General features: G+C 54.3%; 53 protein-coding genes (2 of these 53 only partly in view). 28 read left to right on the plus strand and 25 right to left on the minus strand.

The annotated features are described in order from the left end of the window. Window positions 1-688, minus strand: partial view of a YdcK family protein gene (ydcK, locus tag P2W74_RS11790; RefSeq protein WP_276295076.1) — the 5' portion only. 293 nt of this gene lie to the left of the window's left edge; only the first 688 of its 981 coding nucleotides appear in the window; it begins with the start codon at window positions 686-688; the stop codon falls past the left edge of the window. A gap of 112 nt (window positions 689-800) precedes the next feature. Here ydcK and tehA point away from each other — a divergent pair, with 112 nt between their 5' ends. The 3 genes from tehA (at window position 801) to P2W74_RS11805 (ending at window position 3242) form a co-directional block, all read left to right on the plus strand. Continuing rightward, the gene (tehA, locus tag P2W74_RS11795; protein WP_276295077.1) at window positions 801-1805 is read left to right on the plus strand and encodes a dicarboxylate transporter/tellurite-resistance protein TehA; all 1005 of its coding nucleotides are present in this window, start codon (window positions 801-803) and stop codon (window positions 1803-1805) included. After that, window positions 1802-2398: a tellurite resistance methyltransferase TehB gene (gene tehB / locus P2W74_RS11800; protein ID WP_276295078.1), complete on the plus strand. Its 597-nt coding sequence runs from the start codon at window positions 1802-1804 to the stop codon at window positions 2396-2398. Before tehA ends, tehB begins: the two co-directional genes overlap by 4 nt. A gap of 166 nt (window positions 2399-2564) precedes the next feature. Further along, entirely contained in the window at window positions 2565-3242 is a 678-nt protein-coding gene (locus tag P2W74_RS11805; protein ID WP_276295079.1) for a DUF3313 domain-containing protein, read from the plus strand. 33 nt (window positions 3243-3275) lie between these two features. On the opposite strand, the gene P2W74_RS11810 is transcribed toward P2W74_RS11805, so the two are convergent. After that, window positions 3276-4445 carry a benzoate/H(+) symporter BenE family transporter gene (locus P2W74_RS11810; protein ID WP_276295080.1) on the minus strand — a complete coding sequence of 390 codons (1170 nt, stop codon included), beginning with the start codon at window positions 4443-4445 and terminating at the stop codon, window positions 3276-3278. Window positions 4446-4539: 94 nt separating this feature from the next. On the opposite strand from P2W74_RS11810, the gene P2W74_RS11815 reads away from it, so the two are divergent. Next, window positions 4540-5076, plus strand: coding sequence for a helix-turn-helix domain-containing protein (locus tag P2W74_RS11815; RefSeq protein WP_276295081.1), 537 nt, complete (start codon window positions 4540-4542; stop codon window positions 5074-5076). Window positions 5077-5154: 78 nt separating this feature from the next. Continuing rightward, window positions 5155-7116 (plus strand): peptidase U32 family protein, encoded by a 1962-nt coding sequence (locus P2W74_RS11820; RefSeq protein WP_276295082.1) that lies wholly within the window; start codon window positions 5155-5157, stop codon window positions 7114-7116. 3 nt (window positions 7117-7119) lie between these two features. Here the strand turns inward: P2W74_RS11820 and P2W74_RS11825 are convergent, their stop codons facing one another. The 4 genes from P2W74_RS11825 to P2W74_RS11840 all read right to left on the minus strand — a co-directional run bounded on the left by P2W74_RS11825 (window position 7120) and on the right by P2W74_RS11840 (window position 10038). Further along, complete coding sequence (locus P2W74_RS11825) at window positions 7120-7350, minus strand: DUF2554 family protein (RefSeq protein WP_203361271.1); 231 nt, start codon at window positions 7348-7350, stop codon at window positions 7120-7122. Window positions 7351-7496: 146 nt separating this feature from the next. Then, a complete protein-coding gene (locus tag P2W74_RS11830; protein ID WP_276295083.1) occupies window positions 7497-7625 on the minus strand; it encodes a DUF2474 domain-containing protein in 129 nt (42 codons plus the stop codon). Continuing rightward, on the minus strand, window positions 7625-8635 hold the full coding sequence (cydB, locus tag P2W74_RS11835) for a cytochrome d ubiquinol oxidase subunit II (RefSeq protein ID WP_276295084.1): 1011 nt from the start codon (window positions 8633-8635) through the stop codon (window positions 7625-7627). The genes P2W74_RS11830 and cydB overlap by 1 nt, the downstream gene beginning before the upstream one ends. Beyond that, complete coding sequence (locus P2W74_RS11840; RefSeq protein WP_276295085.1) at window positions 8635-10038, minus strand: cytochrome ubiquinol oxidase subunit I; 1404 nt, start codon at window positions 10036-10038, stop codon at window positions 8635-8637. The genes cydB and P2W74_RS11840 overlap by 1 nt, the downstream gene beginning before the upstream one ends. Before the next feature lie 261 nt (window positions 10039-10299). Here P2W74_RS11840 and P2W74_RS11845 point away from each other — a divergent pair, with 261 nt between their 5' ends. The 8 genes from P2W74_RS11845 to patD all read left to right on the plus strand — a co-directional run bounded on the left by P2W74_RS11845 (window position 10300) and on the right by patD (window position 18167). Beyond that, complete coding sequence (locus tag P2W74_RS11845) at window positions 10300-10476, plus strand: type II toxin-antitoxin system HicA family toxin (protein ID WP_276295086.1); 177 nt, start codon at window positions 10300-10302, stop codon at window positions 10474-10476. Window positions 10477-10523: 47 nt separating this feature from the next. Further along, the gene (locus P2W74_RS11850; RefSeq protein WP_276295180.1) at window positions 10524-10940 is read left to right on the plus strand and encodes a type II toxin-antitoxin system HicB family antitoxin; all 417 of its coding nucleotides are present in this window, start codon (window positions 10524-10526) and stop codon (window positions 10938-10940) included. Between the two features lie 116 nt (window positions 10941-11056). Further along, window positions 11057-12466, plus strand: a complete 1410-nt coding sequence (locus tag P2W74_RS11855) for an aminotransferase-like domain-containing protein (RefSeq protein ID WP_276295087.1) — start codon at window positions 11057-11059, stop codon at window positions 12464-12466. A 337-nt stretch (window positions 12467-12803) separates the two neighbouring features. Continuing rightward, window positions 12804-13949, plus strand: coding sequence for a putative ABC transporter substrate-binding protein YdcS (ydcS, locus tag P2W74_RS11860; RefSeq protein WP_276295088.1), 1146 nt, complete (start codon window positions 12804-12806; stop codon window positions 13947-13949). A gap of 17 nt (window positions 13950-13966) precedes the next feature. After that, window positions 13967-14980 (plus strand): ABC transporter ATP-binding protein, encoded by a 1014-nt coding sequence (locus P2W74_RS11865; protein ID WP_276295089.1) that lies wholly within the window; start codon window positions 13967-13969, stop codon window positions 14978-14980. Continuing rightward, the gene (locus P2W74_RS11870) at window positions 14981-15925 is read left to right on the plus strand and encodes an ABC transporter permease (protein ID WP_370552327.1); all 945 of its coding nucleotides are present in this window, start codon (window positions 14981-14983) and stop codon (window positions 15923-15925) included. Next, entirely contained in the window at window positions 15915-16721 is an 807-nt protein-coding gene (locus tag P2W74_RS11875) for an ABC transporter permease (protein WP_203361145.1), read from the plus strand. The genes P2W74_RS11870 and P2W74_RS11875 overlap by 11 nt, the downstream gene beginning before the upstream one ends. Window positions 16722-16742: 21 nt before the next feature. Further along, a complete protein-coding gene (gene patD, locus P2W74_RS11880) occupies window positions 16743-18167 on the plus strand; it encodes an aminobutyraldehyde dehydrogenase (protein WP_276295090.1) in 1425 nt (474 codons plus the stop codon). 89 nt (window positions 18168-18256) lie between these two features. Here patD and yncL read toward each other — a convergent pair whose 3' ends face one another. Continuing rightward, window positions 18257-18352, minus strand: coding sequence for a stress response membrane protein YncL (yncL, locus tag P2W74_RS11885; protein WP_276295091.1), 96 nt, complete (start codon window positions 18350-18352; stop codon window positions 18257-18259). Window positions 18353-18544: 192 nt separating this feature from the next. Between yncL and P2W74_RS11890 the strand changes: the two genes are divergently transcribed. Further along, complete coding sequence (locus tag P2W74_RS11890) at window positions 18545-18718, plus strand: GhoT/OrtT family toxin (protein WP_203361147.1); 174 nt, start codon at window positions 18545-18547, stop codon at window positions 18716-18718. Window positions 18719-18756: 38 nt separating this feature from the next. Here P2W74_RS11890 and P2W74_RS11895 read toward each other — a convergent pair whose 3' ends face one another. The 3 genes from P2W74_RS11895 to P2W74_RS11905 are packed head-to-tail and all read right to left on the minus strand — an operon-like array spanning window position 18757 to window position 25188. Then, entirely contained in the window at window positions 18757-20910 is a 2154-nt protein-coding gene (locus P2W74_RS11895; RefSeq protein WP_276295092.1) for a virulence factor SrfC family protein, read from the minus strand. Next, entirely contained in the window at window positions 20907-23888 is a 2982-nt protein-coding gene (locus tag P2W74_RS11900) for a virulence factor SrfB (RefSeq protein ID WP_276295093.1), read from the minus strand. Before P2W74_RS11900 ends, P2W74_RS11895 begins: the two co-directional genes overlap by 4 nt. Window positions 23889-23892: 4 nt before the next feature. Beyond that, the gene (locus P2W74_RS11905; RefSeq protein ID WP_276295094.1) at window positions 23893-25188 is read right to left on the minus strand and encodes an SrfA family protein; all 1296 of its coding nucleotides are present in this window, start codon (window positions 25186-25188) and stop codon (window positions 23893-23895) included. A 282-nt stretch (window positions 25189-25470) separates the two neighbouring features. On the opposite strand from P2W74_RS11905, the gene P2W74_RS11910 reads away from it, so the two are divergent. Together P2W74_RS11910 and P2W74_RS11915 are read left to right on the plus strand one after the other, a co-directional pair. Continuing rightward, complete coding sequence (locus P2W74_RS11910; RefSeq protein WP_276295095.1) at window positions 25471-27069, plus strand: ABC transporter substrate-binding protein; 1599 nt, start codon at window positions 25471-25473, stop codon at window positions 27067-27069. A gap of 17 nt (window positions 27070-27086) precedes the next feature. Further along, entirely contained in the window at window positions 27087-27320 is a 234-nt protein-coding gene (locus P2W74_RS11915) for a YdcY family protein (RefSeq protein WP_276295096.1), read from the plus strand. Between the two features lie 5 nt (window positions 27321-27325). On the opposite strand, the gene P2W74_RS11920 is transcribed toward P2W74_RS11915, so the two are convergent. Together P2W74_RS11920 and P2W74_RS11925 are read right to left on the minus strand one after the other, a co-directional pair. Next, window positions 27326-27775 carry a DMT family transporter gene (locus P2W74_RS11920; protein WP_276295097.1) on the minus strand — a complete coding sequence of 150 codons (450 nt, stop codon included), beginning with the start codon at window positions 27773-27775 and terminating at the stop codon, window positions 27326-27328. Further along, window positions 27772-28290 carry a GNAT family N-acetyltransferase gene (locus tag P2W74_RS11925; RefSeq protein WP_276295098.1) on the minus strand — a complete coding sequence of 173 codons (519 nt, stop codon included), beginning with the start codon at window positions 28288-28290 and terminating at the stop codon, window positions 27772-27774. The genes P2W74_RS11920 and P2W74_RS11925 overlap by 4 nt, the downstream gene beginning before the upstream one ends. Before the next feature lie 37 nt (window positions 28291-28327). On the opposite strand from P2W74_RS11925, the gene P2W74_RS11930 reads away from it, so the two are divergent. The 5 genes from P2W74_RS11930 to P2W74_RS11950 all read left to right on the plus strand — a co-directional run bounded on the left by P2W74_RS11930 (window position 28328) and on the right by P2W74_RS11950 (window position 32627). Next, window positions 28328-28903 (plus strand): helix-turn-helix domain-containing protein, encoded by a 576-nt coding sequence (locus P2W74_RS11930; RefSeq protein ID WP_276295099.1) that lies wholly within the window; start codon window positions 28328-28330, stop codon window positions 28901-28903. A 68-nt stretch (window positions 28904-28971) separates the two neighbouring features. Next, window positions 28972-30009, plus strand: coding sequence for an NADP-dependent oxidoreductase (locus P2W74_RS11935; protein WP_276295100.1), 1038 nt, complete (start codon window positions 28972-28974; stop codon window positions 30007-30009). Between the two features lie 241 nt (window positions 30010-30250). After that, window positions 30251-30916: a GntR family transcriptional regulator gene (locus tag P2W74_RS11940; RefSeq protein ID WP_276295101.1), complete on the plus strand. Its 666-nt coding sequence runs from the start codon at window positions 30251-30253 to the stop codon at window positions 30914-30916. Between the two features lie 286 nt (window positions 30917-31202). After that, window positions 31203-32264: a 7-bladed beta-propeller protein YncE gene (gene yncE / locus P2W74_RS11945; protein ID WP_276295102.1), complete on the plus strand. Its 1062-nt coding sequence runs from the start codon at window positions 31203-31205 to the stop codon at window positions 32262-32264. Window positions 32265-32405: 141 nt separating this feature from the next. Further along, complete coding sequence (locus P2W74_RS11950) at window positions 32406-32627, plus strand: YgdI/YgdR family lipoprotein (RefSeq protein ID WP_276295103.1); 222 nt, start codon at window positions 32406-32408, stop codon at window positions 32625-32627. A 66-nt stretch (window positions 32628-32693) separates the two neighbouring features. On the opposite strand, the gene ansP is transcribed toward P2W74_RS11950, so the two are convergent. After that, window positions 32694-34184 (minus strand): L-asparagine permease, encoded by a 1491-nt coding sequence (ansP, locus tag P2W74_RS11955; protein ID WP_276295104.1) that lies wholly within the window; start codon window positions 34182-34184, stop codon window positions 32694-32696. Window positions 34185-34514: 330 nt separating this feature from the next. Here ansP and P2W74_RS11960 point away from each other — a divergent pair, with 330 nt between their 5' ends. Together P2W74_RS11960 and pptA are read left to right on the plus strand one after the other, a co-directional pair. After that, window positions 34515-35132, plus strand: coding sequence for a glutathione S-transferase family protein (locus P2W74_RS11960; RefSeq protein WP_276295105.1), 618 nt, complete (start codon window positions 34515-34517; stop codon window positions 35130-35132). Between the two features lie 53 nt (window positions 35133-35185). Continuing rightward, a complete protein-coding gene (pptA, locus tag P2W74_RS11965; RefSeq protein ID WP_276295106.1) occupies window positions 35186-35413 on the plus strand; it encodes a tautomerase PptA in 228 nt (75 codons plus the stop codon). Window positions 35414-35417: 4 nt separating this feature from the next. Here the strand turns inward: pptA and P2W74_RS11970 are convergent, their stop codons facing one another. After that, window positions 35418-36467: a GGDEF domain-containing protein gene (locus P2W74_RS11970; protein ID WP_276295181.1), complete on the minus strand. Its 1050-nt coding sequence runs from the start codon at window positions 36465-36467 to the stop codon at window positions 35418-35420. Window positions 36468-36629: 162 nt separating this feature from the next. Continuing rightward, window positions 36630-37199: a flavin reductase family protein gene (locus P2W74_RS11975; protein ID WP_203361165.1), complete on the minus strand. Its 570-nt coding sequence runs from the start codon at window positions 37197-37199 to the stop codon at window positions 36630-36632. A gap of 159 nt (window positions 37200-37358) precedes the next feature. On the opposite strand from P2W74_RS11975, the gene nhoA reads away from it, so the two are divergent. Further along, window positions 37359-38204, plus strand: coding sequence for an N-hydroxyarylamine O-acetyltransferase (gene nhoA / locus P2W74_RS11980; RefSeq protein ID WP_276295107.1), 846 nt, complete (start codon window positions 37359-37361; stop codon window positions 38202-38204). Between the two features lie 46 nt (window positions 38205-38250). Here nhoA and P2W74_RS11985 read toward each other — a convergent pair whose 3' ends face one another. The 7 genes from P2W74_RS11985 to P2W74_RS12015 form a co-directional block, all read right to left on the minus strand. Further along, window positions 38251-39144 (minus strand): PhzF family isomerase, encoded by an 894-nt coding sequence (locus P2W74_RS11985; protein WP_276295108.1) that lies wholly within the window; start codon window positions 39142-39144, stop codon window positions 38251-38253. A gap of 78 nt (window positions 39145-39222) precedes the next feature. After that, window positions 39223-39903 (minus strand): respiratory nitrate reductase subunit gamma, encoded by a 681-nt coding sequence (gene narI / locus P2W74_RS11990; protein ID WP_276295109.1) that lies wholly within the window; start codon window positions 39901-39903, stop codon window positions 39223-39225. Next, window positions 39900-40595 carry a nitrate reductase molybdenum cofactor assembly chaperone gene (gene narW, locus P2W74_RS11995; RefSeq protein WP_276295110.1) on the minus strand — a complete coding sequence of 232 codons (696 nt, stop codon included), beginning with the start codon at window positions 40593-40595 and terminating at the stop codon, window positions 39900-39902. Before narW ends, narI begins: the two co-directional genes overlap by 4 nt. Further along, entirely contained in the window at window positions 40595-42139 is a 1545-nt protein-coding gene (gene narH / locus P2W74_RS12000; protein WP_276295111.1) for a nitrate reductase subunit beta, read from the minus strand. Before narH ends, narW begins: the two co-directional genes overlap by 1 nt. Next, window positions 42136-45876: a nitrate reductase subunit alpha gene (locus P2W74_RS12005; protein ID WP_276291753.1), complete on the minus strand. Its 3741-nt coding sequence runs from the start codon at window positions 45874-45876 to the stop codon at window positions 42136-42138. Before P2W74_RS12005 ends, narH begins: the two co-directional genes overlap by 4 nt. 129 nt (window positions 45877-46005) lie before the next feature. Beyond that, entirely contained in the window at window positions 46006-47391 is a 1386-nt protein-coding gene (locus P2W74_RS12010; RefSeq protein WP_276291754.1) for a NarK family nitrate/nitrite MFS transporter, read from the minus strand. A 212-nt stretch (window positions 47392-47603) separates the two neighbouring features. Then, window positions 47604-48185, minus strand: coding sequence for a TetR family transcriptional regulator (locus tag P2W74_RS12015; protein ID WP_276291755.1), 582 nt, complete (start codon window positions 48183-48185; stop codon window positions 47604-47606). A 118-nt stretch (window positions 48186-48303) separates the two neighbouring features. Here P2W74_RS12015 and P2W74_RS12020 point away from each other — a divergent pair, with 118 nt between their 5' ends. Further along, window positions 48304-49791: an MFS transporter gene (locus tag P2W74_RS12020; protein WP_276291756.1), complete on the plus strand. Its 1488-nt coding sequence runs from the start codon at window positions 48304-48306 to the stop codon at window positions 49789-49791. Between the two features lies 1 nt (window position 49792). On the opposite strand, the gene P2W74_RS12025 is transcribed toward P2W74_RS12020, so the two are convergent. The 3 genes from P2W74_RS12025 to yddG form a co-directional block, all read right to left on the minus strand. Next, window positions 49793-50173 carry a GFA family protein gene (locus P2W74_RS12025; RefSeq protein WP_276295182.1) on the minus strand — a complete coding sequence of 127 codons (381 nt, stop codon included), beginning with the start codon at window positions 50171-50173 and terminating at the stop codon, window positions 49793-49795. 143 nt (window positions 50174-50316) lie between these two features. Next, the gene (gene ompC, locus P2W74_RS12030) at window positions 50317-51423 is read right to left on the minus strand and encodes a porin OmpC (protein ID WP_276291757.1); all 1107 of its coding nucleotides are present in this window, start codon (window positions 51421-51423) and stop codon (window positions 50317-50319) included. Between the two features lie 571 nt (window positions 51424-51994). After that, on the minus strand, window positions 51995-52876 hold the full coding sequence (gene yddG / locus P2W74_RS12035) for an aromatic amino acid efflux DMT transporter YddG (RefSeq protein ID WP_276291758.1): 882 nt from the start codon (window positions 52874-52876) through the stop codon (window positions 51995-51997). Window positions 52877-53109: 233 nt separating this feature from the next. On the opposite strand from yddG, the gene fdnG reads away from it, so the two are divergent. The 3 genes in view from fdnG to fdnI are tightly spaced (at most 13 nt apart) and all read left to right on the plus strand, a layout consistent with a single transcriptional unit that may run on beyond the window. Next, window positions 53110-56157, plus strand: a complete 3048-nt coding sequence (gene fdnG, locus P2W74_RS12040) for a formate dehydrogenase-N subunit alpha (protein WP_276291759.1) — start codon at window positions 53110-53112, stop codon at window positions 56155-56157. 13 nt (window positions 56158-56170) lie between these two features. Further along, complete coding sequence (gene fdnH / locus P2W74_RS12045) at window positions 56171-57055, plus strand: formate dehydrogenase N subunit beta (RefSeq protein ID WP_192612223.1); 885 nt, start codon at window positions 56171-56173, stop codon at window positions 57053-57055. Further along, window positions 57048-57671, plus strand: partial view of a formate dehydrogenase-N subunit gamma gene (gene fdnI, locus P2W74_RS12050; protein ID WP_162382270.1) — the 5' portion only. It continues 30 nt past the right edge of the window; only the first 624 of its 654 coding nucleotides appear in the window; its start codon is at window positions 57048-57050; the stop codon falls past the right edge of the window. The genes fdnH and fdnI overlap by 8 nt, the downstream gene beginning before the upstream one ends.

The raw sequence follows: 57671 nt of genomic DNA on the forward strand, positions 1-57671 counted from the left end.
AGCGCAGGGTGGGAATGGCATCCTCGTCGGTACCGGCAATGATGCGGGCGTGGCCGTACACCTTCGCGCAATCGCAGATCCAGACATTGTTTTCGGCATTGCCTTCGATCAGGGCAAAATCAAACACTTCAGCACGGTGCTCTATAAACGCCTCATTGATGATCGCATCGCCATAGATTTGCGCCTGATGTACCACCCGCGAGCGGCTAACCGTGGCGCGGTCATAGATTTGCAGCATCAGGTCGTTAGCGTGAGTTAACCCTTTTGCGGCGATAATTTCAGACTGATGTAACACGCGGGCCTCGCCAAAGAGGTGACAAATGCCGCGAACCACGGAATGTTGAACGGTGACGTTGTCACTGATTCGGGCGCCATGACTGATTTCCGCCTGATCAATCCAGCTATTGCCACCGACCTGCGCGTCATCATTGATCACACAATACTGGGTGATTCGGGCATTCCCTGAAATCCGTGCGCCGGCAAAGGCAATGCTGTTTTCATCGTAGATCCAGCAGTGGCCTTCCTGCGCGAGAACAGAATCCGCGTCCACCCAACCGCCGGGCGTGCCGGCTTTGACGTCGTTAAAGTCTTCCAGAGCGATTATCTGGCGCAGGAGAATGCTTTTTTTACTGCCATTCTCCTGAAAACTAAACGAACGCTGTTCTTCACTCAGACGGTATTTGGTCATGGGTTATTTCCACTCAGTCGCTTAAGATAACCGTAGCAAATATTTCGGCTCTGGATAAACACGCAGAAATTCCATAAAATGCATTTCAAATATACTTTATAAATTAAACAAAATGAGTAATAAAAAGCAGAGCGACCGGGTACTCAATCTTCCGGCGGGTTACTTTGGCATGGTCCTGGGCATCATCGGTATGGGGTTCGCGTGGCGGTACGCAAGCCATATCTGGCCTGTAAGCCACTGGATCGGCGATGGACTGGTGATTCTGGCGATGATCATCTGGGGATTGCTGACGCTTGCGTTTCTCAGTCGTCTGGTGCGTTTTCCCCACAGTGTGCTGGCCGAAGTGCGCCATCCGGTGATGAGCAGCTTTGTGAGCCTGTTTCCCGCGACCACCATGCTGGTCGCCATTGGCTTTGTTCCCTGGTGTCGCCCGTTATCCGTGGTGTTATTCAGCATCGGGGTGGTCATTCAGTTGACCTACGCCGCGTGGCAAACGGCCGGGCTGTGGCGGGGTTCGCACCCTGAAGAGGCTACGACGCCGGGTTTGTATTTGCCGACGGTGGCAAACAACTTTATCAGTGCGATGGCCTGTGGGGCGCTCGGCTTTAATGATGCCGGACTGGTCTTTTTAGGGGCCGGAGTGTTCTCGTGGCTGAGCCTGGAACCGGTCATTTTGCAGCGACTGCGCAGCGCCGGAGAGCTTCCGACGATGTTACGCACCTCCCTTGGCATTCAGCTTGCGCCCGCGCTGGTAGCCTGTAGCGCCTGGCTTAGCGTCAACGGCGGAGAGGGCGATATTCTGGCGAAGATGCTGTTTGGCTACGGTCTGTTGCAACTGCTTTTTATGTTGCGACTGATGCCCTGGTACCTGTCGCAGCCGTTTAATGCCTCGTTCTGGAGCTTCTCGTTCGGCGTTTCTGCGCTGGCCACCACCGGATTGCATCTGGGGCACGGCGCTCCGACAGGGTTTTTCCATACCTTGTCGATCCCACTGTTTATTTTCACCAATTTTATCATTGCGTTATTGCTGGTACGTACGGTTGCATTGCTGATGCAGGGAAGACTCCTGATTCGTGCCGAACGTGCAACATTACAGAAATCTGAGGATAAAAAATGACTCTTCGCGACGAAAATTACTTTACTGAAAAATATGACCTTACCCGCACCCATTCTGAAGTGTTAGAGGCGGTTAAGGTTATTAAACCAGGGAAAACACTGGATCTGGGGTGTGGCAATGGCCGCAATAGCCTTTATTTGGCTGCCAACGGTTTTGACGTGACGGCGTGGGATAAAAACCCGATGAGTATCGCCAACCTGGAACGCATTAAAGCGGCGGAAGGGCTGGAAAATGTGCATGAAAAGATTGTCGATCTCAACACGCTAAGCTTTGACGGCGAGTATGATTTTATTCTTTCTACCGTGGTGTTGATGTTCCTGGAAGCCAACACCATTCCGGGTTTGATTGCCAATATGCAGCGCTGTACAAAACCGGGAGGGTATAACCTGATCGTGGCGGCGATGGATACGGAAGACTTCCCGTGTACCGTGGGTTTCCCGTTTGCCTTCAAAGAAGGCGAATTACGCCGTTATTATGAAGGTTGGGAACTGCTTAAATACAATGAAGATGTCGGAGAATTACATCGCACGGATGCGAACGGTAACCGAATTAAATTACGTTTTGCGACAATGCTGGCGAGAAAAAACGGGTAAATCTGATTGATTTACGATGATTATCATCCACTCTGCGTTCGGTACGGCTTGTTTTTCCGAATGCAGAGATCAAATTTGTGCGGATGATACCATTTTTGGTACATCGTATTTATTTTCTCTTTGCTATTATTTCAGATGCATATCTTCAAAACTAAGGGATCGTTTCATGTGTGCTCAAACTTTAATAAAAGTTGCAGTGCTTACTGGTTTACTGGCGTTATCAGGCTGTGCGTCTAAAGTCACTCAGCCGGATAAATACTCGGGTTTTTTAAAAGACTATTCTGGTCTTCAGGAAACAAAATCTGCTACGGGGCATCCGGTTTTACGTTGGGTCGATCCCAATTACAATGCGTCTAAATACGATAGTATCGTTTATAACCCGATTACCTATTACCCGGTTCCTAAACCAAGCACTCAGGTTGGACAGCAAGTACTGGATAAACTGCTGAACTACACCAACACCAAAATGAAAACTGCTATCGGGCAGCGTAAACCGCTGGTCGCGACCCCTGGTCCGCGTAGCCTGATTTTCCGCGGTGCGATTACCGGTGTGGATACCAGCAAAGAAGGGCTGCAATTCTATGAAGTGGTTCCTGTAGCGTTAGTGGTTGCAGGTACGCAGATGGCAACGGGCCACCGCGACATGGATACCCACCTCTACTTTGAAGGTGAACTGATTGACGCGGCAACCAATAAGCCGGTCCTCAAAGTTGTCCGTAAGGGTGAAGGTAAAGACCTGAAAAACGAAAGCACGCCGATGGCGCTCGAAACGTTGAAGCAAGTTGTTGACGACATGGCGACCGATGCCACCATGTTTGATGTCAATAAACCGGCCCAGAAATAAGATTGCTGCGCCATCTTCGGATGGCGCAATTTTTTATGCTGTCCGATGTGCCAGGCGTAACGCGCTATAGCAAATCCCCCCCGCGATGAGTCCCCAAAATGCAGCGCCGATCCCCAGCAACGTCAGTCCGCTTGCTGTCACTAAAAATGTGACGATAGCCGCGTCGCGTTCTGTGGCATCAAGCAGCGCCTGATGCAGACTTCCACCAATGGTGCCTAACAGAGCAAGTCCAGCCAGCATCTGAATCCAGGTGGCGGGCAGGGCGGCCATCAGGCTGGTCACAGAACCGCCAAACACACCCGCCAGCAGATAAAATACCCCCGCCGAGGCTGCCGCCATCCAGCGACGTTTGGCGTCCGGATGAGCCTCAGGGCTTTGGCAAATCGCCGCGGTAATGGCGGCAATACAAATGGAATAGACGCCAAAGGGGGAGAAGAGCAGCGCCAAAAGCCCGGTGAAAATGATCAGTGGTGAAACCGGCAACGCATAACCCGAGGCTTTCATGGTGGCGATGCCGGGGGCATTTTGCGACGCCATCGTCACCAGAAACAGCGGTAACGCCACGCTAAGCGAGTGCGCAAAGGAAAACTGTGGAGCGGTAAAGGTAGGGAGCACCGATGAAAACTGAATATTTTGCGTGACAATGTCACCTTTTAACAGCGCAATCACCATCCCCGCCAGCATCGCGGCGATAATGGCATACCGTGGCGCGATGATTTTCATCATCAGCCAGGCGAAAAACATACCGGCACACAAGACAAACTCACCGTCAAAACGGCTAAAGGCCTGTAAGCCAAAGCGCAGCAGGATCCCCGCCAGCATTGCCGCGGCAAGAGAGTGCGGAATAATCTGCATCAACCTGGCGAACAGACCGGTAACCCCGCACAGGACAATCAACAGATTGGCGACAATAAAGACGCCGACCGCCTCCTGAAGCGTTAATCCCTGCAGTCCGGTGACCAGCAACGCCGCGCCAGGGGTCGACCATGCTGTCAGCACTGGTGCGCGATACCACAACGTCAACGCGAGGGTGCTGACGCCCATGGCGATACCAAGCGCCGTCATCCATCCGGCGATCTGCCCGGTTGTGGCTCCGGCGGCAATTGCCGCTTGCCAGATGATGGCGGCGGAACTCGCGTAGCCCACCAGAACGGCGACAAACCCAGACAGCACCGTTGGCAGAGGAAGAGAAAATGAACGCATGGGGACCCTTTTGTGCGTTATAGCGGTCGCTCACTGTAGCATTTGTGCGTTATAGCGTACAAGTGATAAGCTGAGTCTTTGCGGGAGGAGAAATATGGACAATCTGACCCACTATCTGGCCACTACCCTGAAAACGCTGCGTCAGCAGCGTGAATGGAGTCTGTCGCGTCTGGCCGAGGCGACGGGTGTCTCAAAAGCCATGCTCGGGCAAATAGAACGGAATGAGTCCAGCCCGACGGTGGCAACGTTATGGAAGATAGCGACCGGTCTGAACGTACCGTTTTCAACCTTTATTTCGCCGCCGGAATCCGTGACGCCGCCTGCATTTGACCCACAACAGCAGGCGATCGTGGTCACGCCGCTGTTTCCCTGGGACCCAGAGCTCTGTTTTGACCATTTTTCTATTCTGTTGGCTCCGGGCGCGCTCAGTGAATCAACCCCGCATGAACGCGGCGTTACCGAACATGTGGTGGTCATTTCGGGTCAGTTGGATATGTGTATTAACGGTGAATGGAAAACGCTACAGGCCGGAGAAGGCGTGCGTTTTGCCGGAGACGCCGCCCATGCGTATCGCAACAGCAGTGGGCAAACCGCGCACTTTCATTCACTCATTCATTACCCACGGAGTTAATCGGGAAAAGTATTCCGTAAATCGGTGCTTCTGACTACAATAACCGCCATTTTGCTGTTATTGGATGGTAATAACTGTATGCGCCAGCAACCTCATCACCTCGAACTGTTAAGCCCGGCCCGCGACACCGCCATTGCTCGTGAAGCGATTTTGCATGGCGCTGATGCCGTCTATATCGGCGGACCCGGCTTTGGCGCACGTCATAACGCCAGCAACAGCCTGAAAGATATCGCTGAACTGGTGCCTTTCGCTCACCGCTTTGGGGCGAAGATCTTTGTGACGCTCAATACCATTTTGCATGATGATGAGCTGGAACCCGCGCAGCGGTTGATTACCGATCTGTATCAGACCGGCGTGGACGCGCTGATTGTGCAGGATATGGGGATTCTGGAACTGGATATCCCGCCCATTGAACTGCATGCCAGTACCCAGTGCGATATTCGCAGCGTTGAGAAAGCGAAGTTTCTTGCTGATGTTGGTTTTACCCAGATTGTGCTGGCGCGCGAACTGAGTCTGAGCCAAATTCAGGCGATCCACCAGGCAACCGACGCCACGATTGAGTTTTTCGTCCACGGCGCGCTCTGTGTTGCGTATTCCGGACAGTGTTATATCTCTCATGCGCAGACCGGACGTAGCGCTAACCGTGGCGATTGTTCCCAGGCCTGCCGACTGCCGTATACACTCAAAGACGATCAGGGACGGATCGTGTCCTATGAAAAACACCTGTTATCGATGAAAGATAACGACCAGACGGCCAATCTGGGGGCGTTGATTGACGCCGGTGTGCGTTCCTTCAAGATTGAAGGACGCTACAAAGACATGAGCTACGTGAAGAATATCACCGCCCATTACCGGCAGATGCTGGATGCGATTATCGACGATCGTAGCGACCTGGCCCGGGCGTCAGCGGGACGTACTGAACATTTCTTTATTCCCTCGACGGACAAAACGTTCCATCGTGGCAGCACCGATTACTTTGTGAATGATCGCAAAGGCGACATTGGCGCCTTTGATTCGCCGAAATTTATTGGTCTTCCGGTCGGTGAAGTTCTGAAAGTGGCGAAAGACCATCTGGACGTCGAAGTCACGGAACCGCTGGCAAACGGTGACGGGTTAAATGTGCTGATCAAGCGTGACGTGGTCGGTTTTCGCGCCAATACTGTTGAAAAAACGGGGCAGAATCGTTATCGCGTCTGGCCAAATGAGATGCCGGCTGATCTGCACAAGGTGCGCCCGCATCACCCGCTCAATCGTAACCTGGACCACAACTGGCAGCAGGCATTAACGAAAACCTCCAGCGAGCGCCGCGTGGCGGTAGATATTGAACTGGGCGGCTGGCAGGAACAACTGATCCTGACGCTGACCAGCGAAGAGGGCGTCAGCATCACGCATAGTCTGGACGGTCAGTTCGACGAAGCCAACAATGCTGAAAAAGCGCTGAGCAACCTGAAAGACGGCTTAGCCAAACTGGGGCAGACGATGTACTACGCCCGCAACGTTGAGGTGACGCTGCCCGGCGCGTTGTTTGTGCCGAACAGTGTGCTTAACCAGTTCCGGCGGGAAGCCACCGAGATGCTGGACGTTGCACGTCTCGCCAACTATCAGCGCGGCCACCGTAAACCGGTGGCGGAGCCCACACCGGTATACCCGGAAGCGCATCTCAGTTTCCTGGCGAACGTCTATAACCGCAAGGCGCGTGAGTTTTACCACCGTTATGGTGTGCAACTGATTGATTCCGCTTATGAAGCGCATGAAGAAAAAGGTGACGTACCGGTGATGATCACCAAGCACTGTCTGCGTTTTGCGTTTAACCTGTGCCCGAAACAGGCGAAAGGCAATATCAAGAGCTGGAAGGCCACGCCTATGCAACTGGTCCACGGCGATGAAGTGCTGACGCTGAAGTTTGATTGCCGTCCGTGTGAAATGCATGTGATCGGCAAGATCAAAAACCATATTCTGAAAATGCCGATGCCGGGGAGTGTGGTGGCGTCGGTCAGCCCGGAAGAACTGATGAAAACGCTGCCGAAGCGTAAAGGTTAAGTTTTAGCGAAAATGGGTTTCAGGTTTGCGTGATTTTTGCCAGTAGTGGTGTTCGCGCAAGCCTTCCGCAGATTCTTCCGCCACCGTACGAAGTTCATCGCTGTCCGCCTCATGGCGAAGCTGATGATCCACGTTCTTTACCCACAAAAATGTGTGCCCTTTGTGTCCCGCCATCAACTGACCTGAAAACAGCGCGCAGGTTAGCAACATCACTGATAACGCTTTCGTAAACATCATGCCACCGTCTGATTACCTTTTGCGGCTATCTTGCCCATGGTTTCGTCGGGTTATTATTCAAAAACTCAAATTTGCGAAAAGAATATGTCAACGTGTGCTGAAGAATGGCATGCGCCGGGAGCGGGCAGCCCCCGGCACTCGGACTAATGCGATTTAAACCCAGCGGCGCTCATCAATACGCGAAAGAACATGCCCACGGCGGCCAGCGCTAATACGCTGCCTCCCCACAGGATCGCCAACCACATCAACCGCTTCCAGACTGAGTGTTCCATCAATGATACCCCTCGCCATGTTGAACTTTTCCACGAAAAACGTAATAGCTCCAGAAGGTGTAAACCAGGATGATAGGGATAATCAGTAGTGCGCCAACCAACATAAAGCCCTGACTTTGTGCGGGTGCCGCCGCCTGCCATAGGGTGATAGAAGGCGGAATAATGTGCGGCCAAATACTGATCCCCAGGCCACTGAAGCCGAGGAAAATCAGCCCTAATGTCAGGACAAACGGCAGCGCATGGCTCTCAGGCTGGTTCAGCGACCGCCACAGCCACAGGCTACACAACCCAACGAGCACCGGCACGGGCAGCAGGAACCACAGATTCGGCAGGCTAAACCAGCGGACGGCAATTTCACTGTGCGCCAGCGGCGTCCAGAGACTGATGACCGCAATCACCAGCAGTAAAGCCATCAGCAATTTTTTCGCCGCCGCCCGCATTTTATCCTGCAAGGGATTCTCGCTCTTCATGACCAGCCAGGTTGCGCCCAGTAACGCGTAGGCCACGACCAGTCCGGCACCGCAAAATAGCGTGAAGGGCGTCAGCCAGTCGAATGGCCCTCCGCTGTAGCTGCGTCCGGTGACAGAAAAGCCGTTGATCACCGCGCCGACGACAACTCCCTGCGCGAACGTCGCGAGTATCGATCCGCCCAGAAAGGCTTTGTCCCAGAAAGGTCGGTGCGCAGGCGTGGCCTTGAAACGAAACTCAAAGGCGACGCCGCGGAAGATTAATCCAATCAGCATCAGCGTGAGCGGGATGGTCAGTGCGTCGACAATCACCGCATAGGCCAGCGGAAAGGCGCCGAATAATCCCGCGCCGCCCAGCACCAGCCAGGTTTCATTACCGTCCCATACCGGGGCGACGCTATTCACCATCACATCACGATCGTCGGCATCCCGGGTGGCGGGAAACAGGATGCCGATCCCCAAATCGAAGCCGTCCATCACGATATACATCAGCGTGGCGAACACGATGATAACAAACCAAATTACTGATAAATCAATACCCATTAGCGATGTGCCTCTTGTTGAGAATCGAGGACAGCGGCAGAAAGCGGCCGCGCAGGCGTACCGGTTGGCGGAAGGGTTGGGTCATCTTCCTGCGGTCCTTTGCGAATAAGCCGGATCATGTAGCTGTAGCCGACGCCAAACACGGAACTGTAGACCACAAAGAAGCCCAACAGACTGATGCTCATGTGCAGGTCGCCATGGGCAGAGACGGCATCGGCGGTGCGTTGCAGGCCATAAACCACCCAGGGCTGGCGACCGACTTCGGTCGTTACCCATCCGGCCAGAATGGCGATTAATCCAGAGGGCCCCATCCATAACGCAAAGCGCAGGAACGGTCGCGAGCTGTATAGCCGTTCTCTGTAGCGCAACCATAGCGCGAGGCTGCCCAACAGAATCATCAACATGCCCAGCCCAGCCATAATGCGGAACGACCAGAACACCATGGTTGAATTCGGGCGATCCTCTTTTGCAAACTCTTTCAGCGCGGGGACCTGTTTATCCAGACTGTGCGTGAGGATCAGGCTACCCAGCGCGGGGATCGCCAGCCCGTAGCGGGTGCGTTCCTGCTCCATATCCGGCCAGCCAAACAGGAGAAGTGGCGTGGGCTCGCCGGGAGGATTCTCCCAGTGACCTTCGATGGCGGCGATTTTCGCCGGCTGATGCTTCAGGGTGTTCAGCCCGTGCATATCGCCGATCACTGCCTGGATTGGCGCGACGATTAAGGTCATCCACAGCGCCATCGAAAACATCGCGCGTATGGCGGGCGTGTTATTACCGCGCAACAGGTGCCAGGCTGCAGAAGCGGCCACGAACAACGCGCTGCTCAGGAATGCCGCCACCGACATATGCAACAGACGATAGGGGAAAGAAGGATTGAAAATGACGGCAAACCAGTCAACCGGCACGACCTGACCGTTGACGATTTCATACCCTTGCGGCGTCTGCATCCAGCTGTTTGAGGCGAGGATCCAGAAGGTTGAAATAATGGTGCCCAGCGCCACCATGCAGGTAGAGAAAAAGTGCAGGCCGGGGCCGACTTTGTGCCAGCCAAACAGCATCACGCCGAGGAATCCCGCCTCCAGGAAGAAGGCCGTCAGCACTTCATAGGTGAGCAACGGGCCGGTAATACTGCCCGCGAATTCGGAAAAACCGCTCCAGTTGGTGCCAAACTGGTAGGCCATCACCAGGCCGGAGACGACCCCCATACCAAAATTGACGGCGAAGATTTTCGACCAAAAATGGTACAGCGAACGCCAGGTGGGATTTTTCGTTTTCAGCCAAAGGCCTTCCAGTACCGCCAGATAGCTGGCGAGCCCAATGGTAATCGCGGGAAAAATAATGTGGAAAGAAACCGTAAACGCGAACTGGATCCGCGCCAGGTGAAACGCATCAAGACCGAACATGCCTAACTCCACAGGGAAAATTGATTCAGCGCAATTTTAAGCGCCCGGCATGTTCAGTGGCAGAAACAGAATCTGCTTATTTAACCATAACAGTTGCACGCTGTTATGAGTTGTGGCTGACAAACGCGATTCTGGAATCCGCGTTCCCATTTTTCAATGTCGCGGACGCAGGATGAAGAAAAGCGTGGTATAGATGCTAAAAAGAGAGGCAGGTAAACATAAACGTTTACTTTGTGGTTATAATACACCGTTGGGGGCGCAGTGAAGCAAAGCGAATTAAGACGCTGGCTTGAATCTCAGGGCGTTGAAGTGACAAATGGCGCGAACCATTTGAAACTGAGATATCACGGGAAACGCAGCGTCATGCCCAGACATCCCGGCGATGAGATAAAAGAACCGTTGCGTAAAGCCATACTTAAGCAACTGGGTTTGCGTTGATCATCACGGATAAAGAGGTTGACCACATGCGAGAGTCTCAAATCATTATGCGCTATCCCGTCAATTTAACGCCTGCGCCAGAAGGCGGTTATGTCGTGTCGTTCCCGGACATCCCGGAGGCATTAACACAGGGTGATACGCGTCAGGAATCTTTAGAGGCGGCCTTCGATGCGCTGATGACCGCGTTAGAATTTTATTTTGAAGACAATGAACCGATACCGCAGCCTTCGGTGCTTTGCGATGCGGACGCTTACGTAGACGTCCCGCTAAGCGTGACCTCCAAGATTTTGTTACTCAACGCATTTCTGGAATCAAGCATCACGCAGCAGGAGTTGGCAACGCGGATTGGTAAGCCAAAACAAGAAATTACCCGGCTCTTTGATTTACGCCATTCGACGAAAATCGATACCGTTCAGGCTGCAGCCAAAGCGCTGGGGAAAGAGCTGAAGTTGACGCTAGTGTGACAGACAAAGCGGGTATGAGGTTCTGAGCTAAATTGTTCATAACAGTTATCAAAAACCAGGCAATTATGTAAACTGATATACACTACGTTTATCCCTGTACGCCTTCAGGAAGAGAAATGAAGAAATATCAGCGACTGGCCGAACAGATTCGCGATCAAATCGCCTCCGGCGTGTGGCAGCCAGGCGACCGTTTGCCGTCGTTGCGAGAGCAGGTTGCCAGTAGCGGCATGAGCTTTATGACGGTCGGTCACGCTTATCAGCTGCTGGAAAGCCAGGGGCGCATAATTGCCCGCCCGCAATCGGGCTACTATGTGGCGCCGCGTCCGGTCCGTCAGCCTGTTGTGCCGCCTGCGCAGGTCATGCGCGATGAAGCGGTGGATATCAATACCTATATTTTTGAGATATTACAGGCCAGCCGGGACGCCTCCGTCATGCCGTTTGCCTCGGCATTTCCCGACCCGCGGCTATTCCCCTTACAGCAGCTTAACCGTTCCCTGGCCCAGGTCAGCAAAACCGCCACGGCGATGAGCGTCATTGAAAACCTGCCGCCGGGTAATGCCGAGTTGCGCCACGCGATTGCGCGCCGTTATGCCCAGCAGGGCATTACCGTCTCTCCCGATGAAATCGTGATCACGGCCGGGGCGCTGGAGGCGTTGAACCTCAGCCTGCAAGCCGTGACCGAGCCTGGCGACTGGGTGATTGTTGAAAATCCCTGTTTCTACGGCGCGTTGCAGGCGTTAGAACGGTTACGCTTAAAAGCACTGTCGGTGGCGACCGATGTCAAAGAGGGTATTGATTTAGCCGCGCTGGAACAGGCATTACAGGAGTATCCGGTGAAAGCGTGCTGGCTGATGACCAACAGCCAAAATCCGCTCGGTTTCACGCTCAGCCCGGAGAAAAAGGCACGACTGGTCGCGCTGCTGGACGCGTACAACGTGATGTTGATAGAAGATGATGTCTACAGCGAACTCTATTTTGGCCGTGAAAAACCCTTGCCCGCCAAAGCCTGGGATCGCAGCGACAGGGTGCTACATTGCTCGTCGTTTTCGAAATGTCTGGTGCCAGGATTCCGCATCGGCTGGGTTGCTGCGGGTCAGCACGCCCGACAAATCCAGCGGCTGCAACTGATGAGCACGCTTTCCACCAGTTCGCCAATGCAGCTGGCGTTGGTGGATTATCTGGCGACCCGCCGTTATGACGCGCATTTACGCCGTTTACGCCGCCAGCTCGCCGAGCGCAAGCAACAGGCCTGGCAAACGCTGCTCCGCCACCTTCCCGCAGAGGTCAAAATACACCATAACGACAGTGGCTATTTTCTCTGGCTGGAGCTGCCTGATTCGCTGGATGCCGGAGAATTGAGCGCGCAGGCGCTGGCACATCACATCAGTATCGCCCCAGGAAAAATGTTTTCCACCGCTGACACCTGGACGCGTTTCTTTCGTTTTAATACCGCCTGGCCCTGGGGAGAAAGAGAAGAGCAGGCGGTGAAACAACTCGGAAATCTGATTCGCGGTATGCTGAAATAAATTCTCTGGCGCTATTGTTTTAATTTGAATAGCGCCGGGGCATTTTCAAAATAGTTATTCATGACCGATTGTTAACCCCATCGTTATTAACATATTGCCCGTCATAGGAAATTTGAATAGTCCGCTTTATTTTTCCGCTGCGCCCTAACTCCTTGTCTATACTCCAGAAGATTTAGCATTGTTGCTGCTATCCGCGGCGTAATGCGTGTTAGCTCACAACCTGATTAAATTTCCTTGCCCCGACAGGTGCGCTTCAAAGGCGCCGACTATTTTTAGGAAAGGACATATATTTACGGCAAGGCTGCCGCTCAATATTTTGCGACAGGAGTAAGACGTTATGAGCAAGAAATTTGCCCGCAGCAGCCTGTGTGCGCTCGGTATGACATTGATGACCGCACACGCCGCCGAACCGCCCACTTCATTAGAAAAACCGGAAGGTCGTCTGGATATTATCGCCTGGCCTGGTTACATCGAACGGGGTCAAACCGATAAGCAGTACGATTGGGTCACCCAGTTTGAAAAAGAGACGGGCTGTGCGGTCAATGTGAAAACTGCCGCAACGTCAGATGAGATGGTGAGCCTGATGGCGAAAGGGGGCTACGATCTGGTGACCGCCTCGGGCGATGCGTCGCTGCGACTGATTATGGGCAAACGTGTGCAACCCATCAACACGGCGCTGATCCCCAACTGGAAAGAGGTCGACCCGCGCGTCGTGAAAGGCGAGTGGTTTAACGTCGACGGCAAGGTCTACGGCACGCCGTATCAGTGGGGGCCGAACCTGTTGATGTACAACACCAAAACATTCCCAACGCCGCCGGACAGCTGGAGCGTGGTGTTTGTTAAACAGGATCTCCCGGATGGTAAATCAAACCAGGGGCGTGTCCAGGCTTACGATGGCCCCATCTATCTTGCGGATGCCGCGTTATACCTGAAAGCCACCCAACCGAAGTTGGGCATCACCGACCCCTACCAGCTAAATGAGAGACAGTACCAGGCCGTACTCGAAGTGCTGCGTACCCAGCACGGTTTGATCCATCGCTACTGGCACGATACCACCGTGCAAATGAGTGATTTCAAAAATGAAGGCGTGGTCGCCTCGGGCGCCTGGCCTTATCAGGCGAATGCGCTGAAAGCCGAAGGCCAGCCTATCGCTACGGTCTTCCCAAAAGAGGGGGTGACCGGCTGGGCCGATACCACCATGTTGCACAGCGAGGCCAAACATCCGGTGTGTGCGTATAAGTGGATGAACTGGTCTCTGACGCCTAAAGTGCAGGGCGATGTCGCCGCCTGGTTTGGCTCTCTGCCGGTGGTGCCTAATGGCTGTAAAGCCAGTCCTCTGCTGGGTGAAAAAGGGTGTGAAACCAACGGCTACAACTTCTTCGACAAAATCGCTTTCTGGAAAACACCGATCGCGGAAGGCGGCAAATTTGTACCTTACAGCCGTTGGACGCAGGATTACATTGCCATTATGGGCGGTCGCTAATTCCTCTGGGGTGATTTATGACGTACGCAGTGGAATTTGAGAACGTCTCACGCCTGTACGGTGACGTACGGGCGGTGGATGACGTTAGTATTGCGATTAATGACGGTGAGTTTTTTTCCATGCTGGGGCCTTCCGGCTCCGGCAAAACGACCTGCTTACGTTTGATTGCAGGTTTTGAGCAACTCTCTGGCGGCGAAATTAAAATCTTTGGTCAGCACGCCAGCGAATTACCGCCCTGGGAGCGGGACGTCAACACCGTCTTCCAGGATTACGCGCTGTTCCCGCATATGTCGATTCTCGACAACGTTGCGTATGGTCTGATGGTCAAAGGCGTTGCTAAAAAACAGCGTTATGCGCAGGCCCAGGAAGCGCTGGAAAAAGTCGCCCTTGGTTTTGTTCACGGACGTAAACCTTCACAGCTTTCCGGCGGTCAGCGCCAGCGTGTGGCGATTGCCCGCGCGCTGGTCAATGAGCCACGGGTGCTCCTGTTGGATGAGCCGCTTGGCGCACTGGATCTCAAATTACGCGAGCAGATGCAGCTGGAGTTGAAAAAGCTGCAGCAGTCGCTCGGCATTACCTTCATCTTCGTCACCCACGATCAGGGTGAGGCACTGTCGATGTCGGATCGCGTGGCGGTGTTCAACAATGGCCGTATCGAACAGGTTGACTCTCCCCATGAACTCTATATGCGACCGCGTACGCCCTTTGTGGCGGGGTTTGTCGGGACATCAAACGTGTTTGATACGGCGATGTCCTCCCGTGTCTGCGGCCTTGCCGGAACGTACTCGCTGCGCCCGGAACATATTCGGTTAAACGTCCCGGGTGAAGTGCAGACGGCAGGGGTGATTCAGGCGGTGCAGTACCAGGGGGCAGCGACCCGGTTTGAGCTAAAACTGAGCGGGGGCGAAAAGCTGCTGGTCAGCCAGGCCAACCTGACGGGGGAAATTCTGCCCCCGGCGCTGTCTCCAGGACAAAACGTGATGGCCTCATGGTCACGCAACGTCATGGTGCCGTTGATTGAGGAGAGGTAAATGGCAATGAGCGTATTACATTCACCCCCTCCATCAAAACGCCTGAGTAAAATCTCCGGATTTTTCTGGCGTAATCCTGGGCTGGGGCTGTTCCTGCTGCTGTTGGGACCGCTGATGTGGTTTGGCATCGTCTATTTTGGATCATTGCTGACGTTGCTGTGGCAAGGGTTCTACACCTTTGACGATTTTACCATGTCAGTAACGCCGGACCTGACGCTGGCCAACCTGCAGGCGCTGTTTAATCCCGCCAACTACGACATCATTTTGCGAACGCTGACCATGGCGGTGGCGGTGACAATCGCCAGCGCGATTCTGGCGTTCCCGATGGCCTGGTTTATGGCGCGCTACACCCGTGGCAAGATGAAAGCCTTTTTCTACATCGCGGTCATGCTGCCGATGTGGGCCAGTTACATTGTCAAAGCCTATGCCTGGACACTGCTGTTGGCAAAAGACGGCGTGGCGCAGTGGTTTCTGACCCATATGGGGCTGGAGCCATTGCTGATGTCGTTTCTGACGCTACCCGGCGTCGGCGGCAACACGCTGTCAACCTCCGGTTTGGGGCGTTTTCTGGTGTTTGTCTATATCTGGCTGCCGTTCATGATCCTTCCCGTTCAGGCTGCGCTGGAACGTTTGCCGCCGTCACTGCTCCAGGCGTCAGCCGATCTGGGCGCGCGCCCAGGACAAACCTTCCGTTACGTGGTGCTACCGCTGGCCATTCCGGGGATTGCAGCGGGGTCTATCTTTACCTTTTCACTGACCCTGGGCGATTTTATCGTGCCGCAACTGGTGGGGCCGCCCGGGTATTTCATCGGCAATATGGTCTATTCGCAACAAGGGGCGATCGGCAATATGCCGATGGCGGCGGCATTCACGCTGGTGCCGATGGTCTTGATCGCACTGTATCTGGCGTTCGTGAAACGCCTGGGAGCGTTCGATGCACTCTGAACGCGCACCTTTTCTCCTCAAACTGGCCGCCTGGGGCGGGGTGATTTTTCTTCATTTCCCGATACTGATTATCGCCACCTATGCGTTTAACACCGAAGATGCGGCGTTTAGTTTTCCGCCTCAGGGGCTGACGCTTCGTTGGTTTAGCGTCGCGGCGCAGCGCAGCGACATTCTGGAATCTGTGACGTTGTCACTGAAAATCGCCGCGTTATCCACCGGGATCGCGCTGGTGCTGGGAACGCTGGCGGCGGCCGCGCTGTGGCGACGCGACTTCTTTGGCAAAAATGCGATCTCGCTGCTGCTGCTGTTGCCTATTGCGCTGCCGGGGATTATTACCGGTCTGGCCTTACTGACCGCATTTAAGACCATCAATCTGGAGCCGGGCTTTTTCACCATCGTGGTGGGACATGCGACGTTTTGCGTGGTGGTGGTGTTCAACAACGTGGTTGCCCGTTTCCGACGCACCTCCTGGAGCCTGGTGGAAGCGTCAATGGACCTTGGCGCAAATGGCTGGCAAACCTTCCGCTACGTGGTGCTGCCCAATTTAGGGTCTGCGCTGCTGGCGGGCGGCATGCTGGCGTTTGCGCTCTCCTTCGATGAGATCATCGTAACGACATTCACTGCCGGACATGAACGGACGCTGCCGCTGTGGTTGCTCAATCAACTGGGACGACCGCGCGATGTCCCGGTGACAAACGTTGTGGCATTGCTGGTGATGCTGGTGACAACGATTCCGATTTTAGGTGCCTGGTGGCTAACACGTGAGGGCGACTCGCTCGCCGAAAACGGTAAATAAACGACAATATGGGAAAATGCTATGCAACATCAATTACTGATTAACGGTGAGCTGGTCAGCGGTGAAGGTGAAAAGCAACCCGTTTACAACCCCGCGACGGGCGAGGTGATTCTGGAGATTGCAGAAGCCTCACCCGCGCAGGTCGATGCCGCAGTGCGGGCGGCCGATCGCGCATTTGTCGGATGGGGGCAAACCACGCCGAAGTTCCGCGCCGATCTGCTGCTTAAACTGGCCGATACGATCGAAGCCAACGCCGGGGTCTTTGCGGCGCTGGAGTCGCAAAACTGCGGCAAACCGCTGCACTGCGTACTGAACGATGAGATCCCGGCGATTGTCGATGTGTTCCGCTTTTTTGCCGGGGCAGCGCGTTGCATGAATGGCCTGGCCGCGGGGGAATATCTGGAAGGGCACACCTCGATGATCCGCCGCGATCCGGTCGGCGTTGTCGCCTCCATCGCCCCGTGGAATTACCCGCTGATGATGGCGGCCTGGAAACTGGCACCTGCGCTGGCGGCAGGGAACTGTGTGGTGATTAAACCCTCTGAAATCACGCCGCTTACGGCGCTGAAACTGGCCGAATTTGCGAAGGACATTTTCCCCGCAGGTGTGATTAACGTGCTGTTCGGTCGCGGTAAAACGGTGGGTGATCCGCTGACGGGGCATGAAAAAGTGCGCATGGTTTCCCTGACCGGCTCCATCGCGACGGGCGAACACATTATCAGCCATACTGCGCCGTCGATTAAACGCACGCATATGGAGTTGGGCGGTAAAGCGCCGGTGATTGTCTTCGACGACGCAGACCTGGATGCCGTGGTCGAGGGTGTTCGCACCTTTGGATTCTATAATGCCGGGCAAGACTGTACCGCAGCGTGCCGGATTTATGCCCAGAAAGGGATCTACGACGCGCTGGTTGAGAAACTCGGGGCGGCCGTCGCCACCCTTAAGACCGGCGCGCCGGAAGATGAAACCACCGAGTTGGGACCGTTAAGTTCGCTGGCCCACCTTGAGCGAGTAAGCAAAGCCGTGGAAGAGGCGAAAGCGCTCGGCCATATCAAGGTCATCACCGGCGGTAAAAAAGTGCCTGGGGCGGGGTACTATTTTGCGCCGACGCTGCTGGCTGGCGCGAAACAGGAAGATGCCATTGTGCAGCGCGAAGTTTTTGGCCCTGTGGTGAGCGTCACCGTCTTTGACGATGAAGATCAGGTGCTGGCGTGGGCGAACGACACGCAGTACGGGCTGGCGTCATCGGTGTGGACACGGGACGTTGGGCGGGCGCATCGTCTGAGCGCCAGACTGCAGTATGGGTGTACCTGGGTGAATACCCATTTCATGTTAGTCAGTGAAATGCCTCACGGCGGGCAAAAACTGTCGGGGTACGGTAAGGATATGTCACTGTATGGGTTAGAAGATTACACCGTTGTCCGCCACGTCATGGTTAAGCATTAACCGGACATCTCACAGGCAGGAAGGTCGAAAGTCGATGGCAGAGAGGAGAAATTCTCTCTGCCATTCTACATTGCAAGCACGGAATTGATTCAAGAAAACCAGCCAAATTTCAAAGAGATAAGGCCAAAAAGCCCAACAGCAGCAAAGACATTTATCAGCACTACGGTTCTACTGGAAACATTCATTTTTGCCACCTTTTTTTATTGCCCTTATGTGTATAGTACGGCTTCAAACTATTCGCAATAGCACTTATTCTGGACATCACAGAGTTGTGTTGGGCTTCTGTTAAATCCGTGTTTCAGGGCAATAAAACTTGATGCAGATCAAAAAAAGGAGCATATTGTGCCCGTTTTATAATTCTGGCCTGGATGCCTGACATGTCTGTCTACCAAAAGATGTTGATTTTTTACGCAGTAATGGCGTCAATCTCCTGTTTGACGACCTGGTTTCTCTCCCACGATAAAAAACGGATCCGCTTGCTGAGCGCCGTTCTGGTCGGCGCCACCTGGCCGATGAGTTTCCCTGTCGCGCTGATGTTTTCACTGTTCTGATGTAACACTGCACTGCCAGATAAGAGGCCTGGGCCTCGTCATCTGGCATCGGGCAAAAGTTCGCGCAACCGTTTTTTGTCTGCGTCTGTGACATCCAGCGGATGCGGATATCCGTTGTTTTCATTGGCGCGAGTGTAGAGCGCAACCAGCCAGTCATAGACATAGCGACTGGCGGCGTGCACGGGCTGTTCGTCCAGTTGCGTTAAGCGGGACATCGGCGGTTGTACCGTCGCGCTGAAAATAGCGGTTCCTTTACGGATTCGACTGGCAGGGCGCGCATCCTCTGCGACCTCCGTATAGCCGAGCCAGGCGATAAAATTGCCTATTCCGGCGTGCAACTGCGCGCCACAGACCTCTTCACGCTGCATCATCTGCTGTAAATGCTGTGGCAGATTGAGCCGATAGCTTGCGGTGACCAGAATATCCACGGTGTGACGGAGCGTTTCCGACTCCAGCCCCAATCGACGCGCATTGTCCTCATTACGACACCACTGACGCACATGGTTAACCCACATTCGATGCGCCAGGTCGCCGGTTTGTTTGTTTTCCTCTGGACGGGGCGCATCGCGCATGTCGGCGAACAGGTCGATCTCTTCACTGAACAGCCCGCTAACCTGTTCTTCACGCGGTTGTTGAGTCTGCAGCAATGACTCAAAACGGTGAATCGGCGGCAACAGCCCATCGAGTAGTTCGCCATGACGGGCCGCCTGCGCCTGCAACTGACGAATAACGGTCTCGGTGGCCATCGGCTCGCCCGTATCCGCTAGCATAAGGTCGCGGAGCTGTTGATGATGCTGCCCAATCAACGAGGTCAGCCGCGCCTGGCGTTGAACCGGTGATGTCGCCTGCGAGAGCCACTCCACCAGGCGTTGTAAACTGTGTTTATCCAGCGCCTGCAGCGTTCCCCAGTGTAAACCGGGTTTGCCCATTAACTGCTGAACGGCTTCATCCAGATTTTGTTGCGTCGCAAAGCGGGCATCCTGCGGGGTAATCGCCCATACCACCCCTGGCATGGCGGCGTCGCGCAACGGTTGAGTGTCATGCACCCAGCCAGATAGCTTGCGGGCGACCGCCGGGGTTTGCGAACGGGCTGAAAGGGCGTTACAGATAACCAGAACGTCGGGTTGTAAACGCTGGCGATAACTCTCCAGCATCCACTCCAGCTTGGCCCGCCACAACGGGGTGTGCGCGACGTCGGGCGCCAGGGGGATCTCCAGCAGATCAACGTTATCCAGTACCGCATCTTCAACAGTCAGAACCACTTCACGCGTCAACAGCGCCAGGGCGTCCAGTGACAGACTGATCGCATTCTGCGGTTGCCCATTCACCACCGGATGGACCACCACATCGCTTTGTGTCTCACCGTTGCTCTGCGCCCCCTGGGTGAGGAAGCTTTCCGCCGGTAAACCAAAGTTGTCGACCAGTAAACTCAGTGGTGCCGCCAGCGCTTCAGCATGACCGGTTTGCTGCAACGTATGCGCCAGATCCAGCCATTGGCGGGTTAGTTCCGGTTGCTCCCCCCACAATAAAGCCCACGCATTTGCCCGGGTGCTGAGGTCGACAGCAGGCAGGAGGGTGGCAAACTGGTGCCAGAGCGCATCATCAATCTGCTGTTGCCCGGAGGGCACGCACGTTCGCCAGAAACGGGCAATGGCCGCGACGTCTTCAGGCGTCACACCCTGTACGGGCTGACGCTGGCGCAGTGCCTGCCACTTTTCTAATCGTGATTCGATGATCGACCGTTCAACCGGTCGATTGGCGGGTTGCGCGCAGGCCTGGGCGATAAAAATCTGCACCAGTTCCGCTTCGTTGATAAGCCGCAAACGCAGCGGCCAGTCGCTATCAGTTGAGAGGTTGTCTCGGGTAAAACGCAGCGCCATGTTCGTTGGCGCATGCCCCGGATTAATATGTGAAAAATAGTCAAAACTGCGATCTGGCGTAACGACATTCAGCTTGCCATTGCCGCCTCTGCAGAGCGCACTGAGAAGATGCGCTTTTGCGGATTGTGAGTGCCCATACAGACCCACGCATCCTCGGGTGGCCTGCGCCTGATGAAGGGCTGATTCTTTCACGCCGGCTTGAGTGAGCTGCGCCAACAGCGCATCGGCTTCATCATCAAGGCGCGTTGTCTGCTGACGAGTGTGATTAACCCAGTCAATGATGGCCTGCGTGGTGTTTAACGGCTTACTCATTTCAGGTACACACTCCCGCTGTCGATCCAGTAGTGGCTGCCGCTGTGTCGGCGGTCTGCCAGCGTATTTAATTTGAGGGTCAGGGCATTGGCGGCGACAGGCGTGCCATCCTGTAGCCAGGCATCGCTCAGCACGAAGGATTCCGGCCCGCTGTCTTTATTGGTGCCGCGCAGCTGTAGTCGCACGTTTAAGACGCCATCTCCGGCAATGGTTTTCGCCAGTTCGGCGGAATTGATGCTCAGGGTATATAACGGCGTTGCCGGCCAGCGGCTGTTCGCCAGTTGGCGAAAACCGAGGGTAACGTTGCCGCGTAACGGGAAGTGCAGACGGGCGTCCAGCTTCATGCCCGGTTTGTCGAGATCGACGTTGTGATACCAGACATTCTCATCGCGCAGCGTGTTCACCGTATTATCCAGCACCCCGAGATAGCGCACCGTGGAGTAAGCGCCAATATCCGCCGCTTTGAAGTTAAAGCGCGGCAGGCGTAGGTCCAGCGCCAGACTGCACAGCATCGCGCCCACGGCAGCGGTCGATTTCGGATTGCCAATACGGCCTTGCTGGCTGAACGGATACCATTCATGCACGCGGTAGTTGTCCATCCAGACGATTCGATTGACCGGAACCGGCTGCAGATGGCGGATCAGCGCCTGTACGCCCGGTAAGCAGGCCGGACGTCCGGTGACCAGCAACACGTCGCAGCAATAGTGAGAAATGGCCTCACAGACGGCATGCAGCGGGGAGGTCAATGTGAACTGGCCTGCCAGCAGCGCTTCCTGTAACGTGCTGAACTGCACCTGTAGCGGTACACTCAGCAGATCAAACGCCGGAGCGCCAGACGGCAACGCATGATCGAAAGCCTGCTGGATATAGTTCATCACGTTGCGCGTAGGACGCTGAGGCAGCAGTTCGCCAAACGAGGCATGTAATCCCGCCAGCGGATCGTTAACATCGCTTTGCTCCCAGGCGCTAAGCACCGCATGGCCCAGCGGCATAAACAGCTGTAACGCGGTTTGTTGGCGCAAAATCGCCTGTGTATCTATCCGCCCCGAGTCGCCAAACAAGGTCGCCAGCAGGGCGGCGGCATCGCTCACCCCGGCCTGCTGCAAACGGGTTTGCAACGCGGGCAGGATGCAACGTTGAATGACATCCAGCAGCAGGTCGTCTCCGGCGACTTTAAACCCTTCACGAAACAATAAATGAGGGGTGATTTTGACGTTGGCGCCGACACCGTCATCAAGCTGATAATGAACAACCGCCATATCGGTGGTGCCGCCGCCAATGTCGATAGAGGCAACGCGCAACGCCCGACCTTTCACTTCACCGGGTTCTGGCAGGCGATCCGGACGGGAGAGGGCGTTAAAGAAGGATTCCGTACGACCGGCGTAGTGCGAAATTGCTTCGTTGTACAGCCAGACGAGCTGCCCACAGCTGGCTTCATCCCACTCCATCTGGATCGTGGGCACCGGAATAACGCTCTTTTCCTGCTGTTTGCGGGTGGCGAAGTCTTCGTCTTGTGGATGCCAGCCCATCGCCTTCCACACCAGCGCGACGGCTTCGAACATGCGCTGGCGGAAAATCTCGCGTTCTTGTTTCGGCATCGCAGAGGGCAACGTCAAAATCAGCGAGCGTAGCTGACGGGGAGAGGTCGGGAACCCCAGACGCAGCCGGGTCGCGACGCTGTTAATTTGCCCCAGCGCCTGCGCCAGAATTTCACACAGCATGTGGGTCATCAGCGTGCTGCGGCTATATTGCGGGGAGAATACCGGCAATCGGTCATCCTGTGGCAGGCTGAACAGCGGCTGTCCGTCGTCATTCATCAGATTCATTAACGGAAACGCTGTGGCCAGCGGCTCGCGCTGGGTTTTGCTGTTCATCTGGCTAAAACGCCAGTCCTGCAATACCGGCGTTTCATCCCACAGATAGCGACGCGGACTGGAGATCCCACTGTTGCCTTCGGTGCCCAGACGCTGCATGGCCAGTTTTCGGGCTTCGTCTCCCACCCGCACAATAGACGGCCAGACAAAAGCATCGTCGCGCCCACTTTCGACGGAAAAGTGCTGCTTGCCAAAGCGTGCTTCGGAAAACTCCAGGCGGCTGGTGAAGAGGGGATCGTTGAGGAACTGCGGCTCGCTTAACGAACGAACCTGCAATTCTGCCGTCTGGCGCAGCCCGTCGTTGGCATCACCATGATCTTCAATCAGGACGCCGCAGGTGTGCGTATTTCCGACATCCAGAATCAAATCGACAGGGATCGCGGGCGTGCTCAGCGTATGGGTGACCAGTTTTACTTCCGGCACCGCAAGTTGTTCGCCCAGCAACGTCAGCAGATTCAGCCAGTGCGCCTGATACTCAAAGTTGCGCAGCGCCAGTTGAACGTCCTGCTCTGAGTGATGCTCTTTCTGGGTAAGATGTTGGAAAAAGGACTCCCGCAGCCAGCCGTCAACCCAGGTCTGATCAAGAAAGTCGGCCACTTCGTCATCGCGCCAGGCGAGCGCAAAGCGTGTACCGTTGAGCAGATCGTTTTCATTTGGCGCAAGCGTTGCAGAGACACTCTGCGCCAACTGGCTGTCTAGCGCCAGGGTAATGCGATGGGTGTTTCCCGCACCGTCGGGTTGCGCCAGTTTGCGCACCTGTACCCGCGCCCAGTTATCCGGACCTTCCACGAAAGTGCGTGGCGGATTAAAGCGCAAAAACGGCAGCGGCAGCCAGACGCCGTCAAGCACCTCCAGCGAATGATGCAGCGTCTGGGTACTTTCCGGTTTAACGACTTCCGGTTGTCCGCCGGTTCGCCCCGGTAATGTATAGCGACCGCTGCTGAGATCTAAATCCAGCCGTAACAAGGGGCCATTGGCGGTTTTTCGCACAAAGCGACCCAGGTGCGCGGATTCCTGCGGCGTCAGCCCGAAATCCAGAAACTGTACGCCGCTGTTGGCGATGAGCGTTACGCTTTGTTTGTAATCACACAGATTTACCAGCATAAAATCAGGAACCTATCTTTTTAAACGTCAACGGCAGCGCCGCGTGAGCATCGTAACGCGCCGTGCACGCCGCGACGTCATTCGCGCCCGCTTTACAGGTAATTTCCGGCATGGGGTAGCGTGAACCGTCAGTGCAACGCGCATTGCCACGACTCTTGATCATTAGCTCACCCGTCTGATGCAGACCAGAGAACACCTCGGCCCGACAGACGATGCTGTCGCCATGCACCACGCGGGCGGTGCCCTTATTGTTTTGCAACTGATAGCGCAGAGAAGGCGCTTTCCCGGTGATGGGATCCTTTACATCGATCATCACGCGCCAGTTGCCGTTTAAAAAACGTGTCGTCCCGGCTTTCATCTGATTGGCATCCATCACCAGCGCATCTTTCGGGATGGCGGTAATCACCACCGGCTGATCCGGTTTTTTCTCTGTTTGAGGCGCCGGGATCACTTCCGCCTGATGCAGCGGTAGCGGGGCGATTGTCTTCGGCAACGGTTTTATCTCTGATGCAGCCAACGTCACGGGGACGGGGGTTTCAGCGACGTCAGCTGATGGCTTCCACAGCAACGGCGCTGCGATGAGCGCAATAACCGCCGCCGCGAGCGGCAAACACCACACGGGCAGACGGCGGACGGGTTTCACCGACGGCGGTGGCGTTTCCGGCTCGCTGACCTTCAGCGCAGCAATTGAAATCGGTTCAGGCTCCGGGATTGGCTCGATAACAGGCACCAGCAGAGGTTCATCCGCCTGGGCGAAGGTTACCTCGGGAACGGGCTCGTCTTCCGGCTCTGGTTCTGTGCAAAGCGCAGGTGGCGCGTCAAAGGTGCGCAGGCAATCAAGGACCTCATCACGGGTATTTTCATTGAGATTCACGAAACCCCAGAAGGTGATAACCGGCTTACCGTTCACCAAAAAAACATGATTTTCGCCAGGGAACTGAAGGGCTTTCTCCAGCAACGATCCAAACAGTTGCAGGGAAGTTTTACCGGATTGCAGGCTTTTTCGACTCAATGCCGCTGCCGTCTCTACCATGCCAGACAGCACGCGCAGCGCCCGTAAACGCGACTCTTCACTGGCAGATTTCCACGCGATAGCCTCTCCCTCGACAGGGGAATACCAGTCAACGCGTTCGCCGCTATCGTTGAGTTGCGGTATCGCCAGACATTCCACCATGGCCTGCTGTTTACGCAGGCGGAGCGTTTCACGAATTTGCAATGCTGAATCAAAAACGGCCTGACCGCCGCCGCCCACGGCCTGATAGTCATCCAGATTGCCGCTACGCAAGAGAGTTTTTGCCACGTTATTGTCCCTTAGACTTCTTCACGCATCTACTTTACGGGGTACCGCGACATGCAAACGGCGGAAGAGAGGCAAAAAGGGGCGAATTTTCCAGGCATAGAGGACCAGGAAAATTCTTGACGTTAACAAAAAGACTTAAGGGAAATTCTTTCACGTCCGTTGCGGAATTTTTCAGCGAAAAATGCCGGATTTGCATAACCTGAGAGTGATTCGTTATTTGTCAGTTTTTGTCAGCTATGCTCAGATGGTCCCCTTAATACTAAAATGAAAAGGCCTATAACTATGTCTACAGGGAAAGCAGTGCTTGCGTTGGCGCTCAGCGCAATGTTGCCCACAGGAGCCGCCGTGGCGGCAGCGACGGATACCCTCATCTATTGCTCGGAAGCGTCTCCCGAATCGTTTAACCCGCAAATCGCCAGCTCTGGTCCCTCGTTTGTGGCCAGTTCTCAGGTGCTGTACAACCGACTGATTAATTTTGATCCGGTAAAAAATACCCCGGTTCCGTCTCTGGCAACCGACTGGACGATCTCTGAGGACGGCAAAACCTATACCTTCACCCTGAGGCAGGGCGTGAAGTTCAACAGTAATAAGTTCTTCAAGCCCACCCGTGATTTCAACGCTGACGACGTTATTTTCTCCGTCTTGCGCCAGAAAGACGCCAGCCATCCCTATCACAACGTTTCGCAGGGGAGCTACGAATACTTCAATGATGTCGGTCTGGACAAATTGATCAAAGAGGTGAAGAAGCTTGACGATTACCACGTACAGTTTGTGTTGAGCGAGCCGAATGCGGCGTTTCTCGCCGACTGGGGAATGGACTTTGCCTCCATTCTCTCGGCGGAATATGCCGATGCCATGCTGAAAAAAGGCACGCCGGAAAACGTCGATAACTGGCCGATTGGCACCGGTCCTTACGTTTTACAACAGTACAAGCAGGATGCGCAGATTCGCTATCTGGCGAACCCTCACTATTGGGATGGCGATGTGCCGACGAAGCACCTGATTTTTTCGATTACGCCTAACGTCCAGACGCGTCTGGCAAAACTGCAAACCAACGAGTGTCAGATTATTCCCGCGCCTGCGCCGGTGCAGTTTGATGAGATTAAAAAGAATAAAGATCTGACGCTGCATACCGTTGACGCGCTGAACGTGGGGTATCTGGCATTTAATACAGAGAAGAAACCGTTGGATAATGTTCTGGTCCGCCAGGCGCTGAATTACGCCACGGACAAAAACGCGATCATTAACGCGGTCTTTTTAGGTTCAGGCACCGTCGCAAAATCGCCCATTCCGCCGAAGATGATGGGCTTTAAACAAGACCTTAACGACTACGCTTACGACCCGCAAAAGGCAAAAGAACTACTGAAACAGGCCGGGCAGGAGAAGGGCTTTGAAGTGACGCTATGGTCAATGCCGGTTCAACGTCCATACAACCCCAACTCGCGGCGAATTGCCGAGATGATCCAGAGCGACTGGGCCAAAGTGGGCGTAAAGGCAAAAATTGTCTCTTATGAGTGGGGCGAGTACCTTTCTGGCATGCGTAAAGGCGAACATGATACCGCACTGTTTGGCTGGATGTCTGATAACGGCGACCCGGATAATTTTGCCGATGTCTTGCTGGGGTGTAATAGCATCAAAACCGGATCGAATGCCGCACGCTGGTGTGATAAAGGGTATGATGAGGCGGTTCAGAAGGCGAAGCTGGTCAGTAATCCGACCGAACGCGCGGCGTTGTACGGTCAGGCGCAGGATATTTTTTATCAGCAAGCGCCGTGGATAGCGCTGGCTAACGGAAAAACGTTCTACGCTACGCGCAGTAACGTGAGCGGTTACAGCGTTAGCCTGATGGGCAGCGATTTTTCAAAAGCGAAACTGAATTAAGACGTTAAGGAGAAAATATGTCGCACCTGGATGAGGTAAGCTCACGCGTCGATGCCGCCATTAAAAAGGGGGTTATCAGCCATATGAACGAACTGCTGGTGGTGCTGAGCGATGACGGCGAGCTGAGCCGGGAGGAGCGCTACACCCAGCAGCAACGCTTGCGTAACGCCATTGCCCATCATGGACGCCAGCACAAAGAAGATATGGAAACGCGCCGCGATCAGCTCACCAAAGGCGGCACGATCCTCTGAGCACCCTAAAACGTGCGCCTGGCGACCAGCCAGGCGCCGGCAACCAGCAGTACCGCCCCACACACAGGACCTGCCAGCGCCCGTAGCGGCACCCCGTGGCTTCGCACGATATCCAGCACTAAGCCACCAATCAATTGGCTGGCGACCAGCACCGCAATGGTGGTCGCCGCGCCGACATATTGATAACCACTGATGCTGGCGAAGACAAAAAACGAACCCAACAGGCCGGGGATCAGCGTCCACCAGCGCACGCTCGACATCAGCTCGCCAAATCCCGCCGCACCCTGTTTGAACCCTAAAATGCTGACAAACAGAATAATGCCCACCAGCGAATTGAGCAGCATCGCGATAAGGATGGTCGACGACGTTTGGGTAATACGCACCATCAGGGTGTTTTGTACGACCAGGCCAATGCCTGCGGCAATCAGGAAAGCAACGGTCAGCGTCTGGTTCATCTGCGTCCGTCCGGATCGAGACGATCGTCCAGTTGCAGTTGCATAAAGGTCAGATCCAGCCAACGACCAAATTTCGTGCCGACCTGCGGCATGTGCGCTGTCGTTTTAAACCCCAGTGTTTCATGCAGATGCAGCGAGGCGAGGTTTTGCGACTCAATCCCGGCGACCATCACGTGTTTGCCACACGCACGCGCCTCATCAATCAGTCTGCTGAGCAGCGCTCGCCCCAGTCCTTTACCCTGATGTTCCGGGTGAACATAAACCGAGTGTTCAACGGTATGGCGAAAGCCTTCAAAGTTTCGCCAGTCGCCAAAAGAGGCATAGCCGGTGACCGTGTCATTTTCTTCGCTGACCAGCACCGGATAGCCCAGGAACTGACGCGCTTCATACCAGGCGATGCGGTTGTCGACATCAACGGTTTGATCGTTCCAGATTGCGGCGGTGTGTAAAACGGCATGGTTGTAGATTTCTGCGATGGCGGCACAGTCATCTTTGCTGGCAAATCGAATGGGCATGTTGAACCTCAGGGGGTGTTCACTATAGTATTACGATATGAATACTATTGAAGACAGCATAAATCAACGGATCAGTGTCAGAATTCGTATTGAACGCGAGTCGCGGGGCTGGTCGTTGACGGAGCTTGCCGAGCGGGCGGGCGTCTCACGGGCGATGATCCATAAGATTGAACGGGGTGAGAGCAGTCCAACGGCAACGCTGCTTGGCAGACTTTCGGGCGCGTTTGGCATTAGTATGTCGACGCTGATCGCCCGCGCCGAGATGCAGGAGGGCAAGCTGTTGCGCTTTGCCGATCAACCGGTCTGGCACGATCCGCAAACACACTATCTGCGCCGCCATGTCTCGCCGCGCAGCGACCTGCCCATCGATTTGGTGCAGATTGAGCTCCCCCCCGGCAGCGACATCCCGATGCCGGCGTCGTCCTACGCGCTGGCCCGACAGCTTATCTGGTTACAACAGGGGGAACTGGTGTTTGTTGAAGGGGATACCCGCCATGAAATCAAGGCCGGGGACTGTCTTGAGCTCGGACCGCCCAATGACTGCCGCTTTATTAATGAAACGCCATCCCCTTGCGTTTATCTGGTGGTGCGTTTAAATCCTGGCAGCAATTAAGGTTAGTGCGTCATCAGTGGCAGGAGACTAGTATTGAGGAATTCATGCCAAATATACTGGAGAACATTATGGGTCAACAAACACATCGTAATCGTCGTTGGGTATTGGCGTCACGTCCACATGGCGCACCGACTGCCAGCAACTTTCGCTTCGAAGAGCATGAAGTTGCGCGCCCACGCGAAGGAGAGGTTTTGCTGCGCACCGTTTACCTTTCGCTTGACCCCTATATGCGTGGACGCATGAGCGATGAACCGTCCTATTCGCCACCGGTTGATATTGGCGGCGTGATGGTCGGGGGCACGGTCAGTCGTGTGGTGGAATCAAATCATCCGAATTATCCTGCGGGAGAGTGGGTTCTGAGCTACAGCGGTTGGCAGGACTATGATCTTTCCAACGGCGAGGGTCTGGTGAAACTGGGTCACAACCCTGAGCATCCCTCGTGGGCGCTGGGGGTGTTAGGAATGCCCGGCTTTACAGCGTATATGGGATTACTGGATATCGGGCAACCAAAACAGGGAGAGACGCTGGCTGTCGCCGCCGCCACGGGGCCAGTAGGGGCGACGGTGGGGCAAATTGGTAAGCTGAAAGGTTGCCGGGTCGTCGGTGTTGCGGGCGGTGCTGAAAAATGTCGTCACGCCATCGAAGTTCTCGGGTTCGACAGTTGCCTTGACCATTATGCGAAAGACTTTGCGGCGCAACTGGAGAAAGCCTGCCCTCAGGGAATTGATATCTATTACGAGAACGTCGGCGGTAAGGTGTTTGAGGCGGTTCTGCCGCTGCTCAATACGTCCGCACGCATTCCGCTCTGCGGCCTGGTGAGCGGCTATAACGCCACACACCTGCCCGAGGGCCCCGATCGGCTTCCGTTGCTGATGGCCACGCTTCTGAAAAAACGGATCCGGTTGCAAGGGTTTATTATTAGCCAGGACTATGGGCACCGGATTCACGAGTTTCAGCAGGAGATGGGGCGCTGGGTGAAAGAAGGGAAAATTCACTATCGTGAACAGGTCACTCTCGGTCTGGAGAATGCCCCTGAAACGTTTATTGGCCTGTTAACGGGGAAAAACTTCGGCAAAGTCGTCATCCAACTGACGGATGAAGTGTAAAGTAATAATGGCGGTGCAATGCCGCCATAAAAAATGGGCAAATTTGTCATTTGCGGCTTTAATTAAAGCACCGCAAAATACGTCACAGAACGTTAATAAACGAAATATCACGCGGGTAAACTATCACGTTTAATTTTTATTTTTTTATTCCTGACCAGGTTTGCTTTTTTACACTCAAATCCCTTGCGCTGTTTGTGGATTTAATTGAGATGTCGCTCGATGAATAAATGAAGGATGTAAAATGCCCGGTTTGGAAAGAACATCACATATCAGCCTGACGACACAGGTTGAGAACGGTTTGAAACACCAGTTGACGATAGGCGCATTAAAACCTGGTGCGAGACTGATTACGAAAAATATTGCCCACGATCTGGGGATCAGTATTACACCTGTTCGTGAAGCATTACTGCGGCTGGTCTCCGCCAGCGCATTGGCTGTTGCTCCGGCGCAGGCCTTTATGGTGCCAGACATTTCACTGGCGAGATGGGAAGAGATCAACCATGTCCGCACCGAACTTGAAGGTATGGCGGTAGCGGCGGCGGCAGAGACGATTTCTGCCGAGCGCCTGCAGACGCTCACCACGCTCCTGGAGCAGTATCAACAGGCGCACGAAAGCGGCACGATACAAGAGCGACTCCTGGCAAATCACACGTTTCGATTTGAGATTTACCGTTATGCCAATATGCCGACGCTCTATCAAATGATTGAACAACTGTGGGTGCGAATGGGCCCCAGCCTGCATTTTTTATATGGCAATGGGGTGCCTGACGGTTATCAGAGCCGTGTGGCGTATTATCACAGGTTGCTCGACGCACTGGCGCAAGGAGATAAAGAAGAGTGTCGTCAGTGTCTGAATGACATCATTGCTAAAAACGTGACCCTCATTAGAACGCAATATCTTAATTAACTTCACCTGAATTTCGCCTGAATATAGCGGGGTTCTCCCCGCTATTGATGCATTCGCATGTTGCGCTATTCAAACCGCTGCCAATACCCTCAATGATTACCCTGATTGGCCTCGTCATATCGACGCTTCGTGGAGAAATTAAGAAGATTGCTGTTCTGATGAAAAGAAATGCTCCACATATTGATAAATAATGATTACTATTCGCATTCATAAAAAGCAACACCATGATGTTGCTCGTCGAAGCCGTGTGAAGCAGTTATACAGATATTTATCAAAGGGAGTCGTCATGCATTTACGTCATCTGTTTTCGCCGCGCCTGCGGGGTTCATTATTGTTAGGTTCACTGCTTGTTGCGTCGTCATTTAGCACGCAGGCTGCGGAAGAAATGCTGCGTAAAGCCGTGGGTAAGGGCGCATATGAAATGGCCTACAGCCAGCAGGAAAATGCGTTGTGGCTGGCCACGTCGCAGAGCCGCAAAACGGACAAAGGCGGTATCGTGTATCGCCTCGATCCTGTCACGCTGGAAGTCACTCAGGCGATTCACAACGATCTCAAACCGTTTGGTGCAACCCTGAACAATGCAACCCAAACGCTGTGGTTCGGCAATACGGTCAACAGCGCGCTGACGGCAATTGACGCCAAAACGGGTGATGTTAAAGGCCGTCTGATTCTCGATCCCCGCCAGCGTTCAGAAGAGGTGCGTCCGCTGCAACCTCGCCAACTGGTGGCGGATGAGGTAACCAATACGGTTTACATCAGCGGCATCGGTAAAGAGAGCGTTGTCTGGGTGGTCGATGGTGAAACCATCAAACTGAAAACCACCATCCAGAATACCGGCAAGATGAGCACCGGTCTGGCTATCGACAGTAAAGCCGGGCGTTTATATACCACTAACGCCGATGGCGAATTCATCACCATTGATACCGCAGATAATAAAATTCTGAGCCGCAAGAAATTGCTGGATGACGGTAAAGAGCATTTCTTTATTAACCTGAGTCTGGACACTGCCGGGCACCGCGCGTTTATCACCGACTCCAAAGCGGCGGAAGTGTTAGTGATTGATACGCGTGACGGTAAAGTGCTGGCAAAAGTGGCGGCGCCTGAATCGCTGGCGGTGCTGTTCAACCCTGCGCGTAACGAAGCCTACGTCACCCATCGTCAGGCTGGTAAAGTCAGCGTGATTGACGCGAAGCGCTACAACGTCGTGAAGACCTTTGACACGCCGACCTTCCCGAACAGCCTCGCGCTTTCTGCCGATGGAAAAACCCTCTACGTGAGCGTTAAACAAAAATCGACTCGCGAGCAGGAAGCCACCCAGCCAGATGATGTGATCCGTATCGCTCTGTAATCCTCAACAGGAGAGGGACATCCTCTCCTGTCTTTCCGCCAACGTGCCGACATGCCTCGTTACACCCCGCAAGTAGCCTGGTCAACATCAGGGAATTACACTACCGACACGTTTGAATTATTGAAAAAATACAGGAACATTATGAAAAAGCCACTTATGTGCCTATGCGCGGGCGTTATGCTTTTCACGCTGACCGGTTGCACCACCGACTACGTCATGACAACGAAACAGGGGCAAACCATTGTGACCCAGGGCAAGCCGCAGTTGGATAAAGAAACGGGAATGACCAGTTACACCGATCAGGATGGCAATAAGCGGGAAATTAACAGCAATGACGTCGCTGAGCTTATCGAAGCGAATTAATTTTGCTAAGACGCGGCTTTTAGTCAATGCCCGGTAAACGTTGCGCCACCGGGCATCCAACAGAATTTAGCGCTGATCCGCTGCCGCTTCTTTGAGCGTAGCATCCTCTGAAGCGCCCGGCGCATGACGGTGAATTTCCGCAACGCGGTTACGTACGCCAAACCAACCGGCAACCAGCAAAATCGCAATCAACGGCAGGGAAGCGATGGTCCAGGTGCCGTTAGGATAGTCAAACGCCATCAGCACCAGCACACTGAGCAGGAACAGCAGGGTGAGCCAGGAGGTGAAAGGCGCGCCCGGCATTTTGAAGCTGACGTCTGCCGCTTTGCCTTCGTTAATGGCCTTACGCAGACGCATCTGGCAGACCACGATGAATCCCCACGACGCAATAATTCCCAGCGATGCAAAGTTCAGCACGATCTCAAAGACCTGAGAAGGAACCAGATAATTGAGCAATACGCCGAAAATGTAGACGAACAGCGTCGCCAGAATTCCGGCATACGGCACCTGTTGACGGCTCATTTTCGCCATGAATTTAGGCGCAGAACCGCCCATCGACATCGAGCGCAAAATACGTCCGGTGCAATACAGACCTGAATTGAGACTGGAGAGCGCTGCGGTCAATACCACAATGTTCATGATGCTGCCGACGTAAGGCACGCCCAGTTTTGAGAAAAAGGTCACGAACGGACTCTGGCCTGCCTGGTAAGCATTCCACGGCAGCAACAGCACCAGCAGTACCACAGATCCGACGTAGAACAGACCAATTCGCCAGATCACGCTGTTGATAGCCTTTGGCACCATGGTTTGCGGATCTTTGCATTCCCCGGCCGCCGTTCCCACCATCTCAACGGAGGCAAAGGCAAACACCACGCCTTGCACCAGCACCAGTGCTGGCAGCAGACCGTGCGGGAAGAATCCACCGTTATCGGTGATCAAATGAAACCCGGTGGTGTTGCCATCCAGCGGTTGGCCTGACCCTAAAAAGACGGTACCGACCACCAGAAAAACCACAATCGCCAGCACTTTCACCAGCGCAAACCAGAACTCCATCTCGGCAAACCACTTCACGCCGATCATGTTCATGGTGCCGACAATCGCCAGCGCGCCGAGGGCGAAGACCCACTGTGGCACATCACCGAACGCACCCCAGTAATGCATGTACAGCGCCACGGCGGTGATATCGACGATCCCAGTCATTGCCCAGTTGATGAAGTACATCCAGCCTGCGACAAAAGCCGCTTTTTCACCCAAAAATTCACGGGCATACGACACAAAGCTCCCGCTGGTAGGGCGATGGAGCACCAGTTCGCCTAATGCACGAAGGATAAAAAACGAGAAAATACCACACACCAGATACACCAGCGCCAGCGCGGGGCCAGCCATCTGTAAGCGGGCGCCAGCGCCTAAAAAGAGGCCGGTGCCAATGGCGCCGCCAATGGCGATCATTTGAACCTGGCGGTTCCCCATCGCCTTGTGATACCCCTCCTCGTGGGTATTCAACCAGCGTCGTTTCGCAGCGTGTTGCTCAAGTGAGCTTGCGTTGTCTGTTTTCATTACGTTACCTGTTAGCCTGTCTGTCCGAAGGAACGCAGCTTGCCGTACCGCTGGCGACTCAAACGATTGCTTCGCTGCATGCCACACACCTTTTCCCGTTATTCTGGGTAGGGATAAAAATGGGTGGCGCAGCATCCTACCTGCTAATTTTTTTTGACGCAAAACCAATGCATAAGAATTCATGAAGTCAGAACAGGCAGGGGGTGGCCTCGATTCAGCTTGTGGGCGTTATTGCGATACTGACCGCGGTTTTAGCCCGCATTTCCGGCCAGAATCCTGCAAACGGCCTGGCTGTTCTACACTTAGCGTTTTACGCATTGTGGAGGCGGTATGATGACGGTTTATGGTGTACCCGGTTGGGGATCGGCAATCAGCGAGGTCATGCTGACCCTGGCTGAAATCCCGTATAAATTTGTCGATGTCACGGGATTTGATGCCGAGGGACCACAACGCGATTTATTGAAAATACGCAATCCGCTGTGCCAGGTGCCGACGCTGGTGCTGGAAAATGGCGACATCATGACGGAAACCGCAGCGATCGCGCTGATGATCCTCGATCGTCGTCCCGATCTCGCGCCCGCTGTGCATCACCCTGAGCGGCAACAGTTCCAGCGTTTACTCATCTGGCTGGTGGCGAATGTGTATCCCACCTTTACCTATGCCGATTATCCTGAGCGCTGGACCGCAGATGCGCCTTTGCAGTTGAAAACATCGTGCATGGAATACCGCAAATCGCTCTATCTCTGGCTAAACGATCGGCTCATTGCCGAACCGTACGCCTTTGGCGAACAGCTAACGTTGCTGGATTGCTACCTGGCGGTGATGCGCAGTTGGGGGCCAGGCCATGACTGGTTTCAGGAACATACGCCGAACATTAGCGCGATTGCCGACGCGGTATGCCAGATCCCACGGCTGCGAACGGTGCTGAAAAACAATGAAATTATTTAATCCGCCCGCAGGTATGCTAGCTTTAAACGCACACTAACAATAAGGAGCCTGCAATGCCGCACGTTGATATTAAATGTTTTCCCCGCGAACTGAATGACGATGAGAAGACCGCACTGGCCACGGACATTACCGCCGTAATCGTTCGTCACCTGCAAAGTAAAGAGAGTTCGGTGAGCGTGGCGCTAAACGAAATCCAGCCCGCAGAGTGGAAAGCGGTCTGGGACGCGGAGATCGCGCCCCAGATGGCGACACTGATCAAAAAACCGGGCTACAGTATGTAACCGGCTAGCGTGACCAACGATTCCGCCCGGCCTGTTTAGCCCGATACAGTGCGGCGTCGGCCTCTGCGATCGTCTGTTCAGCCGTTTTACCTTTCGTTGAACAGGCGACACCCTGACTTATCGTGACGTTGTCACTTGCTGTCGATGCGGAGTGGGGGATTGCCGCTGTCTCCAGACCGGCTTTGATTCTGGCGGCCACCTGCTCAGCCTCCGGCAGCGACGCGCCAAACAGCACCACCGCAAACTCCTCACCGCCGTAGCGCGCAACCACATCTTCCGGGCTACGCACTGACTGCATCAACACTTCCGCCACCTGCGCCAGACAGGCATCGCCTTTCGGGTGCCCGTAGGTATCGTTGTAGCGTTTAAAAAAATCGACATCGAGCATCAGCAGAGTGAACGCGCTGTCATTGGCGGTGGCGCTGTGCAGCACATCCTCCAGCGCGCGGCGGTTTGCCGCGCCGGTCAGCGCGTCTCGGTGCGCAAGAGCGTCAAGGCGAGAAATGAGCACGTTGTTATGTTGGTTCTGATACCAGGCTTCATCGAACCAGCGAAGCAGGATAACGCGCCCGCCGAGCATAATCAGCGTGAAGATGACCCAAACGACCGCAAAGTGGGGATTGATCCCGTGGTTAAGCACGACACTGGCAACCGGTACGGTGAACCACAGCGGTATCACGTAGGAGAGCAAGGTTGGGGTGTGAAAATAGAGCGCCACGACGGAACTGAGCAGCAAGATGGAACACAGTGGATAGGCAACCGGTAATTGCCACTGGTCGATGAACGAGTAGATGCACAAGGACCAGAGCAGGCTCAGCAGTACCAACAACCCCTGATTCAGCCATGATTTTCGCCGTGGTGAGAAAATCAGAATGACGCTGATCAGCACAATTCCCATCACCGCGCTGTCGATGGACTGGAGGAGGCTTATCTTCGCCTGATACAGGGTATCCGCATCAGTAAACAGGGCGCGACGAAAAAAGATCATCAGCGCGAAGCTGATGTTCACAAAGGCGAACCACGGCAGGCTGATTGCCATCCCGCGTTCAACCATATCTTCACGTTTGGCCCAGACGGTATAGGCAGGTTTTCTGTTATTTGGCGTCATAAACTTCATACATACGTAAAACGGGCGGAAAGTCCCGCCCCCAGAGAGTGTGGATTAGGGTGTAATCACCGTGGAGCAGAATTCAACTTTATCCTTAAGGTGAGGCGTTCATCCCGCAGTGACCCGTTTCCCGCTGGTGATAAAGGTTCCGGCGCCTAAATGGTGCAGGGTATTGAGCTTGTCGTCGTCAAATTGCCAGCGGCCTTCCACAAAGGCCCGTTCGTCGGCAGAGGCCGAGACGACTTCGCCAAACAGCGTATCGTATTTCTCTTGCGCGGACGTCGCAGGCAACAACCGGCACTCCATCCAGGCCAGACATTTTTCTTCAATCATCGGCAATCCGAGCACCGGACCTTTCACCACCGGGATCCCGTAGCAGTTGAATTTGTCTTCCACGCGCCCTGAAACACTGCCGACCGCATAGGTCCAGTTGGTGGCGGCCACTCCCGGAACCACAATGCCAAACATGCCGCTACGCTCAATCAGTTCGCGCGACCAGGTACTTTTGTCGACCACAATTGCGATACGGGGCGGCTCAAATTCGACCGGCATGGACCACGCCGCCGCCATCACGTTACGTCGTTCAGTGTGGCTATCCCGACAGGTGATCAGAATCGTCGGGCCATGATTTAACAGACGGCAAGCATGCGTTAACTCAACAGGGCGAAAATGGCTCATGGCAGTTCCTCAGAAAGATGAAAAGCGTAACGGGAATAGTATTGATATTAACGGGATTAGCGATTTTGTCGCCCCGTTGTCGCTATTCACCGCACAAAATCGCCTGTGCAACAATAAAAATACGTTATAAATACAGGACGCTATCAACAGGAACGCCTTATGACGCCTTTTTTACACGCTTATTTTTCCCGCCTGGGTTGGTCGGCCACGGCGGCGGTCAACATCGATACCCTGCGGGCGCTGCATTTGCATCACAACAGCGCCATCGTGTTTGAAAACCTTGATGTGCTGTTGCCACGCGAGATACAGCTTGACGATCAATCGCTGGAAGAAAAACTGATCGCCGCACGTCGTGGCGGATACTGTTTCGAACAGAATGGCGTTTTTGAACGGGTATTACGTGAGATTGGATTTACCGTCCGCAGCTTGCTGGGGAGAGTGGTGCTGGCGAATCCGGCGAGTATGCCGCCGCGCACGCATCGTCTGTTACTGGTTGAGTTACAGGGCGAGCAGTGGATAGCCGACGTGGGCTTCGGCGGGCAAACGCTGACCGCGCCGATCCGGCTGCAGGCCGATCTTGAACAACAGACGCCTCACGGGGAATACCGTCTGGTTCAGGAAGGCGAAGAGTGGATTTTGCAGTTCCGCCATCACGATCACTGGCAATCCATGTACCGTTTCGATCTCGGCATTCAGCATCAAAGCGATTATGTGATGGGCAACTTCTGGTCGGCGCACTGGCCGCAATCGCATTTCCGTCACCATCTGTTGATGTGCCGACACCTGCCGGACGGTGGAAAACTGACGTTAACCAACTTCCACTTTACCCATTACCAGGATGGGCACGCGATAGAGCAGTTCAATTTGCCCGATGTGGCCAGTCTGTACGCGCTGTTGCAGACGCGGTTTGGACTGGGTGTTGACGATGTGAAGCACGGTTTTACCGAGACGGAACTGGCGGCGGTGATGTCCGCCTTTGATACCCATCCGGAAGCGGGAAAATAATTGCGCCAGTCTCCGCCGCAGAGCCATGCCCTCCGGCGGAGAAACGCTACAGGTCAATCGACCATTCGGCGCTGAATAAGATCACCGCCGTGCCGGAAATGGTCACTTTTTCCGGTTGGTTCTCGCGGATAGTGACGTTCACATCGACGACGCCATCGCGCCCCAGCGCACGCCCCTGATGCCCCAGAACACGCAACGTGTTGCCGTCGTGCGCCATCACATTGTGATGAACCAGCCATGCCCCCATCGGACCATTGGCGTTGCCTGTCACCGGATCTTCAACAATACCGATCGCCGGTGAGAACATGCGCCCATCGGTTTCATTTTTGCCACGGCGGATCTGGAACGGAAAAAAGCCGTTGCAGCCAATCTGCTGGCTGATGGCCGTCAGTGCCGCAAGATCGGGGGAAAGGGCGTCAATATCGATCTCAGGTTTCAGCGGGATCATCACTTTCGAATGTCCCGTTGTCGCCACCTGAATCGGCAGGCCGGGAAGGATATCGTCTTCACAAAGGTGGAATGCGTTGATGATGGCGGCGCGCGTTTCACCTTCAAGCGGCGGCTCAAAGCCCGGCGTACCTTGTTCCAGCGTGATGCGATAGCCGTTGTCTTGCGCAAGGATATCGACCCGGTGACGTCCGGCGAGCGAACGTTGCCAGACGGTACCATTCCCTAACCCAAGTACGGTGGCGCGAACATAATGCGCCGCAATGGTCGCATGACCGCAAATCGGCACTTCAACCGTTGGCGTAAAATAACGAATGCGCACATCGCTCTCGTCGCTTTTTAAAACGAATGCCGTTTCACTGTGGCGGAGTTCGCGGGCGATAAGCTGCATTTGCGCCTCGCTGAGTCCATCAGCATGTAACACGACGCCCGCCGAGTTACCGCGGAACGGTTCGGAGGTGAAAGCATCAACATGATAAACCTGGGGTTTCATTCGGGTTCTCCTTAGGTCGGAGAACCATCATAACGCGCCAGCCGCCGGAGAGTGAAGGCTATCCGGCGGCAGAAAGGGTTAGCGACGCGAGCGGACAATCTGGTAGCGGCGCGTGAAGTATTCAAACGGCGCGCTCCAGACATGGACCAGACGGGTAAAGGGAAAGATCAGGAAGATGGTCATTCCCAGCACCAGATGCGCCCGGAAGACCAACGCCACACCGTCCAGATGCGCAGACGCTCCGCCCTGGAAGGTCACCACTGACTGCGCCCAACCGACCAGTTTCAGCATTTCGCTGCCGTCCGGGTGCTGCGCGGAAAAGGGGATCGATATGAGGCCCAGGATGCACTGAAACAGTAGGATGCAGAGGATGAGAATATCGGCGGTGGACGAGGTCGCGCGAATTCGGGGATTGGTCAGACGGCGCACCAGCAAACCCGCACCGCCGACCAATGTCAGCACGCCACAGAGTCCGCCGGCAATCATCGCCATCTGCTGTTTCATCGCCATGGGCAGAAACCAGGCGTACATCCAGTGCGGGGTTAACATCCCGAACAGGTGTCCGAAGAAAATCCCCAGAATGCCGATATGGAACAAATTCGACCATAACACCATGCCGCGTTTGTCCAGCATTTGGCTGGAGGAGGCGCGCCAGGTGTACTGCCCGTAATCGTAGCGTAACCAACTGCCGAGGATAAACACCGTACCGCACAGGTAAGGGTAGATATCGTAAAAAAAGACATTCAGGTACTGTATCATTTCGGACCTCCCGAACTGACGTCAACATACTGTGGCGCCACGTCCTGGCTAAAGCGGCGTTGATAATGTTGTAACGGTGAACTGTCACAGGCGGTGGCATTATCTTCGATAAACTTCACCTGTTCTTCTTCCCACACCGCATCCAGCGCCTGACGCGTATCATCGCGCGTTTCACTGCTGACTTGTTTGGTGACACTGTCACTTGAGAGTGGGCTTCCTGCCAGAGCAAGCAACGCGTCAAACAGCTGATACCACGGGGTTTCGCGCTGTTTTAAGCGCCCGCCCAGCAGAGCCAGAATGGGAGCGACATTCTGTAATCCTTCTTTGGCCTCGGCTTCCGGTAAAACGCTCAGGTACTCCAGATAGAGGGGAAGATGGTCCGGTAATTCCCGGCAGTTGAGCTGCAGTCCGACCTTTTCATATTGCGCCAGCAGATCCACCATCGCCTGACCCCGGTCACGGGACTCCGCATGGACATGCTCAAACAGCAGTAACGAGGTAGCGCGACCGCGATCAAACACTTCGCACCATTGCGCCTGTTTCTCGAGCAAGGGCGCATTAAGGAGATCCGCCGCGAAATCGCTCAGCATCGGCGCTTCATTGCGGACCAGCGCGATGGCGTCGTCCCGACACTCCCAAAGAAACGCATCGGGATATTCCATCAGCAGCCCAATCACTTTGAGAATTTGCATTATTCGCCCTCCGCTTTGTCGCGCACTTCCGTGACATCGATGGCGTCGATTCGGCTGCTGTTAAACAGGTTGAATTTGGTGTCTGAGCCGTGGCAGCCATCGCCAAAAGTGAAGCCGCAGCCGTCACGTTCAGGGAAGGCGTCGCGCGCCATTTCCCGGTGACTGGTCGGGATCACGAAGCGGTCTTCATAGTTGGCAATGGCCAGATAGCGGTACATCTCTTCAACTTGCTCAACGCTTAATCCCACTTCTTCAATCGCTCGGGTGTCCGTGACGCCTTCCACCGTTTGCGAGCGTTTGTAATGGCGCATCGCCATCATCCGTTTCAGCGCGCGCAGCACGGGGCCGGTGTCGCCGGCACTGAGCATATTGGCGAGATATTGCACCGGGATCCGCAAATTTTCGACGGCGGGCAGAATACTGTCGGTCTGCGGCAATCCGCCAGCATCGGCATACGACTGGATGGGCGACAACGGCGGTACGTACCAGACCATCGGTAGGGTGCGGTATTCCGGGTGCAGCGGCAGGGCCAGCTTCCAGTCCATCGCCATCTTGTAGACCGGCGAGCGCTGGGCAGCCTCAATCACGTTGTGCGGAATTCCCTGCTTCAGCGCCTCTTCGATCACTGCCGGATCGTTCGGATTCAAAAACACGTCGCACTGGCGCTCATAGAGGTCGGTTTCATGTTCGGTACTGGCCGCCTCTTCAATCTTGTCGGCATCGTAGAGCAACACGCCGAGATAACGGATGCGGCCCACACAGGTTTCTGAACAGACGGTCGGCTGGCCCGATTCAATACGCGGATAACAGAAGATGCATTTTTCAGATTTGCCGCTCTTCCAGTTAAAGTAGATTTTTTTGTACGGGCAGCCGCTGATGCACAGACGCCAGCCGCGGCATTTGTCCTGGTCGATCAACACAATGCCGTCTTCTTCACGTTTGTAAATCGCGCCGCTCGGGCAGGTCGCCACACAGCTGGGGTTCAGGCAGTGTTCGCACAGGCGCGGCAAATACATCATGAAGGTGTTTTCAAACTGACCGTACATCTCCTTCTGAATCTTGTCGAAGTTACGGTCGCGAGCGCGTTTTTCAAATTCCCCGCCGAGCAGCTCTTCCCAGTTTGGCCCCCAGATAATCTTGTCCATCCGTTTGCCGTCAATCAACGAGCGCGGGCGGGCGGTGGGCAGATTTTTGCCCTCAGGCGCGCTGTGCAGGTGCTGGTAATCGTAGGTGAACGGCTCGTAGTAATCATCGATTTGCGGAATCACCGGGTTGGCGAAGATTTTCGTGATGACGCCCATTTTGCCGCCCAGACGCGGCCTTATCTTACCGTTAACGTCGCGAACCCAGCCTCCTTGCCACTCCTCCTGATCTTCCCAGTTCTTCGGATACCCGATACCCGGTTTAGTCTCAACGTTGTTAAACCACGCGTACTCCATGCCTTCACGCCCGGTCCAGACGTTTTTACAGGTCACCGAGCACGTATGGCAGCCGATGCACTTATCAAGATTAAGGACCATGCCAACCTGCGAACGTATTTTCATTTTTTCGCCTCCTGTACCTGATCCCGACCTTCATCATCCAGCCAGTTAACATGTTTCATTTTGCGGATCATGATGAATTCATCGCGGTTCGAACCCACCGTGCCGTAGTAGTTAAAGCTGTACGCCAGTTGGGCATAGCCGCCAATCATGTGCGTCGGTTTCGGGCACACGCGCGTCACCGAGTTGTGGATGCCACCGCGCATGCCGGTAACTTCCGAGCCTGGAATATTCATGATGCGTTCCTGGGCGTGGTACATCATGGTCATCCCCGGCGGAACACGCTGGCTGACCACCGCGCGGGCGGTGAGAGCGCCGTTGGCGTTAAAGGCCTCAATCCAGTCGTTGTCTTCAATGCCCAACTCTTTGGCGTCGGTCTCGCTGAGCCAGACAATCGGCCCGCCGCGCGACAGCGTCAGCATCAGCAGGTTTTCGCTGTAGGTGGAGTGAATGCCCCATTTCTGGTGCGGCGTCAGGAAATTGAGCGCCTTTTCGGGGAAGCCGTTAGGGGGGATTTCCCGCATCGCGCTGACGCTGCGGGTGTCAATAGGCGGTCGGTACGCCACCAGACTTTCGCCAAACGCGCGCATCCAGGCGTGATCCTGGTACAGCTGTTGGCGACCCGAGAGCGTGCGCCACGGGATCAACTCATGGACGTTGGTGTAACCGGCGTTGTAGGAGACATGTTCGCTTTCCAGACCGGACCAGGTCGGGCTGGAAATAATCTTACGCGGCTGCGCCTGGATATCACGAAAGCGGATTTTCTCGTCTTCTTTGTTGAGCGCCAGATGGGTGTGTTCGCGACCGGTAATGGCACCTAACGCTTCCCAGGCTTTCACCGCCACCTGGCCGTTGGTTTCCGGCGCCAGCGCCAGGATCACTTCAGAAGCATCGATGGCGGTGTCGATCAACGGGCGACCTTTCGCCGGGCCGTCCAGCTTGGTGTAGTTGAGCTTGCCGAGGAAATCGACCTCCGTCTGCGTGTTCCACGAGATGCCTTTACCGCCGTTACCCAGTTGGTCCATCAACGGTCCGAGCGAGGTAAAACGCTCGTAAGTAGCCGGATAGTCACGCTCGAGCACCGCAATATTGGGCGCGGTTTTTCCGGGAATGAGGTCACATTCGCCTTTGCGCCAGTCCTGAATATCAAAGGGTTGTGACAGTTCTGCCGGAGAGTCATGTTGCAGCGGTTGCAGTACGACATCCGTTTCTTTGCCAAGATGACCGACGCACACCTCTGAGAAGGCTTTTGCGATACCCTTGTAGATCTCCCAGTCGCTTTTCGATTCCCAGGCCGGGTCCACGGCGGCCGATAACGGATGAATAAACGGATGCATATCCGAGGTGTTCATGTCGTCTTTTTCATACCAGGTGGCGGTCGGCAGCACGATGTCGGAAAACAGGCAGGTGCTGGACATCCGAAAATCGAGCGTCACCAGCAGGTCAAGTTTGCCTTCAATCGCGGCTGACTGCCATTCAACCTCTTCAGGCTTGATCCCTTCGTTCGACCCTAACGCCTCGCCCTGAATACCGCTCTCGGTACCCAGCAGGTATTTGAGCATGTACTCGTGGCCTTTACCGGAGGAGCCCAGCAGATTTGAACGCCAGACGAAGAGATTGCGGGGATGATTTTTCCCGTTGTCCGGCTGCTCACAGGCGAAACGAATCTCACCGGATTTGAGCGCCGCAACGGTGTACTCCGCCGGCGATAATCCGGCCTGGTCCGCGTTGGCTTTCAGGGTTAACGGGTTGAGATTGAGCTGAGGCGCCGAAGGCAGCCAGCCCATGCGTTCCGCCCGGACGTTGAAATCAATCAGATGCCCGGTAAATTTCGTGGCGTCCGCCAGCGGCGAGAGCAACTCCTGCGCCGTCAGTTTTTCATAGCGCCACTGACTGGAGTGGTTGTAGAAAAACGAGGTGCTGTTCATCTGGCGCGGCGGCCGGTTCCAGTCCAGCGCGAACGCCAGCGGGAGCCAGCCGGTTTGCGGACGCAGTTTCTCCTGCCCGACATAGTGCGCCCAGCCGCCGCCGCTTTGCCCAACACACCCGCAGAAGACCAGGATGTTGATCATCCCCCGGTAGTTCATGTCCATGTGATACCAGTGGTTCACACCGGCACCGAGGATAATCATCGACCGTCCGTGGGTTTTGTGGGCGGTATCGGCAAACTCACGGGCGATCTGTTCGATATGACGGCGTGGCACGCCGGTGATGTGTTCGCCCCACGCAGGCGTATAGGCTTTGAGCTCGGCGTACTCTTTGGCGGCGCAGTCATCATCAAGACCCCGATCCAGCCCGTAATTGGCCAGCACCAGATCGTAGACGCTGACTACCGGACGCACGCTGCCGTCAGCCAGCGTCAGGCGTTTCATCGGGAGCTGGCGAATGAGCACAGGTTCCTGCTTCACACTGCGAAAATGGGGGTTCTCGTTACCGCCGAAATAGGGGAACGCCACGCCCGCGACATCATCATGTTGACCCAGCAACGATAGCGACAGTTCCGTTTCGTTTCCTGCCGCCAGCGCTTCAAGGTTCCATTTGCCTTTCTCACCCCAGCGAAAGCCAATCGAACCGTTCGGTGCCACCAGTTCTCCCGCGCTATTAATGGCGACCGTTTTCCATTCTGGATTATTGCTCTCGCCCAGACCGTCCACCAGATCGGAGGCGCGCATCATACGTCCGGGAACGTAACTGCCATCGTCACGCGCATCCAGCAGCACCAGCATCGGCATATCAGTGTAGCGACGACAATAGTTGATAAAGTAGTCGCTTGGGTTATCGAGGTGGAACTCCTTCAGGATCACATGGCCCATCGCCATGGCCAGCGCGCTGTCGGTGCCTTGCTTCGGCGACAGCCACTGGTCGCACAGTTTGGCGACTTCTGAATAATCGGGCGTGATGGCGATGGTTTTGGTGCCTTTGTAACGCACTTCGGTAAAGAAGTGGGCATCCGGGGTACGCGTCTGCGGCACGTTAGAACCCCAGGCGATAATGTAGCTGGAGTTGTACCAGTCGGCCGATTCCGGGACGTCCGTTTGCTCGCCCCAGGTCATCGGCGATGCAGGGGGTAAATCACAGTACCAGTCGTAAAAACTCAGACAGGTGCCGCCGAGCAGCGACAGGTAGCGGGTGCCTGCGGCGTAGGAGACCATCGACATGGCCGGGATCGGCGAGAAACCGACGACGCGATCGGGACCGTAGGTTTTGACCGTCCAGACGTTGGCGGCGGCGATCAACTGATTGAGTTCTTTCCAGTTTGAGCGAATAAATCCGCCGCGTCCGCGCACCTGTTTGTAGCTCTGACACTTTTGCGGATCGTTCATGATCGATTCCCAGGCCAGAACCGGGTCGGGCTGGCGGGAGAGGGCGTCGCGCCAGAGTTCGATCAGCCGTTTGCGCACCAGCGGATATTTGAGTCGGTTAGCGCTGTATAAATACCAGGAGTAGCTGGCGCCGCGTGGGCAGCCGCGCGGTTCGTGATTGGGAAGATCCGGGCGAGTGCGCGGATAATCGGTTTGTTGTGTTTCCCAGGTCACCAGGCCATTTTTGACGTAGATTTTCCAGCTGCACGAGCCGGTACAGTTAACTCCGTGAGTCGAACGCACGATTTTGTCGAACTGCCAGCGTTGGCGATAGCTGTCCTCCCAGTCCCGGTTGCTATGCATAACCTGACCGTGTCCCTCAGCAAAGGTGTCACCTTTTTGCTTAAAGTAACGGAAGCGATCCAGCAATTTGCTCATGACATGTCTCCTGCTCCGATAAGGTGTCAGGCATGTAGACCGGATCAGGCCTTGTGCCGCCATCCGGTTTTATTTCAACGCCTGATGGCGACGCTAACGCGTCTTATCAGGCCTACATGAATATGTTTGTTATTTTTTTTGTGATTTGCGGCCATAGACCAGCCAGGTCACCAGCACGCAGACGATGTAAAACACTAAGAATATTTTCATTGCACCAACCGGAGAGCCGGTCAGCGCCAGGGATGAGCCAAACGCTTTCGGGATGAAGAAACCGCCCACCGCGCCGATAGCGGAGATAAACCCAAGCGCGGCGGCGGTATCCGTCACCGCTTCACGCTGGGCCTGTTCTTCCGAACCGCCGCGCAGTTTCACCCGGTAAATCGTGATTTTGCGAAAGATCACCGCAATCATCTGGAAGGTCGAGCCGCTTCCCAGTCCTGCCGTCAGGAAAAGTCCCATGAACACCAGATAAAACGCGATAAAACTCCCGGAACCCGAACCCGGTAAGGTGAGAAACAGCAGGGCGCTAAACAAGGCCATAAAGATGAAGTTAATCAGCGTCACGCGCACGCCGCCGAACTTATCGGAAATAAAGCCTCCGGCAGAGCGCGCAAGCGCGCCGATAAACGGTCCGAAAAAGGCCAGTTTCAGTATGTTCACATCGGGAAATTGTGTTTTCGCCAGCATGGCGAACCCGGCGGAAAAGCCGATAAACGATCCAAACGTGGCGAGGTACAGCAGGCTTAACAACCAGAGATGAAAACGTTTGAGCACCGGCAGTTGCGCAGCGATAGAGGATTTTGAGCTGGAAATGTCATTCATCCCCAGCCCGGCCGCGAAGGTGGCGGCAATCAGTAGCGGAACCCAAATCCAGGTGGCATTCGCCAGCGACAACAACGACCCGTCGGCCTGTGGGACGCCTTGCACGCCGAGGAATGTGAAGATGGGCAGAAAAATCACCAGCGGCGCGACCATCTGCATCACGCTGACGCCTAAGTTGCCTAAGCCGCCGTTAATCCCCAGGGCGCTGCCTTGCTTCGATTTGGGGAAGAAAAAACTGATATTGCCCATACTCGACGCAAAGTTGGCGCCAGCAAAACCGCACAACAGCGCGATAATAATAAATACCCCATAGGGAGTAGCGGTGTTTTGCACCGCAAAACCGAGCCACAGACAAGGAATAATCAGAATGACGGTGCTAAAAATCGTCCAGCGACGTCCGCCAAATATGGGCACCATAAAGGAGTAGGGCACGCGTAATATGGCGCCGGAAAGCGATGGTAATGCGGTTAATAAAAAGAGTTGATCGGTGGTGAAATTAAAGCCCACTTTATTCAAATTAACGGCGACGGCGCTGAACAACATCCAGACACAGAAGGCGAGCAACAAGCAAGAGACTGATATCCAGAGATTTTTTCGGGCGATGTGCTTACCTTTATTTTCCCAGTAAGCGGGGTTTTCAGGCTTCCAGTCACTTAAAAGATAACGGTTTTTTTTCTCATTTTGTGGTGCCATATTACCCTCACATGCCCGCGTCGTTCATGAAAAAGAAATAATAAGAGGCTGAGCCGCATGGCTCTTTTTAGAAATTATTGGGGTTTTTGAGAATATTGTTTGAAAAGGATAGATAAGAAAGCGGAACCCCGTGAAGTGAAGGGGGAATAACAGGTTGCTTAAGTGTTACTAAATGTAAACGATAAAGATGTATTGTTAATTCATATTTGACGTCAGATGAACAGTTCCTGTGAAATCATGTGATCCAGATGCCGCTCAAAGGCGGGATCCGCCATTTCAGTCATGCCAAGCGCGTACATACCGTCCAGACCACAAACCAGCGCAATTAAACGCCAGGCAATGTCCTCCGCCGTGCCGTCGGTAAAGGTGAACTCACCGGCCTCACGACCTTGCTCGATCAGTCGCGCGGTATCTTCGTGCCACATTTTCATCGTCAGCAGATACGCATTTTTGATTTCAGGGTCTTTGTCCGCAAGGATTTGCGCTTCTCGCCAGAGTTTGATGTAGGGTTCAAAACCGCCGTCGTGGCTGCCCAGCATGGCATGAAGACGCATGCGCCAGGTGGCGTTCTCCGGTGCGATGTTGGTATCCAGTAGGGTACGAATCAGACGGATAAAGGCCTGCGACTTCAGTTCGCCTGCATTGCTAAAATGGTGGTGAAGTTGCCCGGTCGCCACGCTGGCTTCTGTCGCAATACGTCTTACCGTCATTGCGTTAAAGCCTTCCTGTAACGCAACGCGCATGGCTGCCTGCAGAATCACTTCGCGACGTTCATCCCGATTTAAATAGCTCATATGCCCTTCACTCTGGTTACCGTGTCGGCAGTGTAACAAAAAGCTGGACATGCGTTCAACTTTCCGTAGGATCGCCAGACTTGGACGTGTGTCCAGGTTTGTTTTTAGCGGGAGTTTTATGTTTCGTCAGTGGTTAACGTTAGTGATTATTGTGCTGGTCTACATCCCTGTTGCGATTGACGCAACGGTGCTGCATGTTGCCGCCCCCACGCTGAGTATGACGCTGGGCGCCAGTGGCAACGAGCTGCTGTGGATCATTGATATTTATTCTCTGGTGATGGCCGGGATGGTCTTACCGATGGGCGCGCTGGGCGACCGCATTGGTTTTAAACGTCTGCTGTTGTTGGGCGGGACCCTGTTTGGTCTGGCCTCGCTGGCTGCCGCGTTTGCCCATAACGCCAGTCTGCTGATTGCAACGCGGGCGCTGCTGGCGATCGGTGCTGCAATGATTGTGCCTGCGACGCTGGCGGGGATCCGCGCCACCTTTTCTGAAGCGCGTCATCGCAATATGGCGCTTGGCGTATGGGCCGCCGTAGGATCGGGGGGCGCGGCGTTCGGTCCGCTGGTCGGCGGTATGTTGCTGGAGCATTTCTACTGGGGCTCGGTATTTCTGATCAACGTCCCGATTGTCATACTGGTGATGGGATTGACGGCGCGCTTTGTTCCGCCACAGGCAGGCCGTCGCGAGCAGTCGCTCAACCTGGCGCACGCGATCATGTTGATCATCGCCATTTTGCTGTTGGTCTATAGCGCAAAGACGGCGCTGAAAGGGCATCTCGCGGTCGGCGTGATTGCGTTGACGTTACTGGTGGGGGCGCTGTTACTGGCCGCGTTTGTGCGCATCCAACTGGCGGCTTCGCGCCCGATGATCGACATGCGTCTTTTTACCCACCGTATCATCCTGAGCGGCGTGGTGATGGCGATGACCGCGATGATCACGTTGGTGGGATTTGAACTGCTGATGGCGCAGGAGCTACAGTTTGTTCACGGTCTGACACCGTATCAGGCAGGACTGTTTATGCTGCCCGTGATGGTGGCCAGCGGATTCAGCGGTCCGATTGCCGGCATGCTGGTGTCACGGCTGGGTTTGCGTTGGGTGGCGACCGGCGGGATGGCGCTCAGCGCGTTGAGTTTCTACGGTCTGGCGCTGACTGACTTCAGTAGCCAACAGTGGCAGGCCTGGGGGCTGATGGCGTTGCTGGGATTCAGCGCTGCCAGCGCGCTTCTGGCGTCAACAGCTGCCATTATGGCGGCGGCACCGGCAGAAAAAGCCGCCGCGGCGGGCGCAATCGAAACGATGGCCTATGAGCTGGGCGCAGGGCTAGGTATTGCCATCTTCGGTTTACTGCTGAGCCGGAGTTTCTCGGCGTCTGTCATGCTGCCGACCGGGTTAAGCGAACAGGACATTGAACGCGCGTCGTCATCAATGGGCGAGGCGGTACAACTTGCCCATACGCTTTCACCAACGCTTGGCGACGCGGTTCTTGGGGCGGCCAGACAGGCGTTCACCTGGTCGCACAGTGTGGCGTTAAGCAGCGCCGGAAGTTTGTTGATCCTGCTGGCGGTCGGGATGTGGTTCAGTCTGTCAAAGATAAAACAGCATTAATTTAGTGGGCTAACTGGCAAGGGTAATCCATCTCCTCAACTTCCTTGCCGCTCAGGCGAGCGTATTGCCCCGTGAGACGCCAGAAAGCGGGTTGCGTTTCAGTGTAGATTTCGGCAGCCAGGATCAGGCGACGGCGATCGACCTCGTTAAGCTCCAGCAATGTCCACGGAATAAAGTAGCGCTCACTGTCGGTCAACATAAACCACAGTGGGCATCCGCAGCCGGAACAGAAAAAACGTTCTCCACGTGTTGAAGAGGGAAAGTGCGAAGGTTCTGATGACTCTGGCGACATCAGCGGTTGACCGCTGGCTTCCAGATACATGGCAATACCACCTGACCATTTCTGGCACAACGTGCAGTGGCAGGCATAGACATCAAGCATTTCGACGTTAACGGTAAAATGGCTCTGTCCGCAAAGACAACGACCTGTGAACGTCTGCACGGCATACTCCTTATGACCGAGTCTGGATCAAGAGAAAAAGCCAGCCCATCATGGGCTGGCTTTGATTTCAGGCTACAACAAAATTAGAACTGGTAGGTCAGGCCTACAGCCACGATGTCGTCGGTGCTTACGCCAGCATGCTTGGTGAAGTTGTTGTCATCCAGCAGGTTGATTTTGTAATCAACGAAGGTAGACATGTTTTTGTTGAAGTAGTAGGTCGCGCCCACGTCAACGTATTCAACCAGATCCTGATCGCCCCAGGCACCCAGATCCTTACCTTTGGATTTCAGGTAAGCCACGGACGGACGCAGACCGAAGTCGAACTGATACTGAGCAACCACTTCAAAGTTCTGTGCTTTGTTCGCGATATAGTCATCGCCAAACACAGTCATGTTGCGGGTTTCAGAGTAGGTAGTTGCCAGGTAGATGTTGTTCGCATCGTATTTCAGGCCAGCAGCCCATACTTCCGCGGTGTCGCCGTCGGCGTTCAGAGTGTCGGTACGGCCATAGGCGACCTGACCATCAGTACGGTCAGATTTTGCATAGGTAGCACCGATGCCGAAGCCTTCGTACTCATAGGTAGTAGACAGACCAAAACCGTCGCCGTTAGATTCGACTGCATCACGGCCTTTTGGATTTGTAGCGCTTGCGCTATCGTTTTTGCCCTGGTACTGAGCAGCAAAGTTCAGGCCGTCAACCAGACCGAAGAAATCGTTGTTACGGTAAGTTGCAACGCCAGTAGTACGGCTGGTCATGAACACGTCAGTCTGGGTCCAGGTATCACCACCGAACTCAGGCAGAACGTCGGTCCATGCGCCGATGTCGTACGCTACGCCGTAGTTACGGCCGTAGTCTAAAGAACCGTATTCAGCGAATTTCAGACCAGCGAATGCCAGACGGGTTTTGTCGCTGTTTGAAGCATTGGTGGATTCGGTACGGTTACCTTTAAATTCATATTCCCACTGGCCAAAACCAACCAGTTGGTCATTGATCTGCGTTTCGCCTTTAAAGCCGGTACGCACGTAAGTTTTGTCGCCATCTTTGCTGGTGTCATCAGAGAAATAATGCTGAGCGTGTACTTTACCGTACAGATCCAGTTTGTTGCCGTCTTTGTTATAAATCTCTGCTGCGTTTACTGCACCTGCTGCCAACAGGGTAGTCACTGCCACTGCAACTAATTTAAGTTTCATGCTCAATAATCCTTATAATTTTCTTAGTGTGTTTCCTAAACCATTTCTAAACGAACCCGCCTAGTCAATGGCAGACCATTTTTAAATTACGCGGTGGTATAAGTTCAATAATAAGTTTCATAATATTACTAAATATTTACAGTTATGTGATCCAGATCTACATAATAGAGCTGAAAAAATTAGTTGAAATTAGGAACTTACTGAATAGATATATTTACGAGAGGGACTATATCTGTATTTATTGTTTGATATTCGTTAGTTGCCAGAGCTGACTATATGCATGAATACAGTTTCGCTTGAGCATAAAATGCTTAATGTTAGCAAAAAATAATCATCTCGATAACATATTTAACACAAAAGAAAATGAGTGCATACAATTTGTTCATGTGACGCCAAAATGAACAGCAGGCATGGTATTAACGGTATGGCAATAAAACGGTAAAAAGGCAAATAAGAATTTTCTAAGCGCAGGTCATGCTCGCAATAATTGCCAGAAATGAATTTGTAACAAGGAATAGGCTATCGGGTCGTTTTTCATCCAGTGGATGATATTAAGACCCGATGACTGGCGTCAGGCACGGCGTGTTGCCAGCCAGCAGAGCAGTGAACCGACGCACACCATAATAGCGCCTTGCCAGAACGAAAATGAAAGCGGGGCGCTTAAAAGAACCGCAGCCAGCGCAGACGACATTACGGGGGTGAAATAAGAACCCACGGCCATGATGGTGACATTTCCGTGCAAAATTCCAACATTCCATGCCGCGTAGGCAAACCCTAACGTTAATGCCGCCGAAAATAGCTTGATAGTGACGGGAAGAGTGAAATGCATTTCAGGTTGAGGTGTCAATAAATAGTGAACCCATAAACTTGCGGCAGTGAGCAAAACAAAGACCGTGATTCCGTTAAATCCCCGGGCATATTTATTGGTGACCGTACAATACGTCGCCCAAATAAACGCCCCCAGAAAGGCGAGAAAATAGCTTAATGGGCTGGTGGCGACATTGCTTATTATTTCACCAGGATTGAGTCCATTTTCACCGCCTAATACCCAACAGACACCGGTCAACGCCACAATTAATCCAGGAATGACCAACCAGGTTGTTTTTTGTCCATTAAATAAAATGGCGAAAAGAATCGTCAGGCTGGGCCATAAATAGTTGACCATGCCGACCTCAATGGCCTGATGCCGCGTCACCGCATAACCCAGCGACAGTGCCAGGCATATTTCGTAAGTAACGAAAAGGAAACTGCCAGCGATTAAATAACGAACAGGGAAGTGACGAATATTAGGAAAACCGACAGTAAAAATAAGCAACAGTCCGCTTAATGAATAGATCATTGCCGCGCCGCCCACCGGCCCAAGTCCTTCACTCACGCCACGAATCAACCCCACCATGGTACTCCAGAGCACGATGGCAATCAGTCCAATTAGCGTTGCTTTTTTTCTCGTCATTCTGTTCGTCTGTCCTCGTTCCTATTCATTAAAGAAGCTGAAATTTATAGCACTTTTAAACTGTCGGGCGTTAATAAATCGTCCAGCCCAATACTTCTTTGTGGGTATAAATGTTCGGCAAACGGCACTATTTAGTAGCGGAACCGATTCGTTATTGATTTGACGCAAAAAAGATATGGTCATAGCTGTTAGTTTCGTCGCGAAGTTACATCCCTGTAAAAAAGAGGAAAGCAATGGACGTCAGCCGCAGACAATTTTTTAAAATCTGCGCGGGCGGTATGGCAGGAACAACAGTCGCAGCGCTTGGTTTTGCACCTAAGTCTGCACTGGCTCAGGCGCGTAATTACAAACTGCTGCGCGCCAAAGAGATCCGAAACTCCTGCACATACTGTTCCGTGGGATGCGGGCTATTAATGTATAGCCTCGGAGATGGAGCCAAAAACGCGAAGGAAGCGATTTACCATATTGAAGGGGACCCGGACCATCCGGTAAGCCGTGGGGCATTATGTCCTAAAGGCGCGGGTCTGCTGGACTATGTTCACAGTGAAAACCGCCTGCGTTATCCACAATATCGCGCGGCGGGTTCAGACAAATGGCAGCGTATCAGTTGGGATGAGGCGTTCTCCCGTATCGCAAAACTGATGAAAGCTGACCGTGACGCCAACTTTATTGAAAAGAACGAGCAGGGCGTCACCGTCAACCGCTGGTTGTCTACCGGGATGCTTTGCGCCTCTGCGGCAAGTAATGAAACCGGTATGCTGACGCAAAAATTTGTGCGCTCTCTCGGCATGCTGGCAGTCGACAACCAGGCACGCGTCTGACACGGACCAACGGTAGCAAGTCTTGCTCCAACATTTGGTCGCGGTGCGATGACCAACCACTGGGTTGATATCAAAAACGCCAACGTCGTGATGGTGATGGGCGGTAACGCCGCTGAAGCACATCCGGTGGGATTCCGCTGGGCGATGGAAGCGAAGAATAATAATGATGCGACATTAATTGTTGTCGATCCTCGCTTTACGCGTACAGCGTCGGTTGCAGATATCTATGCGCCGATCCGTTCCGGTACGGACATTACGTTCCTGTCTGGCGTTCTGCTGTACCTGATCGAAAATCAGAAAATCAACGCGGAGTACGTGAAGCATTACACCAACGCCAGCCTGCTGGTACGGGATGATTTTGCTTTCGACGACGGCCTGTTTAGCGGCTACGACGCGAAAAAACGTCAGTATGATAAGTCATCATGGAACTATCAGTTCGATGAAAACGGCTATGCAAAACGTGATGACACGCTGAGTCACCCGCGCTGCGTGTGGAACTTGCTCAAACAGCACGTTTCCCGTTATACGCCGGATGTGGTGGAAAACATCTGCGGTACGCCAAAAGCCGATTTCCTGAAAGTGTGTGAAGTGTTAGCCTCCACCAGCGCGGCCGACCGTACGACCACCTTCCTTTATGCATTGGGGTGGACGCAACACACCGTCGGGGCGCAGAACATTCGTACGATGGCGATGATCCAGTTGCTGCTCGGCAACATGGGCATGGCTGGCGGCGGCGTGAACGCCTTGCGCGGTCACTCCAACATTCAGGGCTTAACGGATTTAGGTCTTCTTTCTACCAGTCTGAGCGGTTATCTGACGCTGCCGTCAGAGAAACAGACCGATCTGCAAACCTATCTGCAGGCCAACACGCCGAAAGCGACGCTGGCCGACCAGGTGAACTACTGGGGCAACTATCCGAAGTTTTTCGTCAGCCTGATGAAATCGTTCTACGGCGACGCGGCGCAAAAAGAGAATGACTGGGGATTTGAGTGGCTGCCGAAATGGGATCAGTCCTACGACGTCATTAAATACTTCAACATGATGGATAGCGGTAAAGTGACCGGCTACATCTGTCAGGGCTTCAACCCGGTGGCGTCCTTCCCGGACAAAAACAAAGTGGTGCAATCCCTGAGTAAGTTGAAGTACATGGTCGTTATCGATCCGCTGGTGACAGAGACTTCAACGTTCTGGCAGAACCACGGCGAGTCAAACGATGTCGACCCGGCGTCGATTCAGACCGAAGTGTTCCGTCTGCCGTCCACCTGTTTTGCGGAAGAAGATGGCTCGATTGCCAACTCCGGTCGCTGGCTGCAGTGGCACTGGAAAGGCCAGGATGCGCCGGGCGAAGCCCGCAATGACGGCGAAATTCTGGCGGGTATTTACCATTGTCTGCGCGATCTCTACCGCAACGAAGGCGGTAAAGGCGTAGAGCCGCTGCTGAAAATGAGCTGGAACTACAAGCAGCCAGACCATCCGGAATCCGAAGAGGTCGCCAAAGAAAACAACGGCTATGCGCTGGCCGATCTCTATGACGCCAACGGTGTGCTGATCGCGAAGAAAGGTCAGCTACTGAGCAGTTTTGCTCAGCTGCGCGATGACGGTACCACGGCCTCCTCCTGCTGGATTTATACCGGTAGCTGGACGGAGCAGGGCAACCAGATGGCCAACCGTGACAACGCCGATCCGTCTGGCCTCGGTAACACGTTAGGTTGGGCCTGGGCGTGGCCGCTGAACCGCCGCGTGCTGTATAACCGCGCTTCCGCCGATCCACAGGGTAAACCGTGGGATCCGAAACGGATGCTGATCCAGTGGAACGGCGCGAAATGGACGGGTAACGATATTCCGGACTTCAATACTGCTCCACCGGGCAGCGCAACCGGGCCGTTTATCATGCAGCCGGAAGGGCTGGGACGTCTGTTCGCGATTGATAAAATGGCGGAAGGACCGTTCCCGGAACACTATGAGCCGGTTGAAACGCCGCTGGGAACCAACCCGCTGCATCCGAACGTCATTTCCAATCCGGCGGTGCGTTTGTATGAAGAAGATGCCTTGCGCCTGGGTAAAAAGGACGAGTTCCCGTATGTCGGTACCACCTACCGTCTGACGGAACATTTCCACACCTGGACCAAGCACGCATTGCTGAATGCCATCGCCCAGCCAGAGCAGTTTGTGGAAATCAGCGAAACACTGGCCGCCGCGAAGGGTATCGCCAACGGTGACTACGTGAAAGTCAGCAGCAAGCGCGGATTTATTCGTGCCGTTGCGGTGGTCACACGCCGTCTGCGCACCTTGCAGGTTAACGGTCAGCAGGTTGAAACGGTGGGTATCCCGATTCACTGGGGCTTTGAAGGGGTCGCGCGTAAAGGCTATATCGCCAACACTCTGACGCCGAACGTCGGTGATGCAAACTCGCAAACGCCGGAATACAAAGCGTTTTTAGTTAACATCGAGAAGGCGTAAGGGAGGCGAACATATGTCTTTGGAAACGCAGGACATCATCAAACGGTCCGCAACAAACGCCATCACGCCGCCTCCCCAGGCGCGTGATTACAAGGCTGAAGTCGCCAAACTGATCGACGTTTCCACCTGCATAGGCTGTAAAGCCTGCCAGGTGGCGTGTTCGGAGTGGAACGACATTCGCGATGAGGTTGGGCATTGTGTTGGGGTGTATGACAACCCTGCCGATCTGAGCGCGAAATCCTGGACGGTGATGCGCTTTAGCGAAACCGAGCAAAACGGCAAGCTGGAGTGGTTGATCCGTAAAGACGGCTGTATGCACTGTGAAGATCCGGGCTGTCTGAAGGCGTGCCCGTCTGCCGGGGCAATCATCCAGTACGCTAACGGGATTGTTGATTTTCAGTCTGAACACTGCATTGGCTGTGGCTACTGCATTGCCGGGTGTCCGTTTAATGTACCGCGCCTCAATAAAGAGGATAACCGCGTCTATAAATGTACACTCTGCGTCGATCGCGTCAGTGTCGGCCAGGAGCCTGCGTGCGTGAAAACGTGCCCGACGGGGGCGATTCATTTCGGCACCAAGCAAGAGATGCTGGAAATGGCCGAGCAGCGCGTGGAAAAACTCAAAGCGCGTGGGTACGAACATGCCGGTGTTTATAACCCACAGGGTGTGGGTGGGACACACGTGATGTATGTACTGCATCATGCTAACCAGCCAGAGTTGTATCACGGTTTGCCGAAGGACCCGAAAGTCGACACCTCAATCAACCTGTGGAAAGGGGCGTTGAAACCGTTGGCGGCAGCAGGGTTTATCGCCACCTTCGCCGGACTGATTTACCACTACATTGGTATTGGCCCGAACAAAGAAGTGGACGACGAAGAGGAGGATCATCATGAGTAAGTCAAAAATGATAGTGCGCACGAAATTTATCGACCGCGCCTGTCACTGGACGGTGGTGATCTGTTTCTTCCTGGTGGCGCTGTCGGGAATTTCGTTTTTCTTCCCAACGCTGCAATGGCTGACGCAAACCTTCGGTACGCCGCAGATGGGGCGCATTCTGCACCCGTTCTTCGGCATCGCGATCTTCGTCGCGCTGATGTTTATGTTCTTTCGTTTTGTACAACACAACATCCCGGATAAGAAAGACATTCCGTGGCTGAAGAATATTGTGGAAGTGCTGAAGGGCAATGAACACAAAGTGGCGGACGTGGGTAAGTATAACGCCGGGCAGAAAATGATGTTCTGGTCGATCATGAGCATGATTTTCGTTCTGCTGGTGACCGGCGTCATTATCTGGCGTCCGTACTTCGCGCAGTTCTTCCCGATGCAGGTGGTGCGTTACAGCCTGCTGATCCACGCGGCGGCGGGCATTATTCTGATGCACGCCATCCTCATCCATATGTACATGGCATTCTGGGTGAAAGGTTCGATCAAAGGCATGGTCGAAGGGAAGGTCAGCCGTCGCTGGGCGAAGAAACACCATCCGCGCTGGTATCGCGACGTCGAGAAAGCCGAA

Origin of the sequence: Citrobacter enshiensis, from assembly GCF_029338175.1 — a bacterium.
Lineage (GTDB): Bacteria > Pseudomonadota > Gammaproteobacteria > Enterobacterales > Enterobacteriaceae > Citrobacter_D > Citrobacter_D enshiensis.

Bases quoted from the DNA above. Each gene is read 5' to 3' on its own strand.
- tehA (WP_276295077.1), top strand. From the start codon at position 801: ATGAGTAATAAAAAGCAGAGCGACCGGGTACTCAATCTTCCGGCGGGT.
- tehB (WP_276295078.1), top strand. From the start codon at position 1,802: ATGACTCTTCGCGACGAAAATTACTTTACTGAAAAATATGACCTTACC.
- P2W74_RS11805 (WP_276295079.1), top strand. From the start codon at position 2,565: ATGTGTGCTCAAACTTTAATAAAAGTTGCAGTGCTTACTGGTTTACTG.
- P2W74_RS11810 (WP_276295080.1), bottom strand. From the start codon at position 4,445: ATGCGTTCATTTTCTCTTCCTCTGCCAACGGTGCTGTCTGGGTTTGTC.
- P2W74_RS11815 (WP_276295081.1), top strand. From the start codon at position 4,540: ATGGACAATCTGACCCACTATCTGGCCACTACCCTGAAAACGCTGCGT.
- P2W74_RS11820 (WP_276295082.1), top strand. From the start codon at position 5,155: ATGCGCCAGCAACCTCATCACCTCGAACTGTTAAGCCCGGCCCGCGAC.
- P2W74_RS11825 (WP_203361271.1), bottom strand. From the start codon at position 7,350: ATGTTTACGAAAGCGTTATCAGTGATGTTGCTAACCTGCGCGCTGTTT.
- P2W74_RS11830 (WP_276295083.1), bottom strand. From the start codon at position 7,625: ATGGAACACTCAGTCTGGAAGCGGTTGATGTGGTTGGCGATCCTGTGG.
- cydB (WP_276295084.1), bottom strand. From the start codon at position 8,635: ATGGGTATTGATTTATCAGTAATTTGGTTTGTTATCATCGTGTTCGCC.
- P2W74_RS11840 (WP_276295085.1), bottom strand. From the start codon at position 10,038: ATGTTCGGTCTTGATGCGTTTCACCTGGCGCGGATCCAGTTCGCGTTT.
- P2W74_RS11850 (WP_276295180.1), top strand. From the start codon at position 10,524: ATGCGCTATCCCGTCAATTTAACGCCTGCGCCAGAAGGCGGTTATGTC.
- P2W74_RS11855 (WP_276295087.1), top strand. From the start codon at position 11,057: ATGAAGAAATATCAGCGACTGGCCGAACAGATTCGCGATCAAATCGCC.
- ydcS (WP_276295088.1), top strand. From the start codon at position 12,804: ATGAGCAAGAAATTTGCCCGCAGCAGCCTGTGTGCGCTCGGTATGACA.
- P2W74_RS11865 (WP_276295089.1), top strand. From the start codon at position 13,967: ATGACGTACGCAGTGGAATTTGAGAACGTCTCACGCCTGTACGGTGAC.
- P2W74_RS11870 (WP_370552327.1), top strand. From the start codon at position 14,981: ATGGCAATGAGCGTATTACATTCACCCCCTCCATCAAAACGCCTGAGT.
- P2W74_RS11875 (WP_203361145.1), top strand. From the start codon at position 15,915: ATGCACTCTGAACGCGCACCTTTTCTCCTCAAACTGGCCGCCTGGGGC.
- patD (WP_276295090.1), top strand. From the start codon at position 16,743: ATGCAACATCAATTACTGATTAACGGTGAGCTGGTCAGCGGTGAAGGT.
- yncL (WP_276295091.1), bottom strand. From the start codon at position 18,352: ATGAATGTTTCCAGTAGAACCGTAGTGCTGATAAATGTCTTTGCTGCT.
- P2W74_RS11890 (WP_203361147.1), top strand. From the start codon at position 18,545: ATGTCTGTCTACCAAAAGATGTTGATTTTTTACGCAGTAATGGCGTCA.
- P2W74_RS11895 (WP_276295092.1), bottom strand. From the start codon at position 20,910: ATGAGTAAGCCGTTAAACACCACGCAGGCCATCATTGACTGGGTTAAT.
- P2W74_RS11900 (WP_276295093.1), bottom strand. From the start codon at position 23,888: ATGCTGGTAAATCTGTGTGATTACAAACAAAGCGTAACGCTCATCGCC.
- P2W74_RS11910 (WP_276295095.1), top strand. From the start codon at position 25,471: ATGTCTACAGGGAAAGCAGTGCTTGCGTTGGCGCTCAGCGCAATGTTG.
- P2W74_RS11915 (WP_276295096.1), top strand. From the start codon at position 27,087: ATGTCGCACCTGGATGAGGTAAGCTCACGCGTCGATGCCGCCATTAAA.
- P2W74_RS11920 (WP_276295097.1), bottom strand. From the start codon at position 27,775: ATGAACCAGACGCTGACCGTTGCTTTCCTGATTGCCGCAGGCATTGGC.
- P2W74_RS11925 (WP_276295098.1), bottom strand. From the start codon at position 28,290: ATGCCCATTCGATTTGCCAGCAAAGATGACTGTGCCGCCATCGCAGAA.
- P2W74_RS11930 (WP_276295099.1), top strand. From the start codon at position 28,328: ATGAATACTATTGAAGACAGCATAAATCAACGGATCAGTGTCAGAATT.
- P2W74_RS11935 (WP_276295100.1), top strand. From the start codon at position 28,972: ATGGGTCAACAAACACATCGTAATCGTCGTTGGGTATTGGCGTCACGT.
- P2W74_RS11940 (WP_276295101.1), top strand. From the start codon at position 30,251: ATGCCCGGTTTGGAAAGAACATCACATATCAGCCTGACGACACAGGTT.
- yncE (WP_276295102.1), top strand. From the start codon at position 31,203: ATGCATTTACGTCATCTGTTTTCGCCGCGCCTGCGGGGTTCATTATTG.
- P2W74_RS11950 (WP_276295103.1), top strand. From the start codon at position 32,406: ATGAAAAAGCCACTTATGTGCCTATGCGCGGGCGTTATGCTTTTCACG.
- ansP (WP_276295104.1), bottom strand. From the start codon at position 34,184: ATGAAAACAGACAACGCAAGCTCACTTGAGCAACACGCTGCGAAACGA.
- P2W74_RS11960 (WP_276295105.1), top strand. From the start codon at position 34,515: ATGATGACGGTTTATGGTGTACCCGGTTGGGGATCGGCAATCAGCGAG.
- pptA (WP_276295106.1), top strand. From the start codon at position 35,186: ATGCCGCACGTTGATATTAAATGTTTTCCCCGCGAACTGAATGACGAT.
- P2W74_RS11970 (WP_276295181.1), bottom strand. From the start codon at position 36,467: ATGGTTGAACGCGGGATGGCAATCAGCCTGCCGTGGTTCGCCTTTGTG.
- P2W74_RS11975 (WP_203361165.1), bottom strand. From the start codon at position 37,199: ATGAGCCATTTTCGCCCTGTTGAGTTAACGCATGCTTGCCGTCTGTTA.
- nhoA (WP_276295107.1), top strand. From the start codon at position 37,359: ATGACGCCTTTTTTACACGCTTATTTTTCCCGCCTGGGTTGGTCGGCC.
- P2W74_RS11985 (WP_276295108.1), bottom strand. From the start codon at position 39,144: ATGAAACCCCAGGTTTATCATGTTGATGCTTTCACCTCCGAACCGTTC.
- narI (WP_276295109.1), bottom strand. From the start codon at position 39,903: ATGATACAGTACCTGAATGTCTTTTTTTACGATATCTACCCTTACCTG.
- narW (WP_276295110.1), bottom strand. From the start codon at position 40,595: ATGCAAATTCTCAAAGTGATTGGGCTGCTGATGGAATATCCCGATGCG.
- narH (WP_276295111.1), bottom strand. From the start codon at position 42,139: ATGAAAATACGTTCGCAGGTTGGCATGGTCCTTAATCTTGATAAGTGC.
- P2W74_RS12005 (WP_276291753.1), bottom strand. From the start codon at position 45,876: ATGAGCAAATTGCTGGATCGCTTCCGTTACTTTAAGCAAAAAGGTGAC.
- P2W74_RS12010 (WP_276291754.1), bottom strand. From the start codon at position 47,391: ATGGCACCACAAAATGAGAAAAAAAACCGTTATCTTTTAAGTGACTGG.
- P2W74_RS12015 (WP_276291755.1), bottom strand. From the start codon at position 48,185: ATGAGCTATTTAAATCGGGATGAACGTCGCGAAGTGATTCTGCAGGCA.
- P2W74_RS12020 (WP_276291756.1), top strand. From the start codon at position 48,304: ATGTTTCGTCAGTGGTTAACGTTAGTGATTATTGTGCTGGTCTACATC.
- P2W74_RS12025 (WP_276295182.1), bottom strand. From the start codon at position 50,173: ATGCTTGATGTCTATGCCTGCCACTGCACGTTGTGCCAGAAATGGTCA.
- ompC (WP_276291757.1), bottom strand. From the start codon at position 51,423: ATGAAACTTAAATTAGTTGCAGTGGCAGTGACTACCCTGTTGGCAGCA.
- yddG (WP_276291758.1), bottom strand. From the start codon at position 52,876: ATGACGAGAAAAAAAGCAACGCTAATTGGACTGATTGCCATCGTGCTC.
- fdnH (WP_192612223.1), top strand. From the start codon at position 56,171: ATGTCTTTGGAAACGCAGGACATCATCAAACGGTCCGCAACAAACGCC.